Annotated in this window: 72 protein-coding genes and 4 pseudogenes (1 of these 76 only partly in view); 59 read left to right on the top strand and 17 right to left on the bottom strand. The window is 43.5% G+C overall.

What is annotated here, in order from left to right:
- Positions 1-170: 170 nt before the first annotated feature.
- The 31 genes and pseudogenes from OCV20_RS08645 (at position 171) to OCV20_RS08495 (ending at position 19254) form a co-directional block, all read left to right on the top strand.
- Complete coding sequence (locus tag OCV20_RS08645; protein WP_086775204.1) at positions 171-305, top strand: hypothetical protein; 135 nt, start codon at positions 171-173, stop codon at positions 303-305.
- A 77-nt stretch (positions 306-382) separates the two neighbouring features.
- A complete protein-coding gene (locus tag OCV20_RS08640; protein WP_086775203.1) occupies positions 383-796 on the top strand; it encodes a GFA family protein in 414 nt (137 codons plus the stop codon).
- Positions 797-798: 2 nt separating this feature from the next.
- On the top strand, positions 799-1416 hold the full coding sequence (locus OCV20_RS08635) for an RraA family protein (RefSeq protein ID WP_086775202.1): 618 nt from the start codon (positions 799-801) through the stop codon (positions 1414-1416).
- A 143-nt stretch (positions 1417-1559) separates the two neighbouring features.
- The gene (locus OCV20_RS08630; protein WP_086775201.1) at positions 1560-2540 is read left to right on the top strand and encodes a phosphotransferase enzyme family protein; all 981 of its coding nucleotides are present in this window, start codon (positions 1560-1562) and stop codon (positions 2538-2540) included.
- Between the two features lie 117 nt (positions 2541-2657).
- The gene (locus OCV20_RS08625) at positions 2658-3260 is read left to right on the top strand and encodes a glutathione S-transferase family protein (protein WP_086775200.1); all 603 of its coding nucleotides are present in this window, start codon (positions 2658-2660) and stop codon (positions 3258-3260) included.
- 250 nt (positions 3261-3510) lie between these two features.
- The gene (locus OCV20_RS08620) at positions 3511-4338 is read left to right on the top strand and encodes an NAD-dependent epimerase/dehydratase family protein (RefSeq protein WP_086775199.1); all 828 of its coding nucleotides are present in this window, start codon (positions 3511-3513) and stop codon (positions 4336-4338) included.
- Positions 4339-4455: 117 nt separating this feature from the next.
- Positions 4456-4872 (top strand): nucleotide triphosphate diphosphatase NUDT15, encoded by a 417-nt coding sequence (locus OCV20_RS08615; RefSeq protein WP_086775198.1) that lies wholly within the window; start codon positions 4456-4458, stop codon positions 4870-4872.
- A 25-nt stretch (positions 4873-4897) separates the two neighbouring features.
- Complete coding sequence (locus OCV20_RS08610) at positions 4898-5326, top strand: NUDIX hydrolase (RefSeq protein ID WP_086775197.1); 429 nt, start codon at positions 4898-4900, stop codon at positions 5324-5326.
- 145 nt (positions 5327-5471) lie between these two features.
- Positions 5472-6389: a class I SAM-dependent methyltransferase gene (locus OCV20_RS08605; protein WP_086775196.1), complete on the top strand. Its 918-nt coding sequence runs from the start codon at positions 5472-5474 to the stop codon at positions 6387-6389.
- A 161-nt stretch (positions 6390-6550) separates the two neighbouring features.
- Positions 6551-6928: a VOC family protein gene (locus OCV20_RS08600; RefSeq protein ID WP_086775195.1), complete on the top strand. Its 378-nt coding sequence runs from the start codon at positions 6551-6553 to the stop codon at positions 6926-6928.
- A 42-nt stretch (positions 6929-6970) separates the two neighbouring features.
- The gene (locus OCV20_RS08595; protein WP_086775194.1) at positions 6971-7378 is read left to right on the top strand and encodes a bleomycin resistance protein; all 408 of its coding nucleotides are present in this window, start codon (positions 6971-6973) and stop codon (positions 7376-7378) included.
- Between the two features lie 151 nt (positions 7379-7529).
- Positions 7530-7961: a DUF2000 domain-containing protein gene (locus OCV20_RS08590; protein WP_050621396.1), complete on the top strand. Its 432-nt coding sequence runs from the start codon at positions 7530-7532 to the stop codon at positions 7959-7961.
- 80 nt (positions 7962-8041) lie between these two features.
- Positions 8042-8461, top strand: coding sequence for a GNAT family N-acetyltransferase (locus OCV20_RS08585; RefSeq protein ID WP_086775193.1), 420 nt, complete (start codon positions 8042-8044; stop codon positions 8459-8461).
- 34 nt (positions 8462-8495) lie between these two features.
- Positions 8496-8930 (top strand): GNAT family N-acetyltransferase, encoded by a 435-nt coding sequence (locus OCV20_RS08580; protein ID WP_086775192.1) that lies wholly within the window; start codon positions 8496-8498, stop codon positions 8928-8930.
- Positions 8931-9019: 89 nt separating this feature from the next.
- Positions 9020-9376, top strand: a complete 357-nt coding sequence (locus tag OCV20_RS08575; RefSeq protein ID WP_086775191.1) for a hypothetical protein — start codon at positions 9020-9022, stop codon at positions 9374-9376.
- Positions 9377-9412: 36 nt separating this feature from the next.
- Positions 9413-9883 carry a GNAT family N-acetyltransferase gene (locus tag OCV20_RS08570; protein WP_086775190.1) on the top strand — a complete coding sequence of 157 codons (471 nt, stop codon included), beginning with the start codon at positions 9413-9415 and terminating at the stop codon, positions 9881-9883.
- 88 nt (positions 9884-9971) lie between these two features.
- Complete coding sequence (locus OCV20_RS08565; RefSeq protein WP_086775189.1) at positions 9972-10316, top strand: VOC family protein; 345 nt, start codon at positions 9972-9974, stop codon at positions 10314-10316.
- 78 nt (positions 10317-10394) lie between these two features.
- The gene (locus tag OCV20_RS08560) at positions 10395-11009 is read left to right on the top strand and encodes a LysE family translocator (protein WP_086775188.1); all 615 of its coding nucleotides are present in this window, start codon (positions 10395-10397) and stop codon (positions 11007-11009) included.
- A gap of 109 nt (positions 11010-11118) precedes the next feature.
- Positions 11119-11535, top strand: a complete 417-nt coding sequence (locus OCV20_RS08555) for a VOC family protein (protein WP_017061801.1) — start codon at positions 11119-11121, stop codon at positions 11533-11535.
- A 52-nt stretch (positions 11536-11587) separates the two neighbouring features.
- A complete protein-coding gene (locus OCV20_RS08550) occupies positions 11588-12007 on the top strand; it encodes a GNAT family N-acetyltransferase (RefSeq protein WP_086775187.1) in 420 nt (139 codons plus the stop codon).
- A gap of 89 nt (positions 12008-12096) precedes the next feature.
- Positions 12097-12504 (top strand): GNAT family N-acetyltransferase, encoded by a 408-nt coding sequence (locus tag OCV20_RS08545; protein ID WP_086775186.1) that lies wholly within the window; start codon positions 12097-12099, stop codon positions 12502-12504.
- Between the two features lie 67 nt (positions 12505-12571).
- Positions 12572-13153: pseudogene (locus tag OCV20_RS08540) on the top strand (HD domain-containing protein).
- 122 nt (positions 13154-13275) lie between these two features.
- Positions 13276-13668 carry a hypothetical protein gene (locus tag OCV20_RS08535; protein WP_086775185.1) on the top strand — a complete coding sequence of 131 codons (393 nt, stop codon included), beginning with the start codon at positions 13276-13278 and terminating at the stop codon, positions 13666-13668.
- A 176-nt stretch (positions 13669-13844) separates the two neighbouring features.
- Entirely contained in the window at positions 13845-14102 is a 258-nt protein-coding gene (locus OCV20_RS08530) for a hypothetical protein (protein ID WP_086775184.1), read from the top strand.
- Positions 14103-14227: 125 nt separating this feature from the next.
- A complete protein-coding gene (locus OCV20_RS08525) occupies positions 14228-14686 on the top strand; it encodes a GNAT family N-acetyltransferase (protein WP_086775183.1) in 459 nt (152 codons plus the stop codon).
- A gap of 79 nt (positions 14687-14765) precedes the next feature.
- Positions 14766-15770 (top strand): S66 family peptidase, encoded by a 1005-nt coding sequence (locus tag OCV20_RS08520; RefSeq protein WP_086775182.1) that lies wholly within the window; start codon positions 14766-14768, stop codon positions 15768-15770.
- 151 nt (positions 15771-15921) lie between these two features.
- Complete coding sequence (locus OCV20_RS08515; RefSeq protein WP_017066540.1) at positions 15922-16386, top strand: DUF302 domain-containing protein; 465 nt, start codon at positions 15922-15924, stop codon at positions 16384-16386.
- Between the two features lie 259 nt (positions 16387-16645).
- On the top strand, positions 16646-17161 hold the full coding sequence (locus OCV20_RS08510; RefSeq protein ID WP_086775181.1) for a P-loop NTPase family protein: 516 nt from the start codon (positions 16646-16648) through the stop codon (positions 17159-17161).
- Between the two features lie 132 nt (positions 17162-17293).
- The gene (locus OCV20_RS08505; protein WP_050634385.1) at positions 17294-17518 is read left to right on the top strand and encodes a hypothetical protein; all 225 of its coding nucleotides are present in this window, start codon (positions 17294-17296) and stop codon (positions 17516-17518) included.
- A gap of 138 nt (positions 17519-17656) precedes the next feature.
- Positions 17657-18685 (top strand): B12-binding domain-containing radical SAM protein, encoded by a 1029-nt coding sequence (locus tag OCV20_RS08500; RefSeq protein WP_086775180.1) that lies wholly within the window; start codon positions 17657-17659, stop codon positions 18683-18685.
- Between the two features lie 17 nt (positions 18686-18702).
- Positions 18703-19254 (top strand): beta-xylosidase family glycoside hydrolase, encoded by a 552-nt coding sequence (locus tag OCV20_RS08495; protein ID WP_086775179.1) that lies wholly within the window; start codon positions 18703-18705, stop codon positions 19252-19254.
- Positions 19255-19348: 94 nt separating this feature from the next.
- Here the strand turns inward: OCV20_RS08495 and OCV20_RS08490 are convergent, their stop codons facing one another.
- Positions 19349-19681 (bottom strand): PBPRA1643 family SWIM/SEC-C metal-binding motif protein, encoded by a 333-nt coding sequence (locus OCV20_RS08490; RefSeq protein WP_086775178.1) that lies wholly within the window; start codon positions 19679-19681, stop codon positions 19349-19351.
- A gap of 255 nt (positions 19682-19936) precedes the next feature.
- On the opposite strand from OCV20_RS08490, the gene OCV20_RS08485 reads away from it, so the two are divergent.
- From OCV20_RS08485 to catB, 4 genes are all read left to right on the top strand, one after another.
- Positions 19937-20653 (top strand): HAD family hydrolase, encoded by a 717-nt coding sequence (locus OCV20_RS08485; RefSeq protein WP_086775177.1) that lies wholly within the window; start codon positions 19937-19939, stop codon positions 20651-20653.
- Between the two features lie 69 nt (positions 20654-20722).
- Entirely contained in the window at positions 20723-21106 is a 384-nt protein-coding gene (locus OCV20_RS08480; RefSeq protein ID WP_050052505.1) for a nuclear transport factor 2 family protein, read from the top strand.
- 71 nt (positions 21107-21177) lie between these two features.
- Positions 21178-21909 (top strand): glucose 1-dehydrogenase, encoded by a 732-nt coding sequence (locus OCV20_RS08475; protein ID WP_012604011.1) that lies wholly within the window; start codon positions 21178-21180, stop codon positions 21907-21909.
- A 93-nt stretch (positions 21910-22002) separates the two neighbouring features.
- Positions 22003-22629 (top strand): type B chloramphenicol O-acetyltransferase, encoded by a 627-nt coding sequence (catB, locus tag OCV20_RS08470; RefSeq protein ID WP_086775176.1) that lies wholly within the window; start codon positions 22003-22005, stop codon positions 22627-22629.
- Positions 22630-22698: 69 nt separating this feature from the next.
- Here catB and OCV20_RS08465 read toward each other — a convergent pair whose 3' ends face one another.
- Both OCV20_RS08465 and OCV20_RS08460 read right to left on the bottom strand, forming a co-directional pair.
- Entirely contained in the window at positions 22699-23877 is a 1179-nt protein-coding gene (locus tag OCV20_RS08465) for a BamA/TamA family outer membrane protein (RefSeq protein ID WP_050621376.1), read from the bottom strand.
- Between the two features lie 118 nt (positions 23878-23995).
- Entirely contained in the window at positions 23996-24361 is a 366-nt protein-coding gene (locus tag OCV20_RS08460; RefSeq protein ID WP_052878388.1) for a c-type cytochrome, read from the bottom strand.
- Between the two features lie 207 nt (positions 24362-24568).
- Here OCV20_RS08460 and OCV20_RS08455 point away from each other — a divergent pair, with 207 nt between their 5' ends.
- The 3 genes from OCV20_RS08455 to OCV20_RS08445 are packed head-to-tail and all read left to right on the top strand — an operon-like array spanning position 24569 to position 25570.
- Positions 24569-24820, top strand: a complete 252-nt coding sequence (locus OCV20_RS08455) for a Rho-binding antiterminator (protein ID WP_029405537.1) — start codon at positions 24569-24571, stop codon at positions 24818-24820.
- Positions 24821-24828: 8 nt separating this feature from the next.
- Positions 24829-25062 (top strand): hypothetical protein, encoded by a 234-nt coding sequence (locus OCV20_RS08450; protein ID WP_048612018.1) that lies wholly within the window; start codon positions 24829-24831, stop codon positions 25060-25062.
- A gap of 58 nt (positions 25063-25120) precedes the next feature.
- Complete coding sequence (locus OCV20_RS08445) at positions 25121-25570, top strand: GyrI-like domain-containing protein (protein ID WP_050621374.1); 450 nt, start codon at positions 25121-25123, stop codon at positions 25568-25570.
- A 179-nt stretch (positions 25571-25749) separates the two neighbouring features.
- Here OCV20_RS08445 and OCV20_RS08440 read toward each other — a convergent pair whose 3' ends face one another.
- Positions 25750-26412: a glutathione S-transferase gene (locus OCV20_RS08440; RefSeq protein WP_086775175.1), complete on the bottom strand. Its 663-nt coding sequence runs from the start codon at positions 26410-26412 to the stop codon at positions 25750-25752.
- Between the two features lie 104 nt (positions 26413-26516).
- On the opposite strand from OCV20_RS08440, the gene OCV20_RS08435 reads away from it, so the two are divergent.
- Positions 26517-28772 (top strand): peptidase U32 family protein, encoded by a 2256-nt coding sequence (locus tag OCV20_RS08435; RefSeq protein ID WP_017063916.1) that lies wholly within the window; start codon positions 26517-26519, stop codon positions 28770-28772.
- Positions 28773-28911: 139 nt separating this feature from the next.
- Here OCV20_RS08435 and OCV20_RS08430 read toward each other — a convergent pair whose 3' ends face one another.
- Both OCV20_RS08430 and OCV20_RS08425 read right to left on the bottom strand, forming a co-directional pair.
- Positions 28912-29376, bottom strand: coding sequence for an acyl-CoA thioesterase (locus OCV20_RS08430; protein ID WP_048615837.1), 465 nt, complete (start codon positions 29374-29376; stop codon positions 28912-28914).
- 180 nt (positions 29377-29556) lie between these two features.
- Entirely contained in the window at positions 29557-31380 is a 1824-nt protein-coding gene (locus OCV20_RS08425; RefSeq protein WP_086775174.1) for an ABC transporter ATP-binding protein/permease, read from the bottom strand.
- Between the two features lie 562 nt (positions 31381-31942).
- Here OCV20_RS08425 and artP point away from each other — a divergent pair.
- The 5 genes from artP to OCV20_RS08400 all read left to right on the top strand — a co-directional run bounded on the left by artP (position 31943) and on the right by OCV20_RS08400 (position 35637).
- A complete protein-coding gene (gene artP / locus OCV20_RS08420) occupies positions 31943-32671 on the top strand; it encodes an arginine ABC transporter ATP-binding protein ArtP (RefSeq protein ID WP_086775205.1) in 729 nt (242 codons plus the stop codon).
- Between the two features lie 120 nt (positions 32672-32791).
- On the top strand, positions 32792-33523 hold the full coding sequence (locus OCV20_RS08415; RefSeq protein ID WP_016795731.1) for a lysine/arginine/ornithine ABC transporter substrate-binding protein: 732 nt from the start codon (positions 32792-32794) through the stop codon (positions 33521-33523).
- Between the two features lie 3 nt (positions 33524-33526).
- Positions 33527-34213, top strand: coding sequence for an arginine ABC transporter permease ArtQ (artQ, locus tag OCV20_RS08410; RefSeq protein ID WP_017061822.1), 687 nt, complete (start codon positions 33527-33529; stop codon positions 34211-34213).
- The gene (gene artM, locus OCV20_RS08405; protein WP_048611121.1) at positions 34210-34878 is read left to right on the top strand and encodes an arginine ABC transporter permease ArtM; all 669 of its coding nucleotides are present in this window, start codon (positions 34210-34212) and stop codon (positions 34876-34878) included. The genes artQ and artM overlap by 4 nt, the downstream gene beginning before the upstream one ends.
- A 315-nt stretch (positions 34879-35193) precedes the next feature.
- The gene (locus OCV20_RS08400; RefSeq protein WP_086775173.1) at positions 35194-35637 is read left to right on the top strand and encodes a HEPN domain-containing protein; all 444 of its coding nucleotides are present in this window, start codon (positions 35194-35196) and stop codon (positions 35635-35637) included.
- Between the two features lie 22 nt (positions 35638-35659).
- Here the strand turns inward: OCV20_RS08400 and OCV20_RS08395 are convergent.
- Positions 35660-35860: pseudogene (locus OCV20_RS08395) on the bottom strand (IS110 family transposase); the annotation flags it as partial.
- A gap of 30 nt (positions 35861-35890) precedes the next feature.
- Positions 35891-36029, bottom strand: a pseudogene (locus tag OCV20_RS08390) (IS110 family transposase); the annotation flags it as partial.
- A gap of 168 nt (positions 36030-36197) precedes the next feature.
- On the opposite strand from OCV20_RS08390, the gene OCV20_RS08385 reads away from it, so the two are divergent.
- The 3 genes from OCV20_RS08385 (at position 36198) to OCV20_RS08375 (ending at position 38157) form a co-directional block, all read left to right on the top strand.
- Positions 36198-36446: a hypothetical protein gene (locus OCV20_RS08385; protein WP_086775172.1), complete on the top strand. Its 249-nt coding sequence runs from the start codon at positions 36198-36200 to the stop codon at positions 36444-36446.
- A 163-nt stretch (positions 36447-36609) separates the two neighbouring features.
- On the top strand, positions 36610-37548 hold the full coding sequence (locus OCV20_RS08380) for a hypothetical protein (RefSeq protein WP_086775171.1): 939 nt from the start codon (positions 36610-36612) through the stop codon (positions 37546-37548).
- Positions 37549-37701: 153 nt separating this feature from the next.
- On the top strand, positions 37702-38157 hold the full coding sequence (locus OCV20_RS08375; protein WP_086775170.1) for a GNAT family N-acetyltransferase: 456 nt from the start codon (positions 37702-37704) through the stop codon (positions 38155-38157).
- 34 nt (positions 38158-38191) lie between these two features.
- Here the strand turns inward: OCV20_RS08375 and OCV20_RS08370 are convergent.
- A pseudogene (locus tag OCV20_RS08370) lies at positions 38192-38467 on the bottom strand (transposase); the annotation flags it as partial.
- Positions 38468-38559: 92 nt separating this feature from the next.
- Between OCV20_RS08370 and OCV20_RS08365 the strand changes: the two are divergent.
- From OCV20_RS08365 to OCV20_RS08315, 11 genes are all read left to right on the top strand, one after another.
- On the top strand, positions 38560-38925 hold the full coding sequence (locus OCV20_RS08365) for a hypothetical protein (RefSeq protein WP_086775169.1): 366 nt from the start codon (positions 38560-38562) through the stop codon (positions 38923-38925).
- An 85-nt stretch (positions 38926-39010) separates the two neighbouring features.
- Positions 39011-39418 (top strand): DUF1330 domain-containing protein, encoded by a 408-nt coding sequence (locus tag OCV20_RS08360; RefSeq protein WP_086775168.1) that lies wholly within the window; start codon positions 39011-39013, stop codon positions 39416-39418.
- A 137-nt stretch (positions 39419-39555) separates the two neighbouring features.
- A complete protein-coding gene (locus tag OCV20_RS08355) occupies positions 39556-39762 on the top strand; it encodes a hypothetical protein (RefSeq protein ID WP_086775167.1) in 207 nt (68 codons plus the stop codon).
- On the top strand, positions 39759-40241 hold the full coding sequence (locus tag OCV20_RS08350) for a P-loop nucleotide/nucleoside kinase family protein (protein WP_086775166.1): 483 nt from the start codon (positions 39759-39761) through the stop codon (positions 40239-40241). Before OCV20_RS08355 ends, OCV20_RS08350 begins: the two co-directional genes overlap by 4 nt.
- Positions 40242-40447: 206 nt before the next feature.
- Positions 40448-40870, top strand: a complete 423-nt coding sequence (locus tag OCV20_RS08345; protein ID WP_086775165.1) for a hypothetical protein — start codon at positions 40448-40450, stop codon at positions 40868-40870.
- Between the two features lie 26 nt (positions 40871-40896).
- Positions 40897-41349 carry a hypothetical protein gene (locus tag OCV20_RS08340; protein WP_086775164.1) on the top strand — a complete coding sequence of 151 codons (453 nt, stop codon included), beginning with the start codon at positions 40897-40899 and terminating at the stop codon, positions 41347-41349.
- Between the two features lie 104 nt (positions 41350-41453).
- Positions 41454-41858 carry a DUF1801 domain-containing protein gene (locus OCV20_RS08335; protein ID WP_086775163.1) on the top strand — a complete coding sequence of 135 codons (405 nt, stop codon included), beginning with the start codon at positions 41454-41456 and terminating at the stop codon, positions 41856-41858.
- 193 nt (positions 41859-42051) lie between these two features.
- Positions 42052-42333, top strand: coding sequence for a hypothetical protein (locus tag OCV20_RS08330; protein WP_061017995.1), 282 nt, complete (start codon positions 42052-42054; stop codon positions 42331-42333).
- Positions 42334-42411: 78 nt separating this feature from the next.
- Positions 42412-42927 carry a GNAT family N-acetyltransferase gene (locus OCV20_RS08325; protein WP_086775162.1) on the top strand — a complete coding sequence of 172 codons (516 nt, stop codon included), beginning with the start codon at positions 42412-42414 and terminating at the stop codon, positions 42925-42927.
- Between the two features lie 188 nt (positions 42928-43115).
- Positions 43116-43574, top strand: a complete 459-nt coding sequence (locus OCV20_RS08320) for a GNAT family N-acetyltransferase (RefSeq protein ID WP_086775161.1) — start codon at positions 43116-43118, stop codon at positions 43572-43574.
- Between the two features lie 44 nt (positions 43575-43618).
- Complete coding sequence (locus OCV20_RS08315) at positions 43619-44068, top strand: DUF3291 domain-containing protein (RefSeq protein ID WP_017080506.1); 450 nt, start codon at positions 43619-43621, stop codon at positions 44066-44068.
- Between the two features lie 33 nt (positions 44069-44101).
- Here OCV20_RS08315 and OCV20_RS08310 read toward each other — a convergent pair whose 3' ends face one another.
- Complete coding sequence (locus OCV20_RS08310) at positions 44102-44425, bottom strand: hypothetical protein (protein WP_086775160.1); 324 nt, start codon at positions 44423-44425, stop codon at positions 44102-44104.
- Positions 44426-44589: 164 nt separating this feature from the next.
- Here OCV20_RS08310 and OCV20_RS08305 point away from each other — a divergent pair, with 164 nt between their 5' ends.
- Positions 44590-44922: a YnfA family protein gene (locus OCV20_RS08305; RefSeq protein ID WP_004733816.1), complete on the top strand. Its 333-nt coding sequence runs from the start codon at positions 44590-44592 to the stop codon at positions 44920-44922.
- 90 nt (positions 44923-45012) lie between these two features.
- Here the strand turns inward: OCV20_RS08305 and OCV20_RS08300 are convergent, their stop codons facing one another.
- The 7 genes from OCV20_RS08300 to OCV20_RS08270 all read right to left on the bottom strand — a co-directional run.
- Positions 45013-46521, bottom strand: a complete 1509-nt coding sequence (locus OCV20_RS08300; protein WP_086775159.1) for an efflux transporter outer membrane subunit — start codon at positions 46519-46521, stop codon at positions 45013-45015.
- A 2-nt stretch (positions 46522-46523) separates the two neighbouring features.
- A complete protein-coding gene (locus tag OCV20_RS08295) occupies positions 46524-49643 on the bottom strand; it encodes an efflux RND transporter permease subunit (RefSeq protein ID WP_202910147.1) in 3120 nt (1039 codons plus the stop codon).
- A gap of 10 nt (positions 49644-49653) precedes the next feature.
- Positions 49654-50787: an efflux RND transporter periplasmic adaptor subunit gene (locus OCV20_RS08290; protein WP_086775157.1), complete on the bottom strand. Its 1134-nt coding sequence runs from the start codon at positions 50785-50787 to the stop codon at positions 49654-49656.
- A 99-nt stretch (positions 50788-50886) separates the two neighbouring features.
- The gene (locus tag OCV20_RS08285) at positions 50887-51765 is read right to left on the bottom strand and encodes a LysR family transcriptional regulator (protein WP_086775156.1); all 879 of its coding nucleotides are present in this window, start codon (positions 51763-51765) and stop codon (positions 50887-50889) included.
- A gap of 216 nt (positions 51766-51981) precedes the next feature.
- The gene (locus OCV20_RS08280; protein ID WP_017063903.1) at positions 51982-52641 is read right to left on the bottom strand and encodes a sugar transferase; all 660 of its coding nucleotides are present in this window, start codon (positions 52639-52641) and stop codon (positions 51982-51984) included.
- A 9-nt stretch (positions 52642-52650) separates the two neighbouring features.
- The gene (locus tag OCV20_RS08275; RefSeq protein ID WP_086775155.1) at positions 52651-53838 is read right to left on the bottom strand and encodes a glycosyltransferase family 2 protein; all 1188 of its coding nucleotides are present in this window, start codon (positions 53836-53838) and stop codon (positions 52651-52653) included.
- On the bottom strand, positions 53835-53987 hold the 3' end of the coding sequence (locus tag OCV20_RS08270; protein WP_086775154.1) for a glycosyltransferase. It continues 948 nt past the right edge of the window; only the last 153 of its 1101 coding nucleotides appear in the window; its start codon lies off the right edge, out of view; it ends in the stop codon at positions 53835-53837. The genes OCV20_RS08275 and OCV20_RS08270 overlap by 4 nt, the downstream gene beginning before the upstream one ends.

Below are 53987 nucleotides of genomic sequence, written 5' to 3'. Positions count from 1 at the left end.
AAGTGTTGAAGGTGGTATCACGTTCAACACTTAAGCGGGCATCATACCCCTACAATTCTTCCTGAATGAAAGTAACAACCCATATCGAGTCTTAATAGTTTGTTTAGGTTCACGGTGCTTTTCTTAACCATTTGTTAGAGTGACATTTCAATGAGCATGGAGGTTTTATAATGGGAACTGTAATCGGTTTGGTGATTCTAGTTGCGATAGATTGGTACCTTGTCCGTAAAACAGGGCTTCATATTCATAAATGGATCTCTAAAAAGTATGCCGCGTATCTGTCGGAGAAGGGAAACAAAAATTAGCCTTTCTGATTAAGTCATCGGTACACAAAGCGTTATCGGTTATTCATTTTACACACATGGCAAAGATTGGAGGATTCATGAAAGGTAAAGGAAAGTGCCTATGTGGCTCGGTTGAGTTGGAAGTAGAGTACGCCAGTAATGAATTGGGGGCTTGTCATTGTAGTATGTGTAGAAATTGGTCTGGCGGTCCGATGTTAGTCATTGATTGCGCTGATTCCGTCAAAATATCAGGTGAATCAAATGTAGTCAGATATAAGTCATCAGGTTGGGCTGAGAGAGGGTTCTGCGGTAAATGTGGTACTCACTTGTTTTACTTTTTGGTGCCAAATAATCAGTACCACCTTCCTGTCGGTTTATTGATGTCTGGGGATGACTACAAATTAACTCATCAGATATTCATCGACGAAAAGCCCAAATACTACGAATTTAAAAATGAAACGCACAATATGACTGGTGCTGAAGTATTTGCCCACTTTGAAAGTGGAGAGTAAATATGAAGTCAGATTTTTCTAAATTAGCGACAACCGAGTATGGAAACATACTGAGTAATGACCACTTTATTAACTTTAGTATTGGTCCTCTTTGGCAGGGAATGCCGCGAATTTGCGGAGAAGCGTTTACTGTCCAGTTAACGTCTGGTGATAATTTAATGCTTCATTCAGCCATATACGAAGCACCAGAAGATTCCATCATTGTAGTGGATGGAGTTGATTGCGAATATGCCGTAGCCGGCGGTAATGTATGCGCAGTCGCGAAGCGTCGAGGTATCAAAGGCTTTATTATTGATGGTGTCATTCGAGATTTGACTGAAATTTCAGATATGAAGTTTCCAGTTTTTGCGAAAGGTGTTCATCCAGTACCGGGAAAGAAAGAGGTCTATTATGAATTGGGCGCTCCAATCACTTGCGGGGGAGCAAAGGTCTCTACTGGAGATATCATTGTTGCTGATGTAGAGGGTATTGTCGTTATTCCTAAATCAAAGAAAGACGAAGTGTTTTTAATGGCTTCAAAGAAAGCAAGTAAAGAGGCGTCATTAACACTCTCTGAGTGGGAAATAAACCATAGGGCCAAAATAGCCCAAGCAATAACGTCCGCGAAACAAAAAACTTAAGTAGTGCTGCAAGTTGATTTGTAACGCGTCGCATTTTGATCTAAGGCTAGCTCTGCATTTGAAGTTTACGGGTTTATCTTTAGCGCTTTGTCGTTTCTCACTGCTTAACGCTACGTCATGTACCCATGAGGTTGATTTGAACTATGAGTGATTTTATTCGTGAGGCAAGTGAACACTGGAGCCAAATCGATCCAGATATGAGTTTAGAGCTGCAATCATTAGGCGCAACGAATCATGTCTTTCGAGTTCAATCCTCGCAGACTTTTTACCTCAGAAAATATCGTGCTCGCGACGTTGTGCAAATCCAACGTGAGCATGAACTCTTACAAAACCTTTCGAAAGATTTAAACATTATAATTGCTCCAGTTTTGACTAGAGATGACAGTACCTTTTGTAAAATTGGTGAGGATTTTTATGCTTTATTCCCTGAAGCCAAGGGTACGCTAATTGAAAAAGACGAATTGTCTGAATTGCATGCTTATGAGTTAGGAAAAGCTCTCGCAAATTTGCATATTCAACTCGCTCGCATTGCTGGGAATGATTTCCCAACAATTGCTCTATCTTGGGATAAAAATGCTTGGGTGGGTAGGTTAGAAAAAATAATTGCGGTTATAGAAGCCAATAGTGAATTCAATACGAATGATTCGGTTCTACGAAGAGTAAAGCAACAGCGTGATTATCTCGCCAGTTCAAAAGCTATACACTCGTATACCCCGTTAACAAGCATGCAATTGATTCACGGCGACTTTCATCAATTCAACGTCTTTTTTGCTTCTAATTGTGCCGTAAGCAATGTGATCGATTGGGATCTTATACAAAACATGCCAGCTGGTTATGATGTTGCGAGAGCTTGTATGTACATGTTTAACATGGAACTTACTAGGTCATTAGTTTTGTTAAAAGGTTATCTGTCTGTTAAGCCTCTATCACGATTCGAGCTAAATGATGGGGCAAAGGCGTGGGCTGTTTATGCTGACCATCATGTATGGGCTTTAGAAGAGGTGTTCTTAAAGAACAATACCGCAGCCCAAAAATTTATACCTCAAAGTGACTTTGTCCCTTTTATGGAGCAATGGTCAAAAATTGAAATTGCCTTGTTTGAGTCGGTACGTAGAAAGGTTTGATAATGAATCTTAACGTGCGGCATTTTTAGTTGGAGCTAGTTCGGTTTGTCGATAAATGCTGGAAGTGCGGTTACGTAGTTTACAACTTAACGCATCAGCATGCTTTGGGGAGGATGAATGCAAGTCTTATTGTATAGCGCACAAGGATCGAACAGTTCCGAAAGGGTCGAGTGGGTGCTTAATTTCAAGCGGATACCTTACGATAGAATCGAGGTTAGCTCTGATGAACTAACGACCACATACCTAGATATAAATCCTTTTGGTTATGTTCCATCACTCTCGGTCGATGGTTCAGTGTTTTCTGAATCAATTGCGATTATTGAGTATCTTGAAGAGCGATTCCCTAACCCCAACTTATTTGGACAAGATCTTGTTGAAAAAACGCACATTCGTAGAGTTTGCGAATACGTAAACTCTAGTATTCATTCCCCTCAAAACAGAATAGTATTAAGGTTCATGCGTCCAGAGCTAGATGAGCGTTCAAAGCGTGAGCTTCGTGGGGAATGGATTATGTGCTGTCTAGAAAAGTTAAGTACGTCAATCTGTCGTGAATCAGAGTTTGCAGTAGGCAGTGACTTTAGCGTTGCTGATATATTTGTGGCTTCAATCTATAAAAAGGCGTTACAACATGGTTGTGCGAGAAATAATTTCTACGACAACCACTTGATGTATATAAGGTTGAATGAAAGTGTTGAAGTTTCAGAACCACAAACAATTTAGATGTGAATCGTGGCATGTGGTATTTCCAAAAATGTGTACGCTTAATGTTTAAGTTAGTCGGGTTTCGGCATTGCATGTGACCGACAGGCCTTAACAGCACTTGCCGTAAATGAATCAAAAGAGAACTATGAAGATAACGACGCTGGTTGATAACTCTCGACTGGATAACGGAACTAACTTAACCTTTGAGCGCGATGTTCTGGCTTAGAAGTAAAGCTAGGGCTTCATTTATGCAAAGTTCAGGGAAAGAATGAAAGTATTGATTGCAGGGGCTAGTGGGTACATTGGCCGTCACGTTACATCGCTATTCGCAAAAAGTGACTTTGAAGTTTTTACATACGGTAGAGACAAAATCGTCACACCTCTTACTGTCGGGTTGATAGAAAATAGGTCCGATTTTGAAGGCTACTTTGATGTGGTTGTGAATTGCGCGCGTCCACATTGGTCACAATTCTCAGCAGATGAAATTGCAGATGTGGAGCAAAGGTTGCTATCTGAGTTAGACCTACTTGCCGCTAGAGATGCAACAAAGATACATACATCGGGTGTTTGGCTCTTTGGTAACGCCTCTAGCGCTGATTTGAGTCAGTTTAGGCTCAAACCCTTGGAAGCCGTTAGATTAGATGTAGAAACAATACAGAGCGCTATTAGAAACAGGTGGCACGTCGTTTACTGTCCTAGTTTGGTTTATGGCGGTGAGAACTGTCAGTTAAAGCGAATTGTAGAATCTTTCGCTAGCCAAACGATCCAAGTAGGTATGCCGTCTATAGGATTTAACCAATATGTTCATGTATATGACATTGCACGGTTCTATTTACTTTTGGCGCAAGGCCGAACCTTAGAAAAGCAGCATTTTATTGCAGAGACTCAAGGTTATAGTCCTGCAGAATTCGCTCAACTCTTATTGGCCGCCAAAGCGGTAACAAAAGTGAGAAAGATCAGTTGGGAAGAGTTTGAGTCAGAAAATGGCTCTATGGCCGTTGGTATTGAACAACTGAATCTAAAACTACCAATTAGTTCTTCGTTCGAGCCTGTCGAGTTAGTTGAAGACTACATAAAACGAAGTATCCAAATGTGATTCTCAATATTTGGTACTTCACTCGGCTTGGCGTCAGTGGTAAGTTTGAACGCAATCTCAGCATTGTTAGTCACTTAGCTGTTCGTTTGTCTTTTGGTAAGAATTAAGGAGTTTTAAGTGAGTCAGGAAGTAAGAGTAGGTGTCGCTGCGGTTATTCTACGTGAAGGGCGAGTGTTACTTGGAGAACGAATTGGTTCTCACGGGGCTCATACGTGGGCAACGCCGGGCGGACACCTTGAATGGGGTGAGAGCATTGAAGAGTGTGCCAAACGCGAAACACTTGAAGAGACTGGCCTTGTTGTTAGTGGATTTGAGAAGCTTTCTTTTACCAATGATATTTTTGAGAAAGAGAACAAGCACTATATAACGCTGTTTGTTGTTGCTTCTGACGTTAGCGGCGAACCACAGGTGACAGAGCCTGATAAATGTAAGCAATGGAAATGGTTTAAGCTAGATGAGTTACCTAAGCCATTGTTTCTTCCTCTGACCAATCTGTTGAGCGATCCGGTCATCCTTGGGAAGTTAGCTCCGTAAACGTGAACGATTGGAGGGCACATCAATGAGAGCACCTTTTCAGGTTTTGGTCTTTCCCTATCAAATAGTCGACACTAAACCTCGGTTTTTAATCGCACGCAGAAGGGACAATGGTGTATGGCAGGCAATATCCGGTGGTGGCGAAGACAATGAATCATTACTTGAAGCAGCAAAACGAGAGCTCTCTGAAGAGAGTCAGTTAGTCGGTGATAACTGGCAGTTGCTCGATTCAATGTGCATGCTTCCAAAAGTCTTTTATGCTGGGAATCACAATTGGACTGAGCATCCATTCGTCATTCCTGAGCATTCCTTCTCAGTTAAAGTCACAGAAGATCCTGAACTATCAAGTGAACACACTGATTACCTTTGGTGTGATTACCGAGAAGCCAGTGAACTTCTAACATATGACTCAAACAGAAACGCGCTTTGGGAGATCAACGAAAGACTTCGCTGATAGCGCCCTTGTATTAAAAAGAAGATTCTTAACCTTTGGTACTTTGGAGCTAAGTCTGAGTTTATGCATCAAGATTTATGGTTTTAGGTTGGTGTCTTGTTTCCCATGACATAATACGGCGTAAGTTTTTATAGTAGGGGGCTTTATGAGTGATTCGATTTTTAGAAAAGACGGCACTGCCCAAGGTGTGGCAAAACAGCGTTATATCGAAACCTTGGCTAAACCTAATCAGCGCGTGATTAACGACCCTTATGCAAAACGGTTTGTTTTAGGCGCAAGTCTAATCAAACTCATGGGGCATAAGCTTAGCGTTTGGATAACTCAAAAGTTCGCACCTGGTTTTCATGAGCACTTAATCTCTCGCACTCGATTCATTGATGATCTTGTCGAAAAAAATGCGGCGAGTGGTTCAGAGCAATACATCATATTAGGGGCAGGGTATGACTTGAGAGCTCATCGCCTTGAACTGCCTTCTTCGTTGAAGGTTTTTGAAGTGGACCAGCCCGAAGTTCAAGTTAGAAAGCGCTCTAAGCTGCCTAAATATTTGCCTAACGCGAGCAATGTTACCTATGTCGGCGTCGATTTTAATCGCCAGTCACTCACCGAACAGCTCTTGGCCGCGGGGTTCGATCAATCGAAGCGCACGATCATTACCCTAGAAGGTGTTTCGCAATACATAAGCAAAGACACGACAGCCTCGACCATTAAAGAGCTGTCTGAGCTTACGAAACATTCTGGTTCTACTTTCTTTATATCGTATGTCGATGAGTCGCTACAGAATGACCCGGAAGCTTGTTTTGGTAAAGGGTACCCCAAGGCGACGAAGCGAGCGGAAACCATTAAAAACTTATCCGCAAAGGTAGGTGAACCTTGGGTATCGTTCTTCAACGCTGAAGAGATCGAAACATTGTTGTCTGAAAATGGTTTTGCATTAACACAAAACAAGACATTGGCTGATCTGAATGATGAGTACTTTACCCCTGTCGGTAGAAGAATTCCTGAGCATCACATCTTCAAGCTAGAACACTTTGTCGTGGCAGAATCCAATACAACAGCGACCTAAATTGGAGAGTCGATTGAAGCCTGACAACGGTTGGTTACTTTCTTTGTGCTACACGTTGAGCCTATGGCTTTACGTTTTAGTGGGTTGATATGTTTGGTTTTGCTTCAAAGAATAAGGGCGTTGAGATAATCTTTCTGCTCATCGAATCTTAAGGTAAGAATATGATTGACCACGTGACCGTCTCCGTAAGTGACTTAGAAAAAAGCCGCACATTCTATGAAGAGGCGTTTCGCCCACTGGGGTATAAAGTCGCCTTTGGAGAAAAGGGAAAGTTCTGGGCTTTTGATTTAGGAAAAGGCTTTTTATTTGAGATATGCAGTTCGAACGTAGAGGGGCCTTTAACGAGTTTCCACATTGCCTTTCGGGTCGCCAACCAACAACAAGTCCATGAGTTTTATGATGCTGCGCTGTTGGCCGGAGCTAAAGACAATGGTGCTCCAGGGCCCCGTCCACATTACACCGAAAATTATTACGCATGTTTTATTCATGACCCAGACGGACATAATATTGAAGCTGTTTTTGATAAGTGGGTATCCTGAACAGTTTTCCATATTTCTAAGTGCACCTGCAAAGGGTAAATCATGACGTTACGAATAGTTCCGGAGCTTTATTGTTTCGATATTAATGTGAGCAAATCCTTCTTTGTCGATGTGTTAGGGTTTGAAGTGAAATACGATCGCCCAGATGAGGAGTTTGCTTATCTAACGCTTGATGGTGTTGATGTGATGCTTGAAGGGATTGCGGGCAAAAGTCGAAAATGGCTTTCAGGTGATCTGGCGTTACCTTTAGGGCGTGGCGTAAACTTTCAATGGGATGTTATCGATATCGAACTTCTATATCAGAGAGTTAACGAAAGTGCCGCTGAATCTATTTACTTAGCGTTAGAGTCAAAGTCTTATCAATGTGGTGATTCGATTGCGACTCAGAAGCAGTTCATCGTTCAAACTCCAGACGGTTATCTGTTTAGGTTCTGCCAAGATATGAGTTAAATCATGCCCTTGTGGTTTGATACCAAATACTGGTCTTTCCTCGCCATTATTGGATGGACTAAACGTATTAACTGAGTACTAAGGTTGCATTGCTCACGCCCCAGTAATGCGTTATACAAATAGTGCGATGAAGAATGAATGAGGATATGTAGTGAGCAATTTACCAGACGAAAGCCAAAAACGATTCATAGCGATTTTAAGCAAAAAGATGGATTTAGGAAGAACATTGAACGTGCTAGGGCACTTGAGCGTTGGCCTATCTAACCGATTAGAAAGTGATGAGGCTTACTACGTTGATTATCAAGATTTTGATGGCAATGTTCACCCTAATCTATCTCACTATCCTTTCATCGTGCTGAAAGCAGACAACTCAAATAAGCTTAGAAAAGTAAGTGAAGAAGCCTTCATCCGAGGGATCAAATTTACAGATTTTACGAGCTCAATGATCGAAGGTGGTTCTGTTGAGCAGCAGAAACGAACCAAAGAAACCAAAGAAGAAGACCTTGAGTATCTTGGTGTATGCCTGTTTGGTGACACGGAAATTCTACGCGAATTTACAAAGAAGTTTAGCTTGTATAAGTAACTCACTTTAGTGGTTTAGCTATCTGCTAGTAAGTGAATCGAACATGTTACATAAGCCGTTAATCCAGAGATAGGAAGTCAATGGAATACCAATTAGATATCGAGCCCTCCGATGACGACATTAATGAAGTCCGAGGCGGGTTAATCAAACACAACACACCGTTTCTGGAAGGGATCCCCAAGTCTCAAGTTGCGTACTACGCGATGGAGGAAGGCAACAAAGTCGGTGGCATTATCGCTGACCTTTGGGGAAACTGGTTACTGATTAAGTTCCTCTGGGTCGACGATTCGATGAGAGGAAAGCAAGTCGGCAGTGAGCTACTTGAGCGTATTGAAGAGTATGCGAAGTCTCAAGGTTGTACGTCGTCATTGGTCGATACATTAAGTTTCCAAGCCAAACCTTTCTATGAGAAACGAGGGTATGAATGCCAGATGGTGTTAAAAAATTACCCTGCAGATTCCTCGCTATCGTTTCTCACAAAGTCGCTCGTCAAAAAGTAGCGTATTAAGCGCCCGTATATACAAGGAGAGTAGAGTGGTCAACATTCGGGAAATGGCAATTTCAGACTACGACTCAGTGATCGCGTTGTGGTGCCAAACAGAAGGTATGAGTATTCGCGATGCCGATTCGAAAGAAAGTATTGGGAGCTATTTAGATCGTAACCCCGGTCTGAGTTTTGTGGCTGAAACTAACAACGAGATCATTGGCGCTGTGTTGGTCGGAACGGATGGACGTCGTGGGTATTTACAGCACTTAGCTGTCTCGGCCAACTTTAGAGGGCAAAAGTTAGGTTGTAAGCTTGTCGCAGAGGCGGTCAACGCACTTGCAGGGTTAGGTATTCCGAAGACCCACTTGTTTGTCTATAACGACAACATCAACGCTCAACAGTTTTACGAAAAATTGGGCTGGTTTCCTCGAGATGAAGTTCGAATGTACTCGTTTAATAGCTCGGATAATAGTAACGTTTAGCCTTAAAGATTCGTGCGAGCTGAGCTTTAATTTGTAACAGATTCGCGCGCATACGCCCAATATCAAAACAATCCTTGGAGTATTTAGAAATGTTGTTTTCTAGTCTGTCTAAACCATTGGTTCATGGCTCCGAGTTATGTTCTGAACTGCTCAATTTCTTAACCGAGCATAAGAGTGATTTCGAAGAAAAGTTAATCCCTGATTTGTCATACATCGATGATATGGCACATGTGGTGAACGGCATTAAAATCAAAGACGTTCTACACATCAATGCGAATCAATACCGACTTCAATATTCGTTTGATTGGGAGCTGTTTCTAGGTTGTTCAGATAGGAACGAAACCGGTGTTGAGAATGGAAGTGTTCTATTCACTCTTGAGGACGATAACGTTCTTAACATCAACTTCCCAAACTACGGTTCTCGAGACACTAGCGATGAGCTCTAGTCGGTTTTTCGTGCGTGTTATACAGAAGGAACAACAATGATAACTATCGAAAGGCTTGAAGAATCCCATGTGGCGTCAGTTCAGGCTATCCAACTCGCCGATGAACAGGTTAAGTTCGCTGGTACAGCTGCAGAGTTTTTATTAGACGGCAGTGAAACGACGCACTTGCACGTGATTAAGTCTGATAACGAAGTTGTTGGTTTCTTTAAGCTGGATATCGCTTACGCAGAGCACTACGAATTCTGCCCTGAAGGAAGCATTGGGCTAAGAGCTTTTGTGCTTGATAAAAACCAGCAAGGTAAAGGTTTAGGAACTGGCACGGTCAAAGCTTTGTTCCCATATTTAAAAGCGAATTACTCAGCGTATCAGTCGATTTACTTAACTGTGAATTGCAAAAATCCGGCAGCATTCAACTGTTATAAGAAAGGCGGCTTCGAAGATACCGGTGAGCAGTATTTAGGTGGCGCAGCAGGCCCGCAATTTATCATGCGTGGTCAAATTGCTTAGTAATATGAAACCGACTAATTGTTGATGAGAAACACCTGCGCAGCTGTATGCAGATTGAGAGTTTTAAAGAACACGAGAAGGAAATTTGATGAAGGTTCAATATCTTGAAGTGGTTACCCCAGAAGTCGATGTTGTTTGTGCTACATACGCTCAGCTCTACAACGTGAAGTTCAGTGGTGCAGATGTGAACCTTGGTGGAGCGCGCACTGCAAAGCTATCTAATGGTGGGGTAATAGGCATTCGAGCACCGTTTCGTGAAACTGAAGAACCAACTGTTCGACATTACACGCTGGTTGATGATATCCAGTCTGCAGTAACTACAGCCGAGAAACTAGGCGCCGAAGTTGCGGTGCCGCCAATGGAGTTACCACGTCACGGCATGTGTGCCATTGTTATTCAAGGTGGCGTCGAACTCGGATTCTGGGAGTTATAGGTGATAGGCAGCTTTTAGAATACGGAAAATAACGATAGTAATTTAACGTTTGAACGACAAACGATCTAGGGAGGGATTATGTCAATTACATCAGGAATAGCTCTATTTGTTGCGATGTTACTATCTGCAGCCATACCGGGAGCCAGCGTTCTCGCAGTTCTGTCGAGGTCTCTAAGCTATGGTTGGAAACAAGGCTTGTTAGTGGTGCTTGGCGTACTAATCGCGGATTACATTTTTATATTCTTAGCTTTGTCTGGTTTATCGGCTTTAGCTAGCGCAATGGGTGAATTTGCTACGGTAATTAAATATGTAGGCGTTGCCTATTTGTTTTGGTTGGCTTACACAACATGGACGTCAGATGTTAGTGAATCATCGAGTACATCTTCGGAGCAACGAACGAAAGCTTCAAGCGTGATTATCGGGTTATTGATGACAGTTTCAAACCCAAAGGCGATTTTGTTTTACATGGGTTTCTTTCCCGCATTCATAGACCTAAAAACATTTACCACAACAGATGTGATGATGATTTTGGTGATTTCAACTGTAGCTGTAGGTGGAGTATTGAGTCTCTATGCTTGCACTGCCTCTAAAGCTCGTTTTGTATTTCAAGGGCGCTCAGCAAAGACGCTATTGAACAGATTATCTGGTGGCTTTTTGGCGACTTGCGGTGCTTTGTTAGCAACTAAAACATGAATGCTCTTTGGACTGATTTAGCCATAACACCAAACTAAGCGTAACACCTAGTGTCTTTCCCAGCTTCATGGCATCATTCCACGCAGCTAAAACCCCAACAAGGTATGTTATGAAACAGAATATTGTCCACATTGCACTCGTGGTAAAAGACTACGATGAAGCGCTTGATTTCTATGTAAATAAGCTTAAGTTTGATCTCATCGAAGACACGTATCTACCAGAAGAAGATAAGCGCTGGGTTGTTGTTGCTCCACCAAATTCAACCGGTGTGAGCTTGTTACTTGCTAGAGCTTCCAAGCCAGAGCAACTTGATTTCATCGGTAACCAAGCTGGTGGACGCGTATTCCTATTTTTAAACACCGATGATTTCTGGCGTGATTACGAACGTATGACGTCTTTGGGCATTAACTTTGTCCGAGAGCCTAAAGAGCAAGGCTACGGCACCGTTGCTGTGTTTGAAGATCTTTACGGTAACTTGTGGGATCTGCTTCAGTTAAACCCTGAACACCCTATGGCTAACAGGTAGAAAAGCTTAGCCCACAACCTTAATTCTAGTCATACGGATTGGCAGGAGCGACATGGAAGTCACAAGGTATCAACCTAAGTATTTAACCGCTTTACAGGCGCTCTATCTAGAATCAAGACAGGACACCTTTCATTGGGCTGATGCCGGCGCTTTTAAGTTATCCGATTTCGAATTAGATACAGAAGGTGAAGAAATATGGGTCGCCGTTTCTGGCAATAAGGTTTTAGGTTTTGCCTCTATTTGGAAACCTGAAAGCTTCATCCATCACCTCTATGTTTGCCCGCGAACGCTACGTTCTGGGGCAGGCTCTGCTTTACTCAATACCTGCAAACAACATTACTCTGATCTGACTTTGAAGTGTTTGACTGCCAATGAAAATGCTATTGGCTTTTATCAGTCGCAAGGCTTTGTTATCTCATCCACAAAAGGAGAGGGATTAGAGCGTTATCACTTAATGACTTACCAAGTTTAGTAATAATAAGCTTAGTAATAACAATCATGGCAATCACAAGCGCTGCAATTACAACAAGGGTCATCAAGTCGGGAGTTTAAACCGAGAATATGGAAATAAAACAGCTTTCAGCGACGGAGGTACTTCCGGTTAGGCATCAAGTGCTTTGGCCTGATAAACCGATGTCGTTTTGTATGGTGCCAGATGACGAACAAGCAACGCATTACGGCGCGTTTATTGGTGAGCAGTTGGTTTGTGTCGCGTCTATCTATATCCAAGGCAATGAAGCGAGGCTTAGAAAGTTTGCCACGCTGCCTGAATTCCAAGGGCAGGGAATCGGTTCAAACGTGATTGATCATGCAATCTCTAACCTCAAAGAATTAAACATCCAATATTTTTGGTGCGATGCGCGTACAACGGCTTTAGGTTTTTATCAAAAGTTTGGGATGGCTGTAGAAGGCTCTGAATTTGAAAAATCGGGTGTTGCGTATTACAAAATGTCGGTTCATTGGAAGTAACGACCCTTTGTCGCTCTTTTAACCCTCAGCTCCAATAAATCATCAACTTAAGTTAAGGAAGCTCATCGTGGAAGAAATCAAAGGAATTCTGCAATTCATGGTCGAAATTGAACAATTAAAGGATGTTCATCGACAAACAAAACCAGTTGGATTGGACCGATATGAAAACTCGGCAGAGCACAGTTGGCACGTCTGTTTGAGCGCACTCATGTTAAAAGATTATGCCAATGAAGAAATCGATATTACCTGAGTAATGAAGATGTTGCTGATTCATGACCTTGGGGAGATCGATGCCGGAGACACCATCATTTATGCCAGTGAAACCGAAGAAAACAAGCTCAAAGAGAGAAACTGTGTCGAGCGCTTGCTGAAATCATTGCCGAGCCATTTAAGAAGCGAGTATTTGGATTTATGGCTTGAGTTCGAAGCGGGTGAGTCACCAGAAGCTCGATTTGGTAAGGCGATCGATAGAGTGCCGCCTTTGCTTCATAACATTCATGGCGATGGTCACAGCTGGAAGAAGCACAACATATCCAAAGACAAAGTACTGACCTTCAATGGCGAGCGTATTTCTAAAGGCAGTCGTGCTCTCTGGAAAGAACTAGAAGTGCAACTTGAAGGTGCTGCGGACAAAGGGCTATTAAAGTAAAAGTTAACCATCTTGCCAAGGAATGGCAAACAAGTTTCAACCTAACAACGTTTAAATTAAACACGGGAATTCATAGTGTTACTTCAGAGTAGCAAGCCCATTGTTGAAGGAATAAGAACCACATGAAAACCACTGCTTTAGCTGTATTGTTACTTGGCGTTTCCGGTTGTGTATTTGCAACCGATAACAATATTGAAGCTATCGATTACCAAGTGTCGGTCACTGTCGAGGATTCTGAATCAAAACTCAACTTTCCAACCTTTAAGTTCCACTCTTTCGGTCAGGAAGTCTCATCTCAAACTGAAGAATGCATTTATTCGGGTGTTCTTTCTAAGCATGAAGCTAACGCTATTCTATTAGAGGCCAAAATGTCATGCGATTATGAATATGGTGAGTCTAGCGGTGATATGCCGGTTTTTACTCTTGATAAAGAGGGGGGAGAAGCAAGTATCGAGTTTGAAGAAGATGGCGTAAACCTGTGGAAATACACGGTTCTAATTAAAGCGCTTAACTAAACTTTTTCTGCTATCGAACACCCGCAATGCCAACTAAAGTAGATTCAAGATGCACGGCACTTATCTTGTGTCTCATTTCTTTCTAATAAAACTCTAGTGGACAACAATAAGTTAGAGAACCGAGTGATAAGTTGTTAGTATGCATCAACTTTATAAATGTTAGTTGGCTTATGTAAATGCTTGATAATGCGTATATTAGACACCCTTATCACTGTGAGCAGTGCAACGCACTTACCCCGCACCTTGCTGTTAACGCTTCCGATACTGAATCTAAAGCGGACGCTGAATCTGAAAAGAAACAATGGAAGTTAGGCGTGTTGATGGAGTACCTGATGACATTATTGTTTAGAGGTGACCATAATGTTCCCGGTTTTTATGTCGACAGTGATTACGAGTACCAATGTGAGAAATGTGGGATTAAATCGTGGCATTAATTGGGTATGAAAATTTGATGTAAATCTAACCTTTTGAAGCGGAGTTTTCGATTTAACCTGTTGCTAATCAGATTCTTACAGTACAGTGGAGATAGTGTTTAAAGGCTCAGGCCTTAGAGGTTCAAATGGAATACTTAGAAGTCGATTTTAGCGAAATCCCAATGGCGTTGTTACTTGAAGCTGATCCGTCAGAAGCAAGCATTGCGTCGTACCTAAGCGAATCTTGGTGTTACGCGGCTAAACAAAATAGTGAGCAAGGTCGCGAGATTGTCGGTGTCTGCGTTGTTAAACCAATCAGTGGAAATATTGTTGAGATCTTTAACGTCGCGGTATGCCCTAAGCATCAGCAACAAGGCATTGGTTCTGGAGTGTTGGAATTCGCATTGAATCAGCTAGCTCATAAGCAGGTTAAACGCGTTGAACTAGGGACGGGCACATTCGGCTATCAGCTGACATATTACCAGCGAGCAGGCTTTCGCGTCGATTCTGTCATCAAGAATCATTTCATCGATCATTATCCTGACCCTATCTTCGAAAACGGCATTCAACATCAAGATATGTTGAGGTTATACATCGAGATCTAATCCCGAAATCAACTCGCTTAAAGAATTAGTGAGTTTCAGTCAGGCGTATTATTCCAATTTTGTTATGGAGGACAAACGAGTGATATACCCAAAAGCTTTAAATATCGGTGACAAAATCGGATTTTTCTCACCGTCATCGCCCGCAACTGTCTTTGCACCTAATCGATTTGCTCGTGCTAAACGTTATTTGGAAAAGCAGGGCTTCATTCTGGTTGAAGGTTCGTTAACTGGAGAATCAGAAGGGTATCGTTCTGGTTCCATTCAAGCGCGAGCCGAAGAACTCAATCAGCTCATTCGAGACCCAGACGTGCGCTGTATTATGTCGACCATTGGTGGTAACAACAGCAACTCATTGTTGCCATACATCGATTATGATGCCCTTAGAAACGACCCTAAGATCATCGTCGGCTATTCAGATGCCACAGCATTACTGTTAGGCATCTACGCCAAAACTGGATTGGTGACTTTCTATGGCCCGGCACTCGTCGCGTCATTTGGTGAGTTCCCGCCATTAGTTGACGAAACCTTCCAATCATTTACTGACATCTTATGTTCGGATTCAAATCAACATCAGTACACGATGCCTGAAAGTTGGACGGACATTAAACACGATTGGGAAACTCAAGATTCGGCAAAGCCAGTTTACGATAACGAATGGAACTTCATGGGAAGAGGTCAAATCAGCGGTCGCGTGATTGGTGGCAATCTGAGTACGATGGCCGGGATTTGGGGCAGCGAATACATGCCAGAAATTCAGTCTGGTGACATATTGCTTATCGAAGATTCACTAAAAGGTATTGAAGCGGTCGAGCGTTCATTCGCACACTTATTGGCTTGCGGAGTATTCGATAAAGTAGGCGCTATTGTACTCGGCAAACATGAGCTGTTTGATGACAAAGGGACAGGGCGAACACCACTCGATGTACTTCTTGAAGTGCTGAACGGTAAAAATGTCCCGATCCTGTATGGCTTCGACAGTTGCCACACCCATCCCATGTTAGTCACGCCACTAGGTGTGCAAGGTACTATTGATTTTGATGACCAAACATTCAAGCTTCAAAGCCAATGGTTAGCGTCGAGTTAACCTAAAGCGATGATAATAAGACGCATTAGAAAAGTGATCCTCTCTGCAAACTGAGAATGGAAACGCGTCTATACTGACATGGGTTACGTCGCTGATTTTAGAAGTGGCGCTATGAATGTAAGTTTGATTAGGTTAAATCTCTGAGGTGACGATGAAAAAATTACTACCACTATGCGCCATTTTACTCTCGGCATCATTTTCAGCTGCGGCTTCTGATGGTTTGATTAAATACCAAAGTAATTACTCAGTGAAAGAGACCGCTGACCGCTTTGAAGAAATCGCCAAGAGTAAAGGTTTGACCTTGTTTGCGAGAATCGACCATCAGAAAAACGCGAGTAAGGTCGATCTTGAATTGAGGCCAACGGAAGTCATCATCTTTGGTAACCCGAAAGTAGGGACACCATTAATGCAATGTGCTCAAGAAGTCGCGATAGATTTACCGCAGAAGGTGTTAGTCACTGAAGACTCTAACAAGAAAGTATGGTTGTCTTACAACGATCCTAATTACTTGGTAGAGCGTCACGCGATCAATGGCTGTGACGAGGTCGTTAAGAAAGTATCGGGTGTACTAAGCAAGCTATCAGAAGCGACAGTGGCGAAAAAGAAAGCAAAATAACCAAGATCAATAAGCACTCATTAAGACTATTAATGGGTGCGATATGACGATGATATCGCTTATTAGTCATTGTGTTGACAACTAAGCAACAATATATAAAAGTAGTTTTATGAAACTGAATTTAGCGCCATCTAACCAACGAATTATCATCATTCCATAGGAATGGTGGGATTGTTGATGCGCTTTGTTTATCGAACCCACCCGTAAGGTGGGTTTTTTGTCGCTGTCTTATGGGTTTTATCTGAATAGAGGAAGTCATATGAAAAAGATTGCGGTTTTTGGTAAGCCTGGGAGTGGAAAGTCCACAGTCAGCAAGGCGTTAGCACTAGCTACAGGGATAGAGCTTCACCAGTTGGACTCTATTGTTTATAAGGCCAACGGAGAGTTTGTTGAACGTGAAGTATTTGAGGAGGCTCATGAGAGGATACTTAAGTCAGAAAGCTGGATCATCGATGGCTTTGGCCCTCTAGGCTCGTTCAACACACGTTTAGATGCAGCTGATACCTTGGTTTATATCGACCTTCCTTATTCAATTAGCTACTGGTTTGTAACCAAGAGAATGCTCAAAGGTCTATTCGTTAAACCTGAAGGCTGGCCTGATGGAAGTTCAGTTATAAAAGGGACGATACAAAGTTATAAGACACTAAAACTGTGTCCTAAATTTTGGAATGACGACTTTAGAGCGCAGTTAGAATTGCGGGCTAAAGAGAAAGAGGTTTACATCATCAGAAGCGTGACTGAATTGAATAACTTTGTTCACCAACACTTCACTTAACAGTCGAGAGTTTACTTTTCTTTAAAACGCTCTTACTTACTCATAACGTCATGAAAATATTTAGATTTAACTCTACGTGTGGCATATTTGTCATATGTTTAGTTTGTGCTTTGAGTTAAGGCGATAGATATTATGTATGGAAGTGAGAAGACGAGAGCGTTCTGCAGTAACTGTAAGGAACTGACGCTGCACAAGTACACTATGTTCAGTAACCAAGCCGAAAAAGCGCCACAACATGAAAAGAAGCCAGGGTTGCTTGGAATGATTTTATCGTCGTTAGCTTCGAGTGGTGGAACTGGTGACTATAAATGTACAAAGTGTGGAACCAATTTACGTACACCAGACAACCTTGATTAGCCTTTAATCTACTTAATACTTCAACATTCTTCTGTTTCCATTATCCGTTTTTATTTGATAATAATTCAAATTGTACCGTGTTTTTCATTGAATGAACTTCCAGTAGCCTATGCGAATAGTTAATTATTGGGCATTCAAATGACACAGTATCAGTTCCAACAAGGGCCTATTCGTCCACCTTCAGAAGCGGATAGCTTATTGATTCGCACCACCCAAGGTTGTCCTTGGAACAAATGTAAATTCTGTACGCTGTTTGAGGGGATGGAGTTTGCAATTCGTCCCGTTGAAGAGATTAAGAAAGACATTTGGGCTGCGAAAGCGTTCTATAAGAACCGTAAGTTTGAGACCTGTTTTCTGCAAGACGGTGATTCATTCACTATGGATACCGAAGACTTGTTGGATGTGTTGAATACACTCAAGCAAGCCTTCCCAGAGTTAAAGCAGATCAGCTCTTATGGACGAGCGCAAAGCATGACTAAGAAGTCGCCTGAAGAGATGAAAGCCATCTGTGATGCAGGACTCAACATGCTTTATTGCGGTATGGAGTCGGGGTCTATTGATGTTCTGAAACTGATGAAAAAAGGCATTACGCCGAAGTCTATTTTGAAATCGACCGAGTTCGCGAAGCAAGCTGGTATGAAGATGATGACCTTCATTATCCTTGGCTTGGGTGGAAAAGAATATTCGGCGCAGCATGTTGAAGAAACGGCGGCCTTACTTAACCAAATCAACCCAGATGAAATACGCATTCTGTCGCTTGCTGTGAAGCCTGGAACCGAATTGGATGAACTGGTGCAGAATGGAGAGTTCACGCCACTTAGCGAACGTGAAATGCTTGAAGAACAATATCAACTGATCAGTAAACTAAACAGCGTGACGGGTAACTATGGTAACTATCACGGTATTAATTTGTTGATGGAACTGAACGGGCAGTTGCCACAGGATAAAGCGAAGTTCTTAGCGACAATAGATCGTTTCAATATGATGAGTGAGAATGACCAGAATAACTTTATCTTGGGACGTCGCATTCATTACTACGCGGCATTGAAAGACATGGATAACCAACTTATGTACGATTCTGTACAAAGAGAGCTTAATCGCATTCAAAAGCAAAACGCCGATGAACTCGACAATGTGTTTTATCAACTCCGTCAACGCATGATCTAGCAGCAAGGACTAATAACATGAATAACCTCGTTAACTGGCAAATCAGAAATGAAAATCCGGAACATTGGTCTTTGGAAAACGGCGTGCTGACGATGCAAGTGCAAGAGGGCAATATCTTTGGTGCGGGTTCAGCTGATGTTGATAATATCTTCGTTCATCCAGTATCTAGCTCGGATTACAGCACAGAAGTGACGGTTCAATTAGATCCAAACCGTTCATTTGAACAAGCCGGCTTAGGTATTTACTGGGATAACGACAACTACATTAAAGTGAGCAAAGAGATGTTCATGGGCGAGCGTTCATTGGTGTTCGTTGTAGAACAAAATGGTCAGCCACAGATCAAGGAACGTCTGTTGTTTAGTGAATCTAGTGTGTCGGTTAAGCTCGTCAAGCAAGGCGGAAAAGTCAGCGCTCATTTCCGTCCGTTAGAAAAACAACAATGGCAGGAAGTGATCACGTTTGATTCGTTAGTAGGCAGTGAACAGGGTGTGATGCTTTATACGTTCAGTGGCACTAAGGCGACGCCTAATTTCGCCAAGTTTAGTGGCTTTAGTTTGTCTTACGCTTAATTGTTTGTCTTACGCTGAATAAGCTTCCTTAGCGTATAAAAAAACGGACCGATATTGCTACCGGTCCGTTTTTTAATTCTTCAAGTCAAAGCGCTTATGCGCAACACTTCTTGTATTTCTTACCGCTACCGCAAGAACATGGGTCGTTACGGTTAGGGGTCTTTTCAAACGTCATCGTTTTTGGCTTGTTCAGTAGAGTATCAAGCTCGATGGTGTTCTCTTCTTTGTCTGCGTTGACTGTAACAGTAACGAAGATAGTATTTTCAGCAGCTAGTGCTTCAACTTCTGCTTTGCGCGCTTCAGTTTGAACCATTACAGCGATTGGAGATTCTTCAGTACCCGCTTTTACATCGCGGTTTACGTTGTAGCCAGCAAGAACGTGGTTCTGTCTTGTTTCGATACGGCCTTTGAAAAATAGTTTCGACATTGGGTACTCATTAAAAATGTTGAATGGCGCTATTTTTAACGGCGATAGCGCAATGGAGCGGGGATTATACGCATATATTGCAATTGATAAAGCAGTGATGTGAGCAAACGTAGTTTGGTTTTTGTTTGCTAGTAACGGTTTGTTCTCTAGCTTTGCTCATATTCGACAAATTTCGAAATTCAAGACAATAAGATTTCCCTCAATAGGCTTATGAATGATAAATTCAAATTATTAATCGAAACAAAGAGATAGTGTATGAAGTTAGATGCCATCCTATGGGATTACGATGGAACTTTAGTCAACTCCGTTCCAAAGAATATCGCAATCACAAAAGACATTATCTCTTTAGTCGCGCCACACTTGTCAGGCGACAACTTACCTAAATATTTACTTAGCGAAGCGCTTTATCATGAAGCCAACCACGGTGCTAAAAACTGGCAAGCCTTATATGTCGACTATTACGGTTTATCACACGATGAAATGTTGATCGCTGGTGGAATGTGGGCAGAGCATCAAGAGAAAAACCAAACAGCCGTTACTTTGTTTGAAGGAATGGAAACCGTGGTTAATCAGTTTGCTCATCTTCCACATGGGATCTGCTCTCAAAACTCTCAATTGAATATTCGTGGCGTGCTCGACAGTTATGGCATCGGCGATTTGTTTAAATCGGTAGTGGGCTATGACGATGTCTCGAACGGCAACCAAAAACCCCATCCATTTGGTGGTGTGAAATGTGTCGAGAACATATTTGGCGTTGATCAGACTAACGAGCTTTGTTTGATGTACATCGGTGACCATGAAGCGGACACACAGTTTGCTCGCAATATTGAAGCCGCGCTGGGTAACAATGCAAAAGTGATTGCCGTGGCCGCAGGTTATAGCCGATCGGAGCCTGAAAATTGGCAAACTAAGCCGGACTACATTGCTAACAGTGTCGATGATCTTTTAACGATCATTAGCAAGTATGCATAGAAAGCTAAGTACGCATAACGAAGCAGACGTTTAAAAACCACCACACCTGAATGACTTTAAGGAAGAATAATGACACCAAAACAAGTGGTATTAGGATTTTGGGATGCAATGCGCAGTAATGATTTTGCAAAGGCGAGTGAATGGCTAGCCGAAGATTTTGAAGGCTATTGGCCGCAGTCGTCTGAATTGACGGTAGGGCGCGACAACTTCACGGCAATCAACTCTGAATATCCAGCCAATGGTGTTTGGGAGTTCACGCTCAATTCGATTGTCTGTGAAGGTGATACGGTAGTAACGGACGTTTCGGTTACAGACAGTGTATTGAAAGACCGAGTGATCACCTTTCACACGGTCGTTGATAGTTTAATTCAAAATCAAACTGAGTTTTGGCCAGACCCATTCGAAGCGCCGGCGTGGCGATCGCAATGGGTTCAGGTTGTGTCGAACAATTAGTTTGTGTCGATACGATCAGTTTGTATCGAACAATCAGGTTGCACAGAATAAGTAAACATTAGGAGGTTTCATTGAACAAGGTAGTGATTGTAACCGGCGGAAGCCGAGGCATTGGCGCAGCGACATCTAAATTGTTGGCCAGTAAAGGCTATGCTGTATGCGTTAACTTCATACACAATGAGTCGCGAGCTGAAGAGTTGGTTAATGATATTCGTGAACAAGGCGGAACCGCGATTAGCGTGCGTGCGGATGTGTCTGTTGAATCGGACGTGAAATCCTTATTTGAGATTGCTCGTAACAAGCTGGGCCCAGTGACGCACTTGGTCAATAATGCCGGGATCTTGTTTACCCAGTCACCATTGGTTGATATTGAATTGGATCGCTTTGAAAAGGTGATGAAATCCAACGTATCAAGCTGCTTTCTGTGCAGTAAAGCCTTTATCAAACAAGCCGATGGCGCGGGTTCGATTGTGAATGTATCGTCTGCCGCTTCTCGCACAGGCGCACCGTTTGAATATGTGGATTACGCAGCATCAAAAGGTGCGATGGACTCACTCACCAAAGGCTTATCGCTTGAATTGGCTTCACGTAATATCCGAGTGAATGGCGTAAGGCCAGGTTGTATTTATACTGAGATGCACGCAGACGGCGGAGAGCCTGATCGCGTAGACAGACTAGCTTCGCAGTTACCGTTACAACGAGGTGGTACACCAGAAGAAGTCGCTAACTCTATCGCTTGGTTATTATCAGACGAAGCTTCGTATGTCACCGGCTCGTTTATTGATATTGCAGGCGGTCGATAGGGCACGTTTGCCTTTACACTAAGATAAACAAGTTATAACCAGCAACACGAAACACAAGTACCTAACTAAAAGAACGAAACTAAGAGTACAAACATGAAAAACTATTTTGAAAGCCCGTTTGTGGGAAAGTCACTTAAAGAACAAGTGACCAACCCAAACATCATCGTGGGCGAGCACAGCTATTACTCGGGTTACTACCATAACCACAGTTTTGATGACTGTGCGCGCTACCTATTACCGGATAGAACCGACATCGATAAGCTGATCATTGGCAGCTACTGCTCGATTGGTTCCGGCGCTGTGTTTATGATGGCGGGCAACCAAGGCCACCAAAATCAGTGGGTGAGTACCTTCCCGTTCTTCTATCAAGACGATGAGAAGTTTGAAGGCGCGATAGACGGCTTTGAACGCTCTGGTGATACCATGATTGGTAACGATGTCTGGATTGGCACAGAAGCCATGATCATGAGTGGTGTTAAGGTCGGTGACGGAGCCATTATCGCAAGTCGAGCGGTTGTGACTAAAGACGTCGCACCATACTCGATTGTTGGTTCAAACCCTGCGCGTCACATCCGTTTTCGTTTCAATGAAATTGAAATCGCTCAGTTGTTAGAAATGAAATGGTGGGAATGGAGCGAAGAACAGATCAAAGGCGCAATGTCGTTGATGTGTTCTTCAGATATCGATGGGCTTTACCAATACTGGAAAGCGCTCAAGTAATTACTGTTCCCTGAGCGCTTTGTCTCATCGTTGCCGCTTTAGTTTATCGGGTAAGCACAGCGTAATGAATTAGATACCCGCACCGACTTGGAAGTAGAGGGCGGTATCTTCTTCACTGAACGCAATATCAATCCCCGAAATCAGACCATAGCGTCTTGCGATAAGGTAACGGAAACCGACCCCGTAAGCCGCGTGCGAGCTTTGATCAAACATGTCTTTATCGCTGTCGCCCGCATAGCCAATCCCCGTAAACACGGCAGTTGACCAACGTGGTGTCCACTGTTTGCTTACTTGAACTTCTGCCGCGACCGTGTGTTCACCTTGATAGCGATTACGGGCGATACCTCTCAGTTCAATGTCTGGGTAATATTGAGGAGAAAGCACTCGTTCATTGGTCGATAATGATTTGTATTGTCCTCGCAATGCTAAGTTCCACTCCTTGTTTAACTCCCAATAGTTCAACCCTTCTAAATTGAATGTTTGATAGGTGTAATCACTGCCAATCGCATCACCGAACCATAGGTATTCCGCGACATAGTTGTAGCCTTGCGTCGGATTCAAGAAACTGTTCTTGCTGTCGTATTCGGCGATCAAACCTAAACCGGAAGAGGTCGGTGACGTGTTGCCGATATTGTTTAAGATCTCTTGCGCTTTAGGGTGATTATTGAGTGAAAGAGTGGGAGCGAAGAATTGTTGAGAAAACCCAAGTAACCATTGGGTGTCGGGCACTCTAAATTGGAGTTTCTGTATCCCGCCCATGCCTTTGAGCCCTAGCTCAACACCTTCGTTTGGTTCGAGTGGAGACAAGGCGTTAGGAGAGCTTTGTCGATAGAAGGTCATGTTGATATCTCCATAACCCAAGCCACCAAGGTAGCGTATTGAATCTTCCTTCCAGCTGCGCTTGTGACCAACAAACGCCATCCAAGTGCCATTCTCTGTCGCAAAGCCGCCAACCGCAGTGATTGCAGGAGTAAGAAGTTGCGCTCCGCCATCGATGGATTTTTCGGCGAGTTGTTTACGCGTATTTTTTTGCTCTTCAGATTCGTGCATGAAGATGCCGGTGAAGCCGCCACCGTATCCTACCGCAGGCTCTGTAATGAGAATTGGAACAGGAAGAAAACCGTAGGCATTTTCTGCGAGGTATTCTCCCATATCGAGTTGGCCATCAATTTCATCGATAAAGCTGACGGCGTGTGTCGTCGTAGAAACAAGTATCAGGCTACTTAGTGCTAGGGGTTTAAAGGTCATAACATTCCGTATTATTCACTATCCATTAAATTGAGTGTAATCAATCAAATAGATAGCGCAATAGAACGGGGAGTATTAACCGAGATATCTGTTCAAAAGGCGGTTGGAACAACGTTTACTATTGGATTAGCTCTACGTACGTCAGAATATCCAGAGCATCTTGCTTTGTGATCACACCTTGCCACGCAGGCATGCCTTGCTCTACATCGCCTTCTAAAATGTCATCTGCTAAAGAACTTGGACTGGCAAAAAAGCCGCTCAGTTTATTTGCGATGTTAGCGGGCTTGTGTGGTAATGAAGCGGCAGTAGGCCCGTCTCCGTGACCTTTGTCGCCATGACACACCTGACAAAGCTGTCGATACTTGGTTTTGCCATTGGCGAAGTGACTCGCATCGACTTCTGAGGCTGCACTCGCATTAAACGCCATCATTGAAGCGACTAAACCTAAGAAAGCTAACACGTGTAAATGGTTGATGTTTTTCATTGTTTTGTTCTCGATTATTATTTAACAATGAAAGAATAATCAGGTGTGAGTCGAAGAAACGTGAATGAGAAAGCTTGATTAAACCGAATTCGAACGTAGGTTTAGTTACGGACGACCATCAATGTGATTTAGGTAAACGATTGATTATATGCATATTGCATAGTATGGCGTGTCGCATTAGCGTGGTGGATGAATTGGAGGGGTATTATGATTAGTTGCAACGATTACGATTATATTGAGATTGTGTGTATGCACCGATACCCAATCAAGTTAACGCTGAAGTCTGGCGAGCAGATTGAATGTGTTGGGTTAGATACCCAGCGCAATGACAGCCGTGAAGAGTGTATTAAAGTCAGTATTCAAGGCGAGCAACAACTTGTCGTTTTAACTCAAATAGCGACACTAGATGTCTGTGTCGACAACCCTCACTTTCAGCATGTTTCATTCAAAACGTCATAGGTTGTCAAATGAATAACACCATAGAACAATGCTATTGCACCGCGTGCAGAGAAGACACACAGCATGTCGTTATATTGGTTCGCAAGAAGAGTGCGTTTGCAGATAAGCCCAATCAAAAGCGAAGTGAGTTTTGGGCAGGCGTGATAAAAGGTTGGTTCCTTGGTCCGTTTATCGCGTCAATGGATGAGTTTTCTCGTCACCTTGTCTGTGAAAAGTGTGGTCATAAAGAGATACAAGATTAGTTAAGATTATTTAAAAATTTAGTAGATTTACGCGTCGATTGGCTTAGGAATAAAACGAATGAAAGTAGAAATGATTGAAGCCGTGAAGGCGTATGGTTTTTCAGTAAGAACCACCAATACCGATGAGCTGGACCCAGCAACAGCCAAGATAGGGCAATTGTGGCAGGTCTTTTTTGACCAAGCATTTCCGAAATTAACACCGGATTCAAAAGTGTATGGCGTTTACACTAACTACGAGTCTGACTTTACGGGTGAATTTGATGTCATCGCTTGTACTAGCGCACTTACCGATAACAATGTAGATGCGCTTGTAGAAACCGAAATAGAGGCAGGTAAGTACTTAACGTTTTCTGCTGAAGGTGAATTACCACAAGCTGTGATCGACCTATGGGGTGAGGTGTGGGCGTATTTCAACGCTGCAGACTGCCCACATGTGAGAACTTACACGACAGATTTTGAACTCTACAAAGGTGAAACTGAAGTCGAGATTTCGATTGCGATTCAGTGATCAGTTTGAAATGAACAAAAGGCTTAACTTAGACTCTGTCTTCCAGTTAAGAGACAGTAGTTACCGGTAAAAAGACAACGGAAACCCAGTTAAGCCTTTGAATATCTGATCATTAGAAAGAAGATACAGTGTCACGTACTTACCTTGATTACTACGCTTTCTCTATCCTTGAATTACCATTATCCACCAAAAAGACATTCTTGCTTGGTTTCATTCCACAAAGGGTATTGCTTCATAACTTGGGTGTAGAGCTTACTTTCGAGATGCGCTCTTAACCAACGTCCTACGTTTTGATATTCCGATTTCACAAACCACTTCTTTTCGACTCGCACAAACTGGCTGACAAAAGGCATCACCGCAAAATCGGCCAAGCTTGGGGTTTCTCCAAAAAAGTAGGGCTGATCGGTGAGTCGCCCTTCCAGCTGACGAATGAAGGTTTCGCAGGCTTGTCGGCGTTGTTCAACATCGATGTTTCGGTAACGAACCGATGCACGATACTTTTCTAAGTGACCAATAAATTCTTCGTCGTTGGTTTTAATGAGCAGCTGAACTTGTTCGCTAAGCGCCGGATTGCTTGAACGTAGAAGATCTTGAGGATCGTTTTGTTGAAGTGCCCAGTTCATCACATCTAAGCTCTGTTCAATGACTTGTCCATTGGGTAACACCAATACAGGCACTGTTCCTTTTGGCGAACTGGCCAATAGTTCGCTAGGCTTGTCTTTGGTAACGATTTCTCGAAGTAACACTTTTTGTAGTGATAGTGCGATGCCCATTCGTCCGCGCATTGCATAAGGGCAACGGCGCAAAGAATAAAGGATAGGTAGATCGGATTCGTTCGGCATTATTGAGGTCATTTAGTTTGAAAAGTGTTGTACGGTGGTAAAGAGATCGTGATGTGGGTAGAATACGCGGCTTAAAAATTATAAGTAAGTGAGCGACTTCAAAAATGAGCAGAAAAATTGAGTTATTAGCCCCAGGTGGCGATGTAGAAGCGATAAAAGCCGCCATCGTAGCGGGTGCTAATGCAGTTTATTGTGGTTTAGACACATTCAACGCTCGTAACAGGGCCTCTAACCTATCGTTAGACGAATTGAATGGTGTGATTCGCCTTGCTCATGAATACGGCTGTGAAGTGTTCCTGACTCTTAACGTTGTGCTACTGGAGCATGAGACTAAGAGCATCACCAAGCTGCTGAACCAGCTTGTGAACACCAAAGTGGATGGCATCATTGTTCAAGACTTGGGTTTATTCAACCTGGTTAAGAAGCATTTCCCATCATTAGACGTTCACGCGTCGACTCAGTTAACAACGCACAACGAAGGCCAGATCAAGTTCTTGTCTAAGATTGGCGCGACACGTGTTAACTTGTCTCGTGAATTGAACCTGCCTGAAATCAAGATGCTAACGGAAGTAGCACACGATCACGATGTCTTAACCGAAGTGTTCGTACATGGCGCTCTGTGTATCGCATTCTCTGGTCAATGTTACTCAAGCTCAGTAAGTGTGGGTAACTCTGGTAACCGTGGTCGTTGTAGCCAAGCGTGTCGTGATGAATACGAAATCACCAACGCGGGCAACAAGTTCCCACTCAACCTGAAAGATAACTCAGCTTACTACGACCTACCTGAATTGGTTGACGCGAAAGTCGACTCATTGAAAGTAGAAGGCCGTATTAAAGGCGCGCACTACGTTTACACTGTGGTAGACACATGGCGTAAACAGATTGATAGCTTTGTAGAAAGTGGTTTGTTGATCGAAGACGATTCGAACCTGCACAAAGTATTCAACCGTGATTTCACCAACTCTTTCCTTAAGGGCAACCTAACGAAAGACATGTTCATCGATAACCCGCGCGACAACAGCATGAACTACGCTGTTGAAAAAGCGACGGAGCAGAACAACGAAATCTCAGTGGTACAGATTCAAGAAGTGACCAACGAACTTCACCAAGCGAAAGACGTTCTTGGTAACGAAATGCGTGACAAGATCGAGTTCCTTGATATTCGCAAGACACCAGTAGCCCTGTCGTTCAGCGCAAAAGTGGGTCAACCATTTACGGTGACAGTGAACACGCCTAAAGAGAACTTTACCCTTCAATCTAAATCGCTATTGAAAGCGGTTGAAGAGAAGGCGATCACTCAAGAGCTACTTGAGAAGCGATTCAAAAACGTGAAGAGTGCGGTTCACACGCTAGAAAGCCACGACTTCAGTGAAGTGGATGCAGGCTTGCTGATTCCTCTTAAAGAAGTTTCAGACCTGAAAGACGAGATCGACTTCATTCTGAACGGCTCTGTGGAAGTGATTAAGCACGTTGAAGTGCCAGCGCTGCCTCAGCACCCTAAAGTGAACGAGAAGCCGACTATGTCGATGCTTATCGCGGATGTGGAAGACTTACACCTGTGTGACGTGACTGACGCGGATGTTTACTTCAAACTTCCAGAAAGCTTCAAGAAGCGTTGTAACAAGTACATCGACATCTTGGCAGCAAACCCACGTTTGATTCCTTGGTTCCCAGCGGTATTGATCGGTAAAGATTACGACGAAGCGGTTCGTATTCTTGAGGAGATCAAGCCAGCTCGCATCGTAACCAACAACACGGGTATTGCTTACAAAGCTTACGAGATGGGTATTGAGTGGGTTGCAGGCCCGTTCATGAACACAACCAACTCTCACGCACTGGTTACTCTGAAAGAAGAGCTTAACTGTGCAGGCGCATTCATTTCGAACGAGATCAACAAAGGTCAGATTCGTCATATTCGTCGCCCAGAGAACTTCAAGCTGTTCTACAGCATTTACCACCCAATCTTGATGATGACCAGCCGCCAGTGTTTCTTCCAAAGAACCGTGGGTTGTAACAAGCCAAGCATTGAAGCGGGTTGTATGTTGAAGTGTGAGAAAGCGACCACGATCACCAACGTGAAAGGCATCTCTTTTGCGGTTGATAAACAGAAGGGTGGCTACCCAAGCATTTACAACCACGAGCAGTTCTTAAACCATGATGCAGTAACCGACTTCTCAGGTCTGTTCGACGAGTTCTTCATTGACCTAACCAACATCGGTGCGGGCTCTAAAGAAGTGAAAGATAAAGTCGAGCTTATCAAGCATTTCGAAGCGCTACTGAACGGCGTTGAAGGTTCACAACAGAACCTAGAGCAGATGGTTGAAGTTCGTACTAATGCTCAGTACGTACAAGGTTTATAGCTTCCAAGGTCGAGAGCGTTCAAGGTTTATAACGGTTAACCGCTTATAAGCACTTAGCACCAATATACAAAAGGCCACTCAATCGAGTGGCCTTTTTAATGTCTGAGACTTTCTGAGTCTTTCTCAATCAGCGAATACGTTATTCCGTCACGGCTTCTTGTTTGAAGCATGGGCTTTTCAACGTGTTCATCTTTTCGATTTCATTGGTTAAGCGCAGTGAGAGCAGGGCTTTTTGGTTCGAAGCAAAATCAAACATCACGATAGTCGCGGTGCCAACGGTCGTCACTTTCTGCTGAGCCTTACTGACAATGGCGTATTCCATAGTGAACCGATCATCTTGAATGTCGGTAACACGTGAGCCAACCATCAAGGTATCCGGATACGTGACTGGGCGGAAATACTTACAGTAAGTGTCACCAAGAACAGGGCCAACTTTGGTAATCGCCATCTCTTCCATCAACTCAACGTGCTTGAAAAAATCTAAGCGAGCGGTTTCGAAATAGCGAAAATATACGGCGTTGTTAACGTGATTGAGTGCGTCCATTTCTCCCCAAGCGACAGGGATTTCTGTTACTACCGGGTAGTCAGATAATAGTGCTTCCATGCGAACTCTCTTATTCTTATCTGTGTAATTAACGTTATCGACTTATCCTTCGTAGGGATAAGTTGTTATTGGAATAAAAACCCTACCGCTAAATTAACAAAACTGCAACACGTGTGATTTAAGTTTTTGAAGCTTGAAACCACACAATGTCAGTGACTTAGTTGCACATCCACTCAATGATTACGCACTAAGGTGTTTGAATTGCAGCTCAACCAAGCGTTGGTACAATTCGCAGCTGTTGATGAGAGACTGGTGGTCGCCGATGTCTACTAGCTGTCCGTTATCGAGCACTGCAATCTGGTCGGCGTGTTTAATTGTTGATAATCGATGGGCGATAATGATCGTCGTTCTGCCACGCATTAACTCTTCTAACGCTTGTTGTACGTGATGCTCACTTTCGCTGTCTAGTGCGCTGGTTGCTTCATCCAACAATAGAATATTTGGATCTTTCAAGATGGCACGTGCAATCGCAATACGTTGTCTCTGTCCACCAGAAAGCCTTACACCACGCTCACCAAGAAAGCTGTTGTAGCCATCAGGTAGGTTTTGAATAAACTCATGCGCGTGTGCTTTCTTCGCCGCTTCGATAACTTGTTCGTCTGTTGCCTGCGGGTTGCCGTAACGAATGTTATGGAACACATCGTTGCTGAACAGAGCAGGTTGCTGCGGCACCAATGCCATCTGCTTTCTCAGCTCGTTAGGATCAAACTGATTTAGTTCAACGCCGCCTAACGTCACTTTACCCACTTGTGGGTCGTAGAAACGTTGCAGCAGTTCGAACAGGGTGGTTTTACCTGCGCCAGACGGGCCAACCAATGCCAATACTTTACCTTCATGGGCAGTGAGCGTGAGGTTGCTTGTTGCGGGCTGATCCGGTCTTGATGGGTAACAGAAGGTCACATCATCAAATGCGACTTCTGGCGTTACGTTAGCAAGCGAAGTTGGATTCGCAACTGGCGCAACAATATGGCTTTCAACTTGTAGGATCTCGATTAATCGCTCGGTCGCGCCTGCCGCGCGTTGCAGTTCGCCCATCACTTCTGAAATCGTACCTAATGATGAAGCAACCATGATTGCGTAGAACACAAACGCGGCTAAATCGCCCGCCGACATGGTGCCGTTGATAACATCACTGCCGCCAACCCAAAGCATGCCTGCGATAGCACTGAACACAATCACGATAACGCCAGAGATAAGAATCGCGCGCTGTTTTACGCGCTGACGACCAATCTCATAAGCCTTTTCAACTTCTACCGCGAATGACGCTTTCTCTTGTTCTTCTCGACTGTAGCTTTGCACGGTTTTAATGTGTTCAATCGCTTCACCTGCGTAAGAACCCACATCAGACATCGAATCTTGGCTTTGACGAGATAGGGCTCTTACACGACGCCCGTACACAAGAATCGGAATCAAGATAAACGGCACCGAGGCCAATACAATCAACGTCAGCTTAATATTGGTCGCAAACAGCATGATGATCGCACCAATACACATCAACGCGCTGCGCATCGCCATAGAGAACGATGAACCAATGATGCTTTGAAGCAGAGTAGTATCCGTTGTAATGCGCGACATGATGTCGCCACTGCCATTGGTTTCGAAGTAACTCGGGTGCAGTGTGACGACATGATTGAAAACCGATAAGCGAATGTCCGCACTCACACGTTCCCCAACAGAAGAAACCAAATAGAAGCGGAAGAAAGTACCAATCGAGATCAACACGACCACGACCATGATGAACTGAATTGCGCTGCCCAAATCTGAGAGTGATTGTTGGCTAAAACCTTGGTCGATAAGAAGGCGAATACCGTGTCCGACTGAGAGGGTTAAGCTCGCTGTGAAGATCAACGCGATCAACGCGGCAATAACACGACCTTTATAAGGCTGAATGAATTTACTCAGCTCAAACAAAATACTGAGGCTTTTTTTCTCAGGTTTGGCATCGGGATTCTTTTGAGTCTGTCGCTGGTTTGAGTCGAGCGTAGAAGAGACATCGTTTTGCATATGACTGCCTTAATGTGTTGTCGCTTTAAAAATAGATGGCTTGTTGCTTATGGCTAATTGCTTATGGTTTATGACTTATTGCCTGTACTGCGCGTTGTTCGCTGGGAAGTCATTGTTGTTGAGAATAGAACCCATTAAAGCATTTATTGCGCTGTGACGCTCCCCAGGAAACTCAATTTCCAATATTTCATCACCACTTAGTGAATAATTCGAAACGACCTTAAAGGAAAAATAAGCATTCCTATCGAGTCAGTTTAATAGGAAAGTGGGGGATTTAACCCTAATTTTTATGCAAGTAAATTAGCGTTAATAGGAGAGTGCGCTCATAAGTTAGTAATCGAGCGATGATTTATAAATTGATAGCAAAACGTTTGCTATTTATCTCGATATTAGCTTTATCAATGACTTGCGATTTCTGGTTGTAAGACCAGTTATAGCGACTGTTTTTTGCGCAATATTTGTTACAAAAATTCAACAAAGTAGTTTTTTATACATTTTTCTTGCATAAAACCTCGGATTGAATAGAATAACTAACAAATGACAATTAATGCAGTATTGTGGCATGAGTATTCAAGTAAAGAGCATCAACAAATCATACGGTGATACCCAAGTTCTTCACGACATCAGTTTCGACTGTGAGAGTGGCGAAACCTTGGTATTGCTTGGCCCAAGTGGCGCGGGCAAGAGTTCATTACTGCGTGTATTGAACCTGCTTGAAATCGCGGACAACGGCGAATTAGACATTGCGAACGAGCAATTCGATTTTTCAAGCCAAATCCAAGAGAAGCAGGGGCTTAAACTTCGTCGTAAAGTCGGCATGGTGTTCCAGCAATACAACTTATGGCCACACATGACGGTGATGGAAAACTTGATTGAAGCACCAACCAAAGTTGCGGGTTTGGATAAGCAAGAAGCGATTAAGCAAGCTCAAGAAGTACTAAAGACACTTCAACTTGCCGACAAAGCAGACGCTTGGCCACTTCAACTGTCTGGCGGTCAACAACAGCGTGTTGCGATTGCACGTGCGCTGATGATGAAACCGGATGTGTTGTTGTTTGATGAACCAACAGCGGCGCTTGATCCTGAAATCACCAACCAAGTCGTGAGCATCATTAAAGGATTGAGCGGAACGGGCATTACCCAAGTGGTCGTGACGCACGAAGTCGATTTCGCGAAGAAGATTGCTAGCCACGTTCTGTACCTAGAGAAAGGGTACATCGTTGAACACGGCACCAGCGATTCATTCGTTAATCCGCAGACACCTGAGTTTGCCGAGTATTTGACTCATTAAGTAAGTCACGTATTTAAAGAAAGTTGACTCACTAGATTTAGCTAAACACAACATCAATTAAAACAATCAAATTATAAGAATGGCCACAGGCCGCTATTACACAGTATTCGGAGTAACAAAATGAAAAAGATTCTACTAGCTTCACTTATCGGCCTTGCTTCTTTCAACGCAGCGGCTCAAGAAGAAATCAAATTCGCAATGGAAGCAACTTACGCACCATTCGAATACATGGATGAGAACAACCAAATCCAAGGTTTTGACGTAGACCTAGCAAACGCACTTTGTGAAGAGATGAAAGCGACATGTACTTTCCACAACCAAGCATTTGATAGCTTGATCCCTGCGCTTAAATTCAAACGTTACGATGCCGCTATCTCAGCAATGGACATCACTGAAGCGCGTCTTCAACAAGTGAACTTCTCTAACGCTTACTACGATAACTCTGCAGCATTCATCTCTTTTGAAGGCAAAGTAGCAGACCAAGCAGCATTAGAAGGTAAGCGTGTTGGTGTTCAAAACGGTTCTACTCACCAGAGCTTCCTACTTGAGCAAATGACTGGCGTAACAGCGGTACCTTACTCAAGCTACCAAGATGCATTCATCGACATGAAAAACGGTCGTATCGATTCTGTATTCGGTGACACAGCCGTTGTAGCAGAATGGTTCAAGAAAGAAGACAACCTAACGTACGTTGGCGACCAAGTAACAAACCAAGAGTACTTCGGTAACGGCTTTGGTATCGCAGTAAACAAGAGCAATCAAGAACTTGTAGACCAGCTTAACGTTGCACTTGCAGCAGTAAAAGCGAACGGCGAATACGACAAGATCTTCAACAAGTACTTCGGTAAGTAATTTATGGAATTAACGGGTTACTCTTTAGGGCTCGTCGAAGCAAGCTGGATGACTGTTCAGCTTGCGTTCGTAAGCCTATTGGTTGGATTGGTTCTAGCAGTTTTGTTTGCAAGTGGTGAGATGTCTCGTCGTATTGCAATCAAATGGCCAACGACTGCATTTGTGACGATTGTTCGTGGTTTACCAGAAATTCTGGTCGTGCTGTTTATCTACTTTGGTTCGACACAAGTTCTGTTCATGATCACTGGCGACTTCATAGAAGTGAGCCCGTTCTTATCTGGTGTTGTTGCACTGTCACTTATCTTTGCTTCTTACGCTTCGCAAACCTTGCGTGGTGCATTAAAAGCAGTAAGCAAAGGGCAGAGAGAAGCAGCAAGCGCGCTTGGTATTTCTCAGTCTCGTGCATTCTTTCGTATCGTGTTACCTCAAGCGGTAAGACACGCGCTACCAGGGTTAACCAACCAATGGTTAGTGTTACTAAAAGACACTGCATTAGTATCGCTAATTGGCGTAACAGATTTGCTGAAACAAGCACAACTAACATCCGCTGCAACGCACGAAGCATTTACTTGGTACGCGACAGCAGCAGCTATCTACTTGGTCATCACTTTAATCACACAAAGATTGGTAAAAGTGATTGATGGCAAGTTCTCTATTCAAGGTTTGGGTAACAAAGGGGCAATGGCATGAATCAACAATACCTCTCTCAAATGCTTGAAGGCTTAGTGACCAGTCTGCAACTCACAGGCGCTTCATTACTTGTTGGTTGTATCTTGTCACTGCTGATGACGGTAACGCTAATCCTAAGAATACCGGCGATTCACTGGTTCACTCGTGGCATCATCACGCTGTTCACCGGCACACCATTGTTGGTGCAGATCTTCTTGGTGTATTACGGGCCGGGTCAGTTCGATTGGATTCGTGAAAGCTTCATGTGGGCTTGGTTAAGCCAACCTTGGTTCTGTGCAATGTTAGCATTAGCTTTGAACACTGCCGCATACAGCACGCTACTGTTCAGAGGCGCATTCAACGCAATTCCAGCAGGGCAGTGGGAAGCATGTCGTGCACTTGGCATGGACAAAGTAGCAACGCTTAAAGTGTTACTGCCATACGCTCTACGCCGCGCTGTTCCAGCTTACTCGAACGAAGTGATTCTAGTCTTCAAAGGCACGTCACTGGCAAGCACCATCACCATCATGGATTTGATGGGCTACGCTCAGCGTATCAACGGCCAAACCTACGACACGCTAACCGTGTTCGGCATTGCTGGCGCATTCTACTTAGCAGTAAACGGCATACTAACGCTGATCTTCCGCCAAGTAGAGAAGAAGGCCCTCGCATTCGAAGCCGCGTAAGCTAGCTACCCACAAGCTTAATTAACGTATAAAGCCTACCATTTATGTTCCCATAGATGGCAGGCTTTTTTGTGTTTGGGGGACGTGTATGGGTACTGTGTTTATATCCAGCAAGGCGGGGTTTTGGAGATTTATACTATATGGAAATATTCTGCACTTTGTCATTCAATGAGTCTATCTATGTTTTAAGTCACTGAAATGCTGTGACTAATCGTGGTAAATTGCTGTGCATATGAAACTAGATAGAAAAGTTCTATATTTAAATGCAGAATTTTTCGGTCTAAGAGCTGTTATGCGTATTTCAGAGAGGTAAAAATGACAGCAAGTGAATGGCTAGATAGAAGCCTAAACCACGAAGATCCTATGGATTCTTTTTCTAGTTGTTGGATAGGGTTTAACAATTTATACAACAATTACCCGTCTAATAGTGAGCGTAACTCTATCAGTAATTTTGTTGACGCCAATGTTACTGAGGGCGATGCTGAGGAGATAATAAACCTGCATGACACTGAGATTGCGTATTTTATGTCTCAAGCTGTTATAAATCTGAGGAATAGTGAAAGAGATACTCAGGTTGATATTAATGCATACAATGAGTCCGATAGCTTTATAGGAAAATTGAAATCAATACTCATGATTGCATACCAAGTTCGTTGCAATCTCGTTCACGGAGGTAAATCTCCAAGTAGAGATCGAGATGTTGAACTTTGCCGTTACTCTTGGCCTTTTGTGGCGGAGCTTGTCGATAGATACGCATAACAAACGACTATGGCGTCAATGATTAGTTTTTGGCTGTACTTTCATTCCACATGGCGCCATCTCTCAGCATAGAGTTTAGGGTCACAACCATCTTTCGAACACACGCGATTATTGCGACTTTCTTAGGCTTTCCGGCAGCTAAAAGTCGAGCATAAGTCGCTTTGAATACGGGGTTACATTGCATGGCTGACATCATTGCCATATATAGCACAATGCGTACTTGCGCGTGTTATTGGAGCGACACCAATGACTGCATATTTTCTATTGTAGTCAGTAGCGTCGAGTGGGTTACTGACTTATGAAGTATTACCTTAACATTTTGGTCTACGGCATGAAGACTGAAGTGTTTTTTTAACTAAGCCGATACCACAGAAATAAGAATAATCACACATGGTACCTCCGATGCATTTAAGTACTACATAAGTGTGGCAGATCCTCGGTAGGGGGAATCCATGTCATTCGTTATATGCTCTAGGCTTTCAAACCCTTAATCTCGCTCACAGATATATTTCAAAGGTAACGTATTCTAGTTGATTCATATAGTCTGCGAGAGTCCCAGTATGCGTAAATTAAAAATCGATACTTATTCTTGTGATTCAGGTGAGTTGCAAGACAGCTTGTATATTCCCCTTGGTTTGGCCAAAGTCGTAGCGAATATAATACCTCACAACATATCGTCTAAATTCGACGAAAATGGTGAACAACTAGAAGCCTTAGTAAATGCGTTAAAGGGTGCTAAGACGGAAGGAACTTTACTGGAAGTGGAAGATACAGCGGACAACGAGCGCGTTGTAATTTCAGTGGTCTAAATGAGTACGCATATAACAATAAATTTAATAGTGATTCATAACGCTTGGCGCTCTCACTTCAAGTAAGTTTAGTGATTATGGCACAATGGTTTAGGTCAGGTGTTAGCGTTGTTCACACCTTAATTTGGCGTTATATGAAAGATACACAATGAGATAGTAAAGCATGATTCAAGATCTAATTAATTCAACGAAAGTAACTCTCTATGAAAGAACAGCTAGTCCTTTGTTCGGTGCTTTTCTTATTTCATGGTGTCTGTGGAACTGGGAGATCATTTTAGTCGTTCTTTCTAATATCCCAGTAATGAACAAGTTGAGCTTTATGCGCTCTCATTTGAGTAGTTTCCTATCGGCTAGTTGGGTATTGTTCATTGGTCCCACTATCACATCCTTAGCGTATCTTTTTCTTTACCCTATACCTGCTAAGTACGTTTATGGTTACTCTCAGCGACAGCAAAGAGCACTAAAGTCTATACGCATCAGTGTCGAGGATGAAACTCCACTTTCACTCGAAGAATCGCGCCGTCTAAGAGGAAAGCTAACAGAGCTTGAGGATAGTTATTATGCTCAACTGTCTTCAAAGGATGCCGAGATAGACAAATTGAGGGTTCAATTGCAGGCTTTAACTGTTGAATCAGAGCCAGATTCGCTATCCGCTCCAAAACCCGATGCAACGCATATTAAGCATTCAAACACGTCACCAAAACAATCGACAGTATCTGACGCTCTCATGTTGGATGAAAATAAGGAACAAGGAATTACAACCCCTATCATCATTAACTTTAGCGTTGCCGACCAGACGTATAATCTGGGAGTTGACTATCACAATTCAGAACCAGGACAAGTTAATGTTGTCAAATTAAAGGACTCATTTTCGTTTCGTGACAAGTTACTTGTGAAGTTCACTTTAGACAAACCGTTGCAAGAAGGGCAGTTCATCAGTGTTTTTGATGGACACACTGGAAGAGTTGTAGATTCAGATAGTTTTGAGATTGAAAAAATTGACTACGAAAACAAGAATGCTTTCATTGTTGTAGAGCAAAACAACCCACTTAGAGATAACACCAAAATGGTTGTTAGCAATAAAGTGCAATTCGCATACTAATTTCATAAAACAAGCGTTTAAGGTGATTCCCACGCATGTCATTTTCCATAGCATGGTTGAGTTCGGTATTTACGGTGGTATGGTTTAGCTTTGTCGTCGCATTGCTCGTGCTTAAATGCGGCTTTAGCAGTCAGAAGTAAAAAGGATTTATAGATGGAATTAAAGTATCGTTCAGCTGAATTTGAAGATTTGGAAAGTCTTGTTGCTTTGCTTTCAAATGACCCACTTGGTAGTAAAAGAGAAGATGCGTCTATTCCGTTGAATCGTGGCTACATTGAAGCGTTCGAAGCGATTGCACGCGACCCAAACAACGAATTATTGGTTGTTGAACTGGAGGGAGCTCTAGTCGGGATGCTTCAACTAACCTTTATTCCGTATCTTACACATATTGGTAGTTGGCGTTGTCTTATCGAAGGTGTTCGAATCCATAGTGACTATCGTGGACAAGGTTTCGGTGAGCAAATGTTTGGACACGCTATCGAACTGGCAAAAAACAAAGGCTGTACAATGGTTCAGTTAACAAGTGACAAACAGCGGCCTGATGCCATCAGGTTCTATGAGAAACTTGGATTCAAAGCAACGCATGAAGGGTTCAAACTAGCGTTGTAGGCTGTCTGCTAACAAACGACTATGGCGTCAATGATTAGTTTTTGGCTGTATTTCCATCCCACATGGCGCCACCTCTCAGCATAGAGTTAAGAGTCACAAGCATCTTTCGAAGACACGCGATTATTGCGACTTTCTTAGGCTTTCCGGCAGTTACAAGTCGAGCATAAGTTGCTTTGAATACGGGGGTTACATTGCATGGCTGACATCATTGCCATATATAACAATGTGCGTACTTGCGCTCGACCGCCTTGGATTACGCGCTTACCTTTGTAGCGCCCACTTTCCGTGTTATTGGAGCGACACCAATGAGTGCGTATTTGCTACCGTTCAAACATTGCACACATTCATCCCCCTTTTAAGCTGGCGTTAGCTCTCTTTGTGTAAATAAATAGAAGTTAGAAAATGAAATATTCATCAAAATTTATACTCCCAATGCTTTTAGTCGCATTTAGTGCTTTAGGTCGCCAAAGTGTAGATCCAACATCAATGACTTTGACCTATGGTGATTCGTCTGTCTCGGCGGAAATTCGGAAAGATAGAAAGTTTGATATTACGAGAAGTAATGACGATGAAAATGTAGAATTTTCTGGCTCAGTTACTAAGGAAGACACAGATTACATAGTAGATGTGCTAGTACTCTTAGAAAATAAGTCAAATAAATCAAGTCGTGAGATAAATACAACGATTTTGGTGCATAACGATCAACTCGAAACTCTTATATTTATTGGTGGTGTAAACAATGAGAGGTTCAGCATTACCTTAAAATGAGTGCAAGAGCTAATAAATTGCTTAAGAATCATTCAGTATGCATCGAATTATACTGTGTTTGAATTTTTCTGTTCAAGGAGGAGAAATGGAAGTTCTTAATCAACTTTATCCATCAAATAGCCAGATGGAAAGATTAAAATCTTCGCCTGATTCTGGTGAAATACATTTGTTAAACTTGTTTAAGTTTCGAGAAAAAGCGGAATATGCAGATGGTCGAGAGACAACTTTAACGGGCAGGGAAGCATACGATTTGTATGGTCATCCAATGGCGGAAATTCTTGAGAAATACGGTGCAAAAGTGGTGTTCTATTCGGAAATTACGGGTCTAATTCTAGGTCAGGTTGAAGACCTTTGGGATTCGTTTGTAATAGTCAGGTATCCATCAAGACAAGCTCTTATTGAAATGACATCGTCGGAAGAGTTCAAGGCTTTAAGCATTCATCGTGAAGCCGGTTTGGCAGGACAGTTAAACATCGAAACGAAAGCCCCTTAAGTTACAATATGCAAAGCGTTCTAGTAGATCCAATGCTTGGCGTATTCAGTTTAAGCGTATATTTCACAATGATTTAAGATCTGGTCATAACGTCACTCACACCCATACATAGTGTTGCTTTCTACGAGGGAATGAATATGAATCAAGGAATTTTCAAGAATTTGAAGCTGGCATTAGGGGTTGGCTTTGGTGTCGCCATTCATCAGTACTTTTTTATGACGGATGGTACGTTTGATTTCTATCGGCCAATGGTGGCGTTTGCTTTTACGTTTGTAGTGAGCAGTATTGGTACACTTCTAAAAGAAAGAATCATGCGTAACAAGCAGACTAATGGGGCATCATGACTAAAATCTATTTCGTATCTGGCTTTATTGGATCGGGTAAAACAACTTACTCGAAAGCGCTTGCAGAAAAGCATGGCGCCTTTCGTTTCTCGATCGATGAGTGGATGATTCCTTTGTATGGCGAGCATATGGAGCGCGAAGTTTTTAATCGCCGGCTGGCTACGTTACAAGGTTTATTCAAAGAGTCTGCAATGCAGCTGTTTTCCTTGGGAGTTCCGGTAATTTTTGACTTTGGTTTTTGGCGTAAGTCTGACCGAGATTCTTTTATAAGTTGGGCATCAAACCTAGGCGTGGACAGCGAAGTTCACTACCTTGATGTCCCGTTTGAGACTTGTAAGGAGAGGGCATTTAACCGTAACTCGGATCTCAAATGTAAGTCTTATGAAATGACACCTGAAATGTTAGATCTGTTTTGGTCTTGGTTTGAGATTCCCACTTCAAATGAAAATGTTATTTGGGTTCAACAGGGCGCTCAATAAGGTATGTAGTCAGGTGCGAAGGTGAGTGGCCTTTTTGTTATCTAGCTTGTGTTCTAAGTCTCACGTTACATTGGGTTTGTGTAAGTCTGAGTCGTCCATCGAATAGTCGTTTAACAAGGGCATTTCTCATGCCGTATTTTTGGTAATTAGTTCTTCCTGTCGATTATCAAATTTGTCCTAAACCCACTATAAGGCAGGGAACCCCAATGAATAGAACGCTATGGTTCGCACTCATTTCGCTTTTGTTTTCAATGACAATGGTATTTTGTACATACAGTTATGGCATAGAGAGCCACGTTGAAGTAATCACACTCACTTTAGTACTGTCGGGCCCTCTGATTTTGACCTTTGCGCTTGTTGTCATTTTTTGTGGCGCACCAGTCATTAGCGAGTACAAGTTACTTGGAACCGTCGCAATTTGTGTGCATGGATTTACAGCCTCACTACATGTGCTGTGGAACGGATTTATGTTCGTCGATGTGATTAATAAACAAGGCTTAGGCCCGGGACAAGGTTATTCTGGTTTGATACTTTGGGTTGGTAGTATCAAGGCGATGCTACTTGGTTTGGTTGTGGGAGTATGCCTGCATTACTTGCTACGATTATTTAGAAAGGCTGCAGTAAGATAACTGTTGGCTAGTTAGTGGGTTGTTCGTTGTCTATAGGAGTTGTCGCCGTGTTTTATAGTAAGGAATTCAACAAGGGATTGCTGCTCATCCTTTTTGCGATAAGTGCTTTCATTGTCGTTACCTCGGATAATAACCCCGGGACATTAATCGCTCACGCCATCAATGGTTTAATTGCTTTGCTCTTTTTCTCCATGACCATTGAGGTCAAAGACAATGTACTAAGCTGGTATTTCGGCTTTGGTGTTTGGCGTAAGAATGTAGAAGTGTCAGACATTACCGAGACATCGTTCTATCAAAGCAAGTGGTATCAAGGTATTGGTATCCGAATGCTGAGCGATGGATGGTTGTATAATGCATCGATAGGTTCCGCGTTGAAGTTAAGCCTAAGCAATCGAAAGCATGTTTACATTGGTTGTAAGGATACAGACAGTTTAAAGCTGGCCTTGAAAACCGCTAACGAACAGATAACCGAAAAGTGATTTATTAGGCTTGGCACTTTTTGTTTTAAGTTGGGCTATTGTTTAAGGTTCTATGCTTTAAGTGAGCTGCACTTTAATATCACAACAAATGAATCGGAGGTTGAATGGACAGAGCAATCAAAACACATTTCGACGAGTATCCCGATGATGTTCGAAGCCGACTTGAAGAGTTGCGTTCGTTAATATTTGAGCTTTCATCTGATTTGGAATTAGGTGAAGTCGAAGAGTCTCTGAGATGGGGCGAACCAAGTTACAGCGTTAAGACGGGCAGCCCAATTCGAATCGACTGGAAATTGAAATCACCAAACAACTATTACTTGTTCTTTAACTGTCAAACAAAGCTAATCGACACATTCAGAGAATTGCACGATGGCACACTGGCATTTCAAGGTAATCGGGCAATCGTCTTGAACCTAACTGAACCACTTCCCAAGGCACCAATCAAGCAGTGTTTAGAGTTAGCCTTAACTTATCAACAACGAAAACACCTGCCGCTTCTTGGCGCGTAATTCTTACGCGCTGTCATTATATTTCTTAAACAGGTTTTCTGTGTTCTAGCTATCACTCTTTAAAGTGCTAAGACTGTACCATCTTGATTAGTATCAAGAGGCTAGGGAAACTCGATAACCAACGCTGATTGTATTGCTTACCGTTTAAAAGGTGTTCTAGTCACCTTGTATTTCAGACTTAAAAGGAAGTTGCATGAATTTAGATAAAGCCAAGAAACGTATCGCAAAGCAGGTTAAAAAGGGCGACCACGGATACCCAAAAATCACGTTAGCGTATTATGGGACGACCAAAGATCTCGCAACGGAAGTCGCAGTTCAATTTATGTTGGGTGAGGGCGATGGTGTTCAAGAAGAGCGTTTTTCTTGTGAAACCGAAATCCGAGATAATGAGCTAATCCAAACGACGTTACTCAAGATAATCGAGCGCGCTAATGTGAACTCTGTGATTGAAGTTGAAGGCGTGGCTGTTCTTTAGTTTGCTTTGGTTTGGAAACGAAGCCAATACGAGAACTCAGGTGTATAATCCACATTTTTATCGAACTAGGCAGGACACATGGCGATCTCGTTTGAAACTCAAAGACTAAAAGTAGAAGAAGTTGCAGGTGAACTTACTGTTCCTGAACTTTCGGCTCTGCTTGAGCGAGTACCTGGTATTCTAACCCCGTCAGTAGTTGAAAACCTTCCACCATACTTTCACGGTATTGTGTCAGGTGAACTGGCTGAAATTTGGCTCGACCGAATGTTGTCGGAGAGCCGCTTACTTCAAGTGAAATCCAACGATAATCAACTGATTGGTTTTCTGTTCGCTTATGTGGAAGAGGAAAGTGATGCTCATATTGGCTACTTGCTTGCAGAAGAGTTCTGGGGCAAAGGTTTAGCGAGTGAGTTATTGAAGGGTTTCATCACGGAAGTCGCTAAAACGGAGTCATGGTCAACACTGATTGGCGGTGTCGATCGTTCAAACATCGCCTCTGCACACTTACTTAAGAAGCTAAGTTTTGTTGAGCAAGCCTCTGATGAAAGTCCCGTGGTTTTCTATGAATATAAGCTTTCTCGTCTTAACTCTTAATTATTAACTCTGAGCTCTCAGTTCTTAATTTTTGCTCCTTAACTCAAGCTATATCTGCGTTTGCATTCATTCCCAATGCTTAATATCACCAGTTTGATTCAACTTTAGTGTTTACGGCACCATATTTTAGGTACAGTAGTCGCGTTGCTTACTATTGAGCGAAGCGTTATTCGCGAGAAGAAGGTTATATGGAAAATATTAGAAAAGCCCAAGCATCTGATTTAGCGTCAATCCAAGAGCTAGCGAGAGACACAATCAATGCGTGCTACCGTTCATTTTTGGGCGACGAAGGCGTGGATTGGTTCATCAACAGTGGTGAGTCTGATAAAGAAGTTGAGAAACAACTCTCAAATTGTGTCGTGCTTGAATCAAATAATCAGATTCAAGGTTATTGTGCGTTTGAAAATGACTTCGTACATATCTTAATGGTTTCCCCGAACATTCAACGTTCAGGCTTTGGTGCGACTCTTCTCAAGCATGTTGAGAACGAGATGAGCACATTGGGTCATGAACATTATCGTCTTGAAACATTCAAAGGTAATGAGCAAGCGATTCATTTTTATCTGAAAAATGGTTGGTCGATTGATAGGGAAGAAACCGACGAAGAGTTTGGATTTGTTAGGGTTTACTTGAGTAAGAACGCCTAACAAAACGTCGCTTATTACTCATAATTTATCAAGGAAGAAACGTTATGAAATTAGCTCAGTTGAATATCGCTCTGGCAAAATACCCGTTAGATGCGCCAGAAATCAAAGAGTTTGTCGATAACTTAGAGTTGGTTAATGGAATTGCAGAAAGCAGTGAAGGGTTCGTTTGGCGTTTGAAAGATGAATCTGGTGACGCCACCAACATCCAAGCTTTCGATGATCCTAATATGATCGTGAACATGTCGGTGTGGGACTCTGTGGATTCGTTAAAGAACTTCATGTTCCGCACACATCACCGTGATTTCATGCGCCGAAAGGGGGATTGGTTTCATCGTTTACCTGAAGATACTTATGTTCTTTGGTGGATCGAGGAAGACCATATTCCCACACTCGAAGAAGCGATAGAGCGACTTGAACACCTCAGAGAAATCGGTGATACGCCGTATGCCTTCACTTTTAAAACCAATTTTACAGAGTCAGAAGCGCCAAAGTAGCATTTGTCTAACCAGTGTTATGTTCCATTGAAACTAAAACAGGGGCATCTGTGGTGTGTGGGCGCTATTAACGTTGGATGGATCATCGACAGCTTGATAGTACTCAACCCATACCTTATTGCTTCTTGGAAACTCTCGTTTCAAAACTTTCTTAACGTGTTTTCGAGTGCTTGCTACATCACTTGTATATGCATGGTTGTAGTAACCCGTTTCAATGATCTGAAACTGTCCGTTATCGAGGCAATAAAGCAGAAAACCACGGTCTCTTTTGTACGTTTTAAAGTGCACGGCTTCTTTAGGTTGTAAGCACTTAAGCTGCTTTTCGACTAACGTTAGTACTTGGGATATATGAATCATTTTTCGCTCACTCTTGTAGTGAATGAGGCCAGTTTATCAAACAGATAAGCTCTGGAAATATCAATTAATACTGAACATGCGTTTAGTGAAGGCTTGGTTTTACTGGGCTAACAAAGCGTAAGTATTAACAGTGTACTCTGCATTTAAACAGATAAAGGTAAGTTGTGATTGAATTTAAAACGGTCGGTCTTTTTGTACTTACGGCGGTGGCCGAGATTGTAGGGTGTTATCTACCTTATCTTTGGTTGAGAGAAGACAAGAGCATTTGGTTATTGATTCCTGCTGCGATAAGCCTGGCATTGTTTGCGTGGTTATTGACGCTTCATCCTACCGCGACAGGGCGTGTTTATGCGGCCTATGGCGGTGTGTATATTTCTGTTGCCCTGATATGGCTGTGGCTTGTTGATGGCGAAAAGCCGACAACGTGGGATCTGGTCGGTGGCTCAGTTGCACTACTCGGTATGGCGATTATTATGTTTGGCCCTCGAAACGCATAACGTGCTCACATAAAAATACCGCCGTAATCAACGGCGGTATTTTTTATTACGCTTATTGCATCATTCAGTAGATAACGAAGAGCAGTGAGCCTAGTTTACGCGGGCTAATTCGACACTCTGCGTTTCATTAGCGACTTTCCAATCGCCACCTAAGGCTTTATACACGGCAATCGTGGTATTGGCGGTTTGAAGCTTGGCGGCTACTTGACGATCTTGCATCGCTTTTTGTTGTCTTTGTGCGTCTAACACCGATAAGTAATCGACTAGGCCCGCTTTATAGAGAGACTTTGCCTTACTCACTGCATTATCGACGGCAATGGTGGCTTCATCGATGCGCTTTTGGTTTTCTTGGCTACGGCCATAGGCAAACAAGCTTGAATCGACTTCTGCAAAGGCGCTGTCTACCGAGTGTTGGTAGTTGAGCGCAGCAGAACGGAACCTTGCTTCGTTCATTTTCACCATGGCTTCGCCTCGGCCGCCATCGAACACATTCCAACTGATGCCTGCAGATGCCGCCCAGCCGAATGAGTCGCTACTGAATAGGTCATCAAAACTTCCCGCCGTCACACCTGGTGAGCCCGTTAGGAAGAACTTTGGATAGCGATTGGCAATGCTTGCGCCGAGTTCTTCGTTAATGGCTGCCATTTCACGCTCTGCAATTCGGATGTCTGGGCGTTGTTCTAACAAGTCAGAAGGTAAGCCTGTCGGAATAACATCGTTCATTCTCGGCAAGGTAAATTCACCCGCTAAACGTTGGTTCACTTTCGTAAGCGACTCGCCTAATAAGACTGCCATGCGTTGTTTATGGACTTGCTCTGCTATTTCAAGTTGAGGAACAATGGATTCAGTCGCTGCAAGCATGGCTTCGGCTTGAGCAAGATCTAACTCAGAGCCGTAGCCGCTGCGAACAACTTTGGTGACCAGTTCTAAAGTCTGCTTTTGGTCGGCAATGTTCTCTAGTGCGATCGCTTTTCGCTCTTGAGCGCCACGATATTGCAGGTAGTTGTGAATAACATCGGCGGTGATCAAGGTATTCAAACCCGATTGGAATATCTCGGCTTGTTCAACTCGAATTGTCGCCGCGTTGGATTGCTTATCGATACGTCCAAACAAGTCCATTTCCCACGCGATGCTCGCACCTAAGAACCCACCATCGTGTTGCGCTTCCAATAACGACATGCCGGTCGCTGACTCAACCGCATCAGAAGCGCCAAATACGGGGCCAAGTAGGGAGTCATTCTCACTCAGTTGGTAGTTGTAATAACCGCCACCGACATTGATGGTCGGAACTTTGAATGATTCCACAACGCTCTTATATGAGTTCGCCATGTTGATTCGCTCGGCGGCCAGTTTAAGTGGGATGTTCTGGTTTTGAACATCGGCCACTAACTGATTCAGCGTAGGGTCATTGAACTGTGTCCACCAATGATTGTGCTGCTCGTTTTGGCTCACGACGTCTTGGTTCACATCACCTTGGCTATATAAGAAGGTCTCAGCCATGGTGGTTTGAGGTTCTTCGTAATCGGAGCCAACCGCACAACCTGTCAGCAACAAGGCAAGAGCAATAGGAGCCACTTTAAACTTCGTTAATGGATACATGTTTATTGCTCCTTGTTGAATGAGGTTGGAGTGCCGCTGTTTGTAGACTGAGATGTTGCATCAAGCACGATCACTGCGTCTTTGATGGCTTCTTCTACCGTTTTCTTTTGTTCGGTTCGATAGAAAAGCTTGTACAGCGCAGGCATTACAAATAGAGACAACACGGTTGCTGCAGCCAAACCACCGATAATGGTTGCCGCCATCTGGTCAAATAGCAGGTCACTAAGCAGCGGGATCATGCCAAGTGCTGTGGTGAGCGCACCCATTGAGATCGCCATTGTGCGGTTCACGGTTGCTTCTTTGATTGCATCAGACAGTGAGCGACCGTTTTTACGTTCAAGCTCGATTTGGTCCATCAATACAATGCCGTTCTTGATGATCATACCGGTCAAGGTTACCGCGCCAATCAATGCCATGAATCCGAATGGTTTATCCAACAGCAATAAGCTGAATGTTGCACCCGTCGCCGCAAGCGGTAGGGTGGTGAAGATGATGACTGGCTGTTTGAAGCCGTTAAACATCGCCACTAAGATAATCACCATCAACAGCATTGCTTTAGGCAGCTGCTTAAGAATATCGCTGACGGCTTTGTGCTCGTCGTAATATTCGCCGCCCCATTCCAAGTGGTAACCATGGGGAAGGTGGATGGATTCAATTTGTTCTTTAACCGAGTTTCTTACCGCTGCAGGAGTGGTGTAACGACCAACGCCAGCTTGTGCAGTGATGGTTTTTACGCGGTCACGACGCCAAATCATGGTCTCTTCACTGGTCAGCTCAAAGCCATCAATGAGTTGACCCAGTGGAACGCTGTGAATGCCTAACAGAGAGCGAACCGGCAGAGTTTCTAGCGACTGAATTGAGCTTTCTGTGCCACGCAGTTGAATCGTCACCAGTTCGTCGTTTAAGTTCATACGACCCAGTGGCATACCTTCTGACGCGCGTTTCATCGCGAATGCAATGTCGGCACGGTTAATACCCGCAAAGCGCATCTTGTCTTGGTTGATGACAGGTTCTAGAACCTTGCTCTTTTGTCGCCAGTCGTCACGCACGTATTTTGTGTCTGGATGACGAGCAAAGATCGCTTTAGCTTGCTCTGATAAGCCGTGAAGCACCTCGACATCTGGGCCGGAGAAACGCGCTTCAACACTGAATTTATCGGCAGTCGCCAGTTTTAAGCTTCTAAAACGAGGATCGGCGTTTGGAAACTCTTCCATTAACCATTTGTCACCACGCGCAATCAGCGGGCTGACTGATGGGAAATCGGTCGCGTTAATCAAGATCTGACCATAAGCAGGATCAAACGGCTCTGGCTCAATGGTTACTGAGAAACGAGGAGCACCCGCGCCAACGTATGTTGAGATACTCTCGACTTCCGGCTGTTCTAACAACCACTGTTCGATGCGCTTCATGTCTTCTGAGGTTTGTTCAACCTTGGCACCATTCGGTAGCCAGTAATCTAGAAACAGGATGGGCCTGTCGGCTTGTGGAATGAAGTTAACCGCGATGCTCGGCACAGCCAATGCCGTCACTAATATCAACGGAATAAGCCCCGTCAGTGCTTTGAGTGGGTTATCTACCGTCCAGTTTACACTCTTACGGTATAAGCTCACTTTGGTGTTGTCAGCTTGTTTGCTTGGCTTGATAAAGAACCAACACATCAAGGCCGTGAAGGTCATCGCGACGAGCCAAGACAATAACAGTGAAGAGGCGATGATAAGGAATACCGAGCTTGCGAACTCAGCCGCATCGGTTTTTGAAAAAATAACAGGGCTTGCACCCATGATAGCGATAACTGTCGCGCCAAAGAGCGGTGTTGCTGTCTCTTTAACAGAATCAATTGCGGCTTTGGTACGGTCGACGCCTTTGTTGATTTTAACGATCATCATATCGGTGATGACAATCGCGTTATCCACCAACATGCCGAGCGCAAGAATGAACGTACCTAACGAAACTCGGTGTAAGTCAATTGACGCGATGTTCATGTAGATAAGCGTCAGCAAGATAGTCAGCAGTAAGCTTGAGCCGACGATGGTCGCGCTTTTTAGTCCCATGAAAATCGATAGGACGATGAACACAATCGCGACACTTTCAAGTAAGTTTTGTACGAAGTTATCGATCGATTTCTGAACTTCTTCAGGCTGGTTTGCTACCGTCGAGATATCAACGCCTAACGGCAGAGTTGCTTGGAAATCGCTGACGATCTGATTGATTTCATCGCCAAGCGATACCACATTAACGCCGGTCACTGGGCTCATCGCTAGCGTGACCGCAGGTACGCCGTTGTAGCGGTTTCCCGTCATCATTGGCTCTTGGTAGCCCATGGTGATGTCTGCGATATCGCCCAAACGGATTAAGCTGGTTCCGAATTCACTCACGCCGCCTTTAATCATCAGGTTTTTGATGCCGTCTAATGAACCAAACTCGCTCGACTGTTGAACACGAATACGTTCAGTGCCCGCGGAAAATTTGCCCGCATCGAAGGCCATGTTTTGCGTATTCAGCTGCGACCAAACTTGTGTGATAGATAAGCCGTATTGCGCCAACCTTTCATCTGGGATGTCGATATGAACAACGCGTGGCTGAACACCGTGTAACTCAATCTTCTTAATGCCATCGACGGTTTTAATTCTACGTTGGAGTTCTTCGGCGTAACGTCTTAGCTCAGCAGGTGAAGCATCCTTACTGTGGATAGAGAAAAGCATGCCGTAGACTTCAGAAAACTCATCCTGCACGACACTGATCTGCGCCGTCGAAGGCAGTAACAGCTTCATGTCTGACACTTTACGACGCAGCAAGTCCCACTCTTGTGGTAGTGCTTTTGAATTAAGAGACTCTTTTAGGTCAACAAACACCATCGACATGCCCGGACGAGACAGTGAACGCAGTCGGTTCAATGACCCCATCTCTTGCAGTTTAGTTTCAACGGTATCCGTAACTTGTTGCTCCACTTCTTCTGCAGAAGCGCCGGGGTAGAGTGTCACTACCACGGCCGTTTTAATGGTGAAACTTGGATCTTCGAGCTTGCCAAGATCAAAGTAAGAAAACAGGCCCGCGATAACACTCAATGCAGTGAAAAACAGGATGAAGGTGCGTTGTTTGATCGCAAAATCAGCTAGATTCATCATGATTTACCTACAGGCTCTTAACTTGAATATCAGAGAAGTGTTGGCCTTCCATGACGTACTGAGCACCACTTACCACAACGAAGTCGCCATCGCTAAGCGTAGATTCAACACACACGGTATTTTGAGACATCGAAACCACGTCCACAGTCACGCCGTGCGCTTGCTCGTTTTGAACGGTGAATACTTGCTCGATACCCGATTGGTTGACGATCGCTGAATACGGTAAGCAGAAATTATCTGTTGGTTCGCCAAGTTGAGTCGTCAGTGTGACGGCTTTCCCTGGCAACACAGTTTTGTCCGCTGACTCTACATGGTAAGTCACTGCGTAGGTTTGCTTAATAGGGTGAGGAGACGTGGCAATTTCAGCGGCGTAACCAATCAGTTTTTCCTCTGAGCCATACCAGTTGATACCAGCGGTTTGATTCGGTTGGAATTCATGAATCAAGTTTTCTGGGACTTGGATTTTAACTTCAAGCTGATCTGGGTTGTGGATGGTGAAAACTGAAATACCCGGCAGGACTTGTTCAAACTGATCGAAGTTAGATGCCGCGACCACGCCGTCGAATGGCGCAAGCAGTTGGGTATAACGAATCGAATCTTTTGCGCGGCGTATGTTTTGCTCAACCACTTTAACCGCGGCTTCACTTCTTTCATAACCACTGATTGCACGGTCCAGATTAACATCAGCAATCGCGTTGTCAGCAATGGCTTGTTTCACTCGAGCAAGTTCAGCCTTAGCTAGCTTGTGTGCGGATTTTGCTTCAAGAGAACGAGCTTGCAACTCTTCCAACGCCACTTGGTAATCGTGCGGGTCGAGTTGTGCCAATGGTTGGCCTTTCTTAACTGTATCGCCAACAGAGACCACCATGTTTTGAATAGTGCCGGGTACACGAAACGCGACGCCAGCCGTTTCTGATGACTGCAATTTGCCCGTGAACGATTTTTCAACTTGATGAGAGAGAGGCTCAAGTTGGATAACTTGAATCGGACGCGTTTGTTTTTGAGCTGTCGTTGCCTCAGAGTCATTACAGCCAAACAGCGTAGTTAGGCTTAGTGCAATGACTGTGTATTTGAAGATAGGTGTCTGTTGAAAGATAGACGAACGCTGCAAAACAGATGAATGTTGAGATATAGGCTTCATGGATTACTCCTGTCAATTTATGGAGCAATTCTATCTTTCTGTTTTGTTTAGATAATCTAGTCTATTCGCGAAACACTGTCATGATATTCGTTACAATAACTAAAGATTTGGAAGTTCTTGTAATAAAAAATCAATCAAAAGTTGAGCAGAATGACTCAGCGCTTTGCGTTGCGGGTAGAGTAGCCATGCTTCTTCTTGTTGAAGGTTCTCGTCTGGAAACAGGTTGATCAAAGTTCCGTCTTTGAGTTGTTGTCGTACCAAGAGTTCAGGCAGTAATGCGATGCCTCTGTGACGTGCCGCGCCACCGATTACGAAGCCGATACTGTCACTCACCACCGAAGGTTCGACCTTGATGATGTGGTCTTTGATGTCCCATTGCTTGTCGATGTCACCACTTGGCCATCGAAAGCACACAAAGGGGTAGTTGGTGATTTCTCTTAAGCTTGAAGGCGTGCCTTCTTTCTCTAGAAACTCAGGGCTGGCGACAAAAACACGCTGTAAAGTCATAACTTTGCGCGCCACTACATTAGCATCACTCAACGTACCACCGTGCATCGCCAGATCTAACCCTTGGCGGTACATATCGACAAAACCATTGCTGATCGTTCGAATATCAAGCTCGATCTTTGGGTACATATCTTGGAACTTGAACAGCGTCGATTGCATGATGTCGCTGGTTTCCGGCAACAGGCCAATCTTAACTTGTCCGTGTGCAACTTCTGATAGGTTGGAGGCGATATGGTTCGCTTTGTCGAGCGCACTTAACGCATTGAGTAGCTCTTTATAATAAAGCTCGCCAGATTTCGTTAAGGAAAGGCTGCGCGTGGTTCTAAAGAACAGTTGAATGCCAAGAGATTTCTCAAGGTCGTTAATTCTGCGGCTAACATTAGCGCGGGGAAGGTCAAGTGCATTTGCAGCGGCAGTAAAACTACCCAGTTCGACAACGGTGGTAAACAGCTTAAGATCTTCGATTTTCATAACAACGGCATTTAATCGTTTTTAGAACAGTATGTTGGCATCGTATACCAATTGGATTTTAAAATCGAAGCGTTCTTTAAGTTGGCTTGTTTGAGGCAACAAAAAGCCAGCCGATAAATCATTATCAAAGCTGGCTTTGTATTCACATCGGACAAGACTGCTCTATTTACCACCTTGGACTAAACAGCTTGTTCTTTCACCTTAGACCATACTGGTTTAGCGACCTCGACCATCTACCATTACGATGATGGTTTTAGAAATGATGCTTAGATCAGCGGCAATCCAAGACTTAACAGAACATAGGCTTAGTGCGTAACTGTGGTCAAAACCCACTTTACGACGTACATCATCAATGCAGGTGTCGTAACCTTGATTCACTTGTGCAAGTCCCGTAATACCAGGCATTACACCGTATGTACGGTCAGCAAAGTAAGGGATTTCGTTCTCTAGTTTGGTGTAAAAAGTAGGGCGTTCAGGGCGTGGGCCAATTAGAGACATTTCACCTTTCAATACATTGATCAGTTGTGGCAGCTCATCAAGACGTGTCTTTCTCAAAAAGCGGCCAACAGGCGTGATTCGTGGGTCATTTGCGGTAGCCCAAACGGCACCAGAGCGAGTTTCTGCATCTTCGTACATGCTACGGAACTTCATGATCTCAAAGATTTCCATTTTCTCCGGTGTCGATTTACCAACACGCAGTTGACGGTAGAAAATAGGGCCACGAGAAGTGAGTGCAATCGCCATCGCAATCAACGGAAATACGGGCGCTAGCAAAATCAAAGCAATCAGTGAGCTTACGAAATCGAAAGTACGTTTAGCACGTGAGATTTTGTATTGGTATAGGTTTTGGGTAGATAGCTGTTCAATGTTCATCATAATAAGTCCTTAATGATTCGCTCGTGTCCAAGGTGAGTTTTCTAGTCCGATTAGGTAACGAATACCACCAATGAAGTTGGCATAATGTCCAACTATCAAATAAGAGATTAATGAAATAGGTTTGTTTATTAGACGCTTTGGCAGGATGCAACCAAGTACGCCAATGGTATAAACGGCAACTTGAGCCCATAACAGCGCTGCAAATACCAAGTAGTTGCTAAGTAAGATTGAGCACACTAAGCACACAATCATTAAATAGGGAGTGAGTAGGCGAAGTCCTTTTCCTGAAAAGAACGCAAACGCGATGCCTTTGAACTTTGGGCTGAACAAGCCAAATAATCGAATCGCTTGTTGCATGTTGCCCGCTGAAATACGAAGTCTTCTTTTGAAGTCTGTTTCTAGGTTTGATTCCTCTAGCTCTAATGCCACCATTTGGGTTTCGTATTCTGCGATGTAACCTTGTTTAACGATTTGCATCGGTAAGATGAAATCATCATTAATAGTGTTGAGTGGAAGCAGTTCAAACAGGTGTGTTCTAAACAAGTAGAAAGCGCCATGAGAACCCAAGCTAGAACCTAATGAAGCCTCTGACTCTTTAACCGCGGTTTGGTACTGCCAATACGTGTTTTCGCCTTCATTGCCTGTTGGACAAAGTTGATAGGTTGCGTTTACCACTCCAACCTTGTCACTTTCAAAATGAGCGGCGGCTATAAGCAACGCATCCAATGAAATAAGGGCAGAAACATCACTCATCGCTGTAATATCACTGGTTATTCGCGTCACTTCTTCATTAACAATCGCGACTTTACCTCGGTTTACTTGATGGTCATGTATCTCAAAATAAACATCACTGCACATCGCTTCTTGAATGGTCATTTGTGCAATTGCCACTGTATTATCAGTGCAACCGTCACAAGCAATAATCACTTTTAGCTTCTTTTTTGGGTAATCGAGTGAAGCAAGGTTACGAATTTTGTCTGCGATCCACTGTTCTTCGTTAAATGCAGGAACAAGAACGGTGATGGTCGGTAAGGTGCAATCTCGCTGTTCCTCTTTGTAACAACGATGACTCTCTTCAACTTGACGTGCAGGGTGGCTTTTAGCATACCAACGCAGTAACAAAGGGTAGGCTGCGTGATGATAGACAATCAACGCACCTGAAAACAAACAAAGTCCCGCAAGTAACCAATCGATCATGCGTAAGCTCCTTCCGAGATATCGTTGTAAGACGAAACCATTTTGATGATGTCGAAGTTCTCAAGAACGTAACGTCGAGGTGATAAAAAGCGTTCATTTTGAGTCTCTAACAAGGCATTGGCTAACCCTGTAATGCTGCCTTTTTTAAC

Source organism: Vibrio coralliirubri (assembly GCF_024347375.1).
Taxonomy (GTDB): Bacteria; Pseudomonadota; Gammaproteobacteria; order Enterobacterales; family Vibrionaceae; genus Vibrio; species Vibrio coralliirubri.
This window is presented reverse-complemented; position numbering and strand designations above follow the sequence as displayed.

Coding starts and splice junctions, on each gene's coding strand:
- OCV20_RS08645 (WP_086775204.1), top strand. CDS start 171: ATGGGAACTGTAATCGGTTTGGTGATTCTAGTTGCGATAGATTGGTAC.
- OCV20_RS08640 (WP_086775203.1), top strand. CDS start 383: ATGAAAGGTAAAGGAAAGTGCCTATGTGGCTCGGTTGAGTTGGAAGTA.
- OCV20_RS08635 (WP_086775202.1), top strand. CDS start 799: ATGAAGTCAGATTTTTCTAAATTAGCGACAACCGAGTATGGAAACATA.
- OCV20_RS08630 (WP_086775201.1), top strand. CDS start 1,560: ATGAGTGATTTTATTCGTGAGGCAAGTGAACACTGGAGCCAAATCGAT.
- OCV20_RS08625 (WP_086775200.1), top strand. CDS start 2,658: ATGCAAGTCTTATTGTATAGCGCACAAGGATCGAACAGTTCCGAAAGG.
- OCV20_RS08620 (WP_086775199.1), top strand. CDS start 3,511: ATGAAAGTATTGATTGCAGGGGCTAGTGGGTACATTGGCCGTCACGTT.
- OCV20_RS08610 (WP_086775197.1), top strand. CDS start 4,898: ATGAGAGCACCTTTTCAGGTTTTGGTCTTTCCCTATCAAATAGTCGAC.
- OCV20_RS08605 (WP_086775196.1), top strand. CDS start 5,472: ATGAGTGATTCGATTTTTAGAAAAGACGGCACTGCCCAAGGTGTGGCA.
- OCV20_RS08600 (WP_086775195.1), top strand. CDS start 6,551: ATGATTGACCACGTGACCGTCTCCGTAAGTGACTTAGAAAAAAGCCGC.
- OCV20_RS08595 (WP_086775194.1), top strand. CDS start 6,971: ATGACGTTACGAATAGTTCCGGAGCTTTATTGTTTCGATATTAATGTG.
- OCV20_RS08585 (WP_086775193.1), top strand. CDS start 8,042: ATGGAATACCAATTAGATATCGAGCCCTCCGATGACGACATTAATGAA.
- OCV20_RS08575 (WP_086775191.1), top strand. CDS start 9,020: ATGTTGTTTTCTAGTCTGTCTAAACCATTGGTTCATGGCTCCGAGTTA.
- OCV20_RS08570 (WP_086775190.1), top strand. CDS start 9,413: ATGATAACTATCGAAAGGCTTGAAGAATCCCATGTGGCGTCAGTTCAG.
- OCV20_RS08565 (WP_086775189.1), top strand. CDS start 9,972: ATGAAGGTTCAATATCTTGAAGTGGTTACCCCAGAAGTCGATGTTGTT.
- OCV20_RS08560 (WP_086775188.1), top strand. CDS start 10,395: ATGTCAATTACATCAGGAATAGCTCTATTTGTTGCGATGTTACTATCT.
- OCV20_RS08555 (WP_017061801.1), top strand. CDS start 11,119: ATGAAACAGAATATTGTCCACATTGCACTCGTGGTAAAAGACTACGAT.
- OCV20_RS08550 (WP_086775187.1), top strand. CDS start 11,588: ATGGAAGTCACAAGGTATCAACCTAAGTATTTAACCGCTTTACAGGCG.
- OCV20_RS08545 (WP_086775186.1), top strand. CDS start 12,097: ATGGAAATAAAACAGCTTTCAGCGACGGAGGTACTTCCGGTTAGGCAT.
- OCV20_RS08535 (WP_086775185.1), top strand. CDS start 13,276: ATGAAAACCACTGCTTTAGCTGTATTGTTACTTGGCGTTTCCGGTTGT.
- OCV20_RS08530 (WP_086775184.1), top strand. CDS start 13,845: ATGCTTGATAATGCGTATATTAGACACCCTTATCACTGTGAGCAGTGC.
- OCV20_RS08525 (WP_086775183.1), top strand. CDS start 14,228: ATGGAATACTTAGAAGTCGATTTTAGCGAAATCCCAATGGCGTTGTTA.
- OCV20_RS08515 (WP_017066540.1), top strand. CDS start 15,922: ATGAAAAAATTACTACCACTATGCGCCATTTTACTCTCGGCATCATTT.
- OCV20_RS08510 (WP_086775181.1), top strand. CDS start 16,646: ATGAAAAAGATTGCGGTTTTTGGTAAGCCTGGGAGTGGAAAGTCCACA.
- OCV20_RS08505 (WP_050634385.1), top strand. CDS start 17,294: ATGTATGGAAGTGAGAAGACGAGAGCGTTCTGCAGTAACTGTAAGGAA.
- OCV20_RS08500 (WP_086775180.1), top strand. CDS start 17,657: ATGACACAGTATCAGTTCCAACAAGGGCCTATTCGTCCACCTTCAGAA.
- OCV20_RS08495 (WP_086775179.1), top strand. CDS start 18,703: ATGAATAACCTCGTTAACTGGCAAATCAGAAATGAAAATCCGGAACAT.
- OCV20_RS08490 (WP_086775178.1), bottom strand. CDS start 19,681: ATGTCGAAACTATTTTTCAAAGGCCGTATCGAAACAAGACAGAACCAC.
- OCV20_RS08485 (WP_086775177.1), top strand. CDS start 19,937: ATGAAGTTAGATGCCATCCTATGGGATTACGATGGAACTTTAGTCAAC.
- OCV20_RS08480 (WP_050052505.1), top strand. CDS start 20,723: ATGACACCAAAACAAGTGGTATTAGGATTTTGGGATGCAATGCGCAGT.
- catB (WP_086775176.1), top strand. CDS start 22,003: ATGAAAAACTATTTTGAAAGCCCGTTTGTGGGAAAGTCACTTAAAGAA.
- OCV20_RS08465 (WP_050621376.1), bottom strand. CDS start 23,877: ATGACCTTTAAACCCCTAGCACTAAGTAGCCTGATACTTGTTTCTACG.
- OCV20_RS08460 (WP_052878388.1), bottom strand. CDS start 24,361: ATGAAAAACATCAACCATTTACACGTGTTAGCTTTCTTAGGTTTAGTC.
- OCV20_RS08455 (WP_029405537.1), top strand. CDS start 24,569: ATGATTAGTTGCAACGATTACGATTATATTGAGATTGTGTGTATGCAC.
- OCV20_RS08450 (WP_048612018.1), top strand. CDS start 24,829: ATGAATAACACCATAGAACAATGCTATTGCACCGCGTGCAGAGAAGAC.
- OCV20_RS08445 (WP_050621374.1), top strand. CDS start 25,121: ATGAAAGTAGAAATGATTGAAGCCGTGAAGGCGTATGGTTTTTCAGTA.
- OCV20_RS08440 (WP_086775175.1), bottom strand. CDS start 26,412: ATGCCGAACGAATCCGATCTACCTATCCTTTATTCTTTGCGCCGTTGC.
- OCV20_RS08435 (WP_017063916.1), top strand. CDS start 26,517: ATGAGCAGAAAAATTGAGTTATTAGCCCCAGGTGGCGATGTAGAAGCG.
- OCV20_RS08430 (WP_048615837.1), bottom strand. CDS start 29,376: ATGGAAGCACTATTATCTGACTACCCGGTAGTAACAGAAATCCCTGTC.
- OCV20_RS08425 (WP_086775174.1), bottom strand. CDS start 31,380: ATGCAAAACGATGTCTCTTCTACGCTCGACTCAAACCAGCGACAGACT.
- artP (WP_086775205.1), top strand. CDS start 31,943: ATGAGTATTCAAGTAAAGAGCATCAACAAATCATACGGTGATACCCAA.
- OCV20_RS08415 (WP_016795731.1), top strand. CDS start 32,792: ATGAAAAAGATTCTACTAGCTTCACTTATCGGCCTTGCTTCTTTCAAC.
- artQ (WP_017061822.1), top strand. CDS start 33,527: ATGGAATTAACGGGTTACTCTTTAGGGCTCGTCGAAGCAAGCTGGATG.
- artM (WP_048611121.1), top strand. CDS start 34,210: ATGAATCAACAATACCTCTCTCAAATGCTTGAAGGCTTAGTGACCAGT.
- OCV20_RS08400 (WP_086775173.1), top strand. CDS start 35,194: ATGACAGCAAGTGAATGGCTAGATAGAAGCCTAAACCACGAAGATCCT.
- OCV20_RS08385 (WP_086775172.1), top strand. CDS start 36,198: ATGCGTAAATTAAAAATCGATACTTATTCTTGTGATTCAGGTGAGTTG.
- OCV20_RS08380 (WP_086775171.1), top strand. CDS start 36,610: ATGATTCAAGATCTAATTAATTCAACGAAAGTAACTCTCTATGAAAGA.
- OCV20_RS08375 (WP_086775170.1), top strand. CDS start 37,702: ATGGAATTAAAGTATCGTTCAGCTGAATTTGAAGATTTGGAAAGTCTT.
- OCV20_RS08365 (WP_086775169.1), top strand. CDS start 38,560: ATGAAATATTCATCAAAATTTATACTCCCAATGCTTTTAGTCGCATTT.
- OCV20_RS08360 (WP_086775168.1), top strand. CDS start 39,011: ATGGAAGTTCTTAATCAACTTTATCCATCAAATAGCCAGATGGAAAGA.
- OCV20_RS08355 (WP_086775167.1), top strand. CDS start 39,556: ATGAATCAAGGAATTTTCAAGAATTTGAAGCTGGCATTAGGGGTTGGC.
- OCV20_RS08350 (WP_086775166.1), top strand. CDS start 39,759: ATGACTAAAATCTATTTCGTATCTGGCTTTATTGGATCGGGTAAAACA.
- OCV20_RS08345 (WP_086775165.1), top strand. CDS start 40,448: ATGAATAGAACGCTATGGTTCGCACTCATTTCGCTTTTGTTTTCAATG.
- OCV20_RS08335 (WP_086775163.1), top strand. CDS start 41,454: ATGGACAGAGCAATCAAAACACATTTCGACGAGTATCCCGATGATGTT.
- OCV20_RS08330 (WP_061017995.1), top strand. CDS start 42,052: ATGAATTTAGATAAAGCCAAGAAACGTATCGCAAAGCAGGTTAAAAAG.
- OCV20_RS08325 (WP_086775162.1), top strand. CDS start 42,412: ATGGCGATCTCGTTTGAAACTCAAAGACTAAAAGTAGAAGAAGTTGCA.
- OCV20_RS08320 (WP_086775161.1), top strand. CDS start 43,116: ATGGAAAATATTAGAAAAGCCCAAGCATCTGATTTAGCGTCAATCCAA.
- OCV20_RS08315 (WP_017080506.1), top strand. CDS start 43,619: ATGAAATTAGCTCAGTTGAATATCGCTCTGGCAAAATACCCGTTAGAT.
- OCV20_RS08310 (WP_086775160.1), bottom strand. CDS start 44,425: ATGATTCATATATCCCAAGTACTAACGTTAGTCGAAAAGCAGCTTAAG.
- OCV20_RS08300 (WP_086775159.1), bottom strand. CDS start 46,521: ATGTATCCATTAACGAAGTTTAAAGTGGCTCCTATTGCTCTTGCCTTG.
- OCV20_RS08295 (WP_202910147.1), bottom strand. CDS start 49,643: ATGAATCTAGCTGATTTTGCGATCAAACAACGCACCTTCATCCTGTTT.
- OCV20_RS08290 (WP_086775157.1), bottom strand. CDS start 50,787: ATGAAGCCTATATCTCAACATTCATCTGTTTTGCAGCGTTCGTCTATC.
- OCV20_RS08285 (WP_086775156.1), bottom strand. CDS start 51,765: ATGAAAATCGAAGATCTTAAGCTGTTTACCACCGTTGTCGAACTGGGT.
- OCV20_RS08280 (WP_017063903.1), bottom strand. CDS start 52,641: ATGATGAACATTGAACAGCTATCTACCCAAAACCTATACCAATACAAA.
- OCV20_RS08275 (WP_086775155.1), bottom strand. CDS start 53,838: ATGATCGATTGGTTACTTGCGGGACTTTGTTTGTTTTCAGGTGCGTTG.